This is a genomic window from bacterium, from assembly GCA_040755755.1.
GTDB lineage: Bacteria > SZUA-182 > SZUA-182 > DTGQ01 > DTGQ01 > DTGQ01.
The window spans coordinates 57,672-115,342 of sequence record JBFLZW010000069.1 but is presented as its reverse complement, the minus strand read 5'-3'; the positions used below and the strand labels follow the sequence as shown (position 1 = coordinate 115,342).

The 57,671-nt window shown below is 49.7% G+C and carries 53 protein-coding genes, 1 tRNA gene and 2 pseudogenes (2 of these 56 cut by a window edge); 32 read left to right on the top strand and 24 right to left on the bottom strand.

Going from position 1 to position 57,671, the window contains the following annotated elements; all coding sequences use genetic code 11:
* The 13 genes from mtaB to AB1611_19535 form a co-directional block, all read left to right on the top strand.
* Nucleotides 1–1,273, top strand: the 3' portion of a protein-coding gene (gene mtaB / locus AB1611_19595; GenBank protein MEW6381786.1) for a tRNA (N(6)-L-threonylcarbamoyladenosine(37)-C(2))-methylthiotransferase MtaB. It extends 50 nt beyond the left edge of the window; 1,273 of the gene's 1,323 nt are visible here — the last part of the coding sequence; the start codon falls outside the window, past its left edge; it ends in the stop codon at nt 1,271–1,273.
* Nucleotides 1,274–1,412: 139 nt separating this feature from the next.
* Nucleotides 1,413–3,137 (top strand): proline--tRNA ligase, encoded by a 1,725-nt coding sequence (locus AB1611_19590; protein MEW6381785.1) that lies wholly within the window; start codon nt 1,413–1,415, stop codon nt 3,135–3,137.
* Between the two features lie 56 nt (nt 3,138–3,193).
* Nucleotides 3,194–3,496, top strand: coding sequence for a hypothetical protein (locus AB1611_19585; GenBank protein ID MEW6381784.1), 303 nt, complete (start codon nt 3,194–3,196; stop codon nt 3,494–3,496).
* Nucleotides 3,497–3,548: 52 nt separating this feature from the next.
* Nucleotides 3,549–4,907: a TrpB-like pyridoxal phosphate-dependent enzyme gene (locus AB1611_19580; GenBank protein MEW6381783.1), complete on the top strand. Its 1,359-nt coding sequence runs from the start codon at nt 3,549–3,551 to the stop codon at nt 4,905–4,907.
* Nucleotides 4,908–5,161: 254 nt separating this feature from the next.
* A complete protein-coding gene (locus AB1611_19575; protein MEW6381782.1) occupies nt 5,162–5,935 on the top strand; it encodes an outer membrane protein assembly factor BamD in 774 nt (257 codons plus the stop codon).
* 170 nt (nt 5,936–6,105) lie between these two features.
* Entirely contained in the window at nt 6,106–6,540 is a 435-nt protein-coding gene (locus AB1611_19570) for a HEPN domain-containing protein (GenBank protein ID MEW6381781.1), read from the top strand.
* 32 nt (nt 6,541–6,572) lie between these two features.
* The gene (locus tag AB1611_19565) at nt 6,573–7,292 is read left to right on the top strand and encodes a rhomboid family intramembrane serine protease (protein ID MEW6381780.1); all 720 of its coding nucleotides are present in this window, start codon (nt 6,573–6,575) and stop codon (nt 7,290–7,292) included.
* Between the two features lie 8 nt (nt 7,293–7,300).
* The gene (locus AB1611_19560; protein MEW6381779.1) at nt 7,301–8,713 is read left to right on the top strand and encodes a sigma-54 dependent transcriptional regulator; all 1,413 of its coding nucleotides are present in this window, start codon (nt 7,301–7,303) and stop codon (nt 8,711–8,713) included.
* Nucleotides 8,697–9,059, top strand: a complete 363-nt coding sequence (gene hisI / locus AB1611_19555; protein MEW6381778.1) for a phosphoribosyl-AMP cyclohydrolase — start codon at nt 8,697–8,699, stop codon at nt 9,057–9,059. Before AB1611_19560 ends, hisI begins: the two co-directional genes overlap by 17 nt.
* A 31-nt stretch (nt 9,060–9,090) precedes the next feature.
* Complete coding sequence (locus AB1611_19550; GenBank protein ID MEW6381777.1) at nt 9,091–10,389, top strand: pitrilysin family protein; 1,299 nt, start codon at nt 9,091–9,093, stop codon at nt 10,387–10,389.
* A 16-nt stretch (nt 10,390–10,405) separates the two neighbouring features.
* Entirely contained in the window at nt 10,406–10,936 is a 531-nt protein-coding gene (locus AB1611_19545) for a shikimate kinase (protein MEW6381776.1), read from the top strand.
* A 117-nt stretch (nt 10,937–11,053) separates the two neighbouring features.
* Nucleotides 11,054–11,323 (top strand): ACT domain-containing protein, encoded by a 270-nt coding sequence (locus AB1611_19540; protein ID MEW6381775.1) that lies wholly within the window; start codon nt 11,054–11,056, stop codon nt 11,321–11,323.
* 123 nt (nt 11,324–11,446) lie between these two features.
* A complete protein-coding gene (locus tag AB1611_19535) occupies nt 11,447–12,805 on the top strand; it encodes a PFL family protein (GenBank protein ID MEW6381774.1) in 1,359 nt (452 codons plus the stop codon).
* 20 nt (nt 12,806–12,825) lie between these two features.
* Here the strand turns inward: AB1611_19535 and AB1611_19530 are convergent, their stop codons facing one another.
* Both AB1611_19530 and murA read right to left on the bottom strand, forming a co-directional pair.
* Nucleotides 12,826–13,440, bottom strand: coding sequence for a hypothetical protein (locus tag AB1611_19530; GenBank protein ID MEW6381773.1), 615 nt, complete (start codon nt 13,438–13,440; stop codon nt 12,826–12,828).
* 57 nt (nt 13,441–13,497) lie between these two features.
* On the bottom strand, nt 13,498–14,808 hold the full coding sequence (gene murA, locus AB1611_19525) for a UDP-N-acetylglucosamine 1-carboxyvinyltransferase (protein ID MEW6381772.1): 1,311 nt from the start codon (nt 14,806–14,808) through the stop codon (nt 13,498–13,500).
* A gap of 353 nt (nt 14,809–15,161) precedes the next feature.
* Here murA and AB1611_19520 point away from each other — a divergent pair.
* Together AB1611_19520 and AB1611_19515 are read left to right on the top strand one after the other, a co-directional pair.
* Nucleotides 15,162–15,238, top strand: a tRNA-Met gene (locus AB1611_19520).
* Between the two features lie 301 nt (nt 15,239–15,539).
* Nucleotides 15,540–15,770 (top strand): annotated as a pseudogene (locus AB1611_19515) (ATP-binding protein).
* A 785-nt stretch (nt 15,771–16,555) separates the two neighbouring features.
* Here the strand turns inward: AB1611_19515 and AB1611_19510 are convergent.
* The 14 genes from AB1611_19510 to AB1611_19445 form a co-directional block, all read right to left on the bottom strand.
* Nucleotides 16,556–19,984, bottom strand: a complete 3,429-nt coding sequence (locus AB1611_19510; protein ID MEW6381771.1) for an Ig-like domain-containing protein — start codon at nt 19,982–19,984, stop codon at nt 16,556–16,558.
* A 25-nt stretch (nt 19,985–20,009) separates the two neighbouring features.
* The gene (pilQ, locus tag AB1611_19505) at nt 20,010–21,743 is read right to left on the bottom strand and encodes a type IV pilus secretin PilQ (GenBank protein MEW6381770.1); all 1,734 of its coding nucleotides are present in this window, start codon (nt 21,741–21,743) and stop codon (nt 20,010–20,012) included.
* Between the two features lie 169 nt (nt 21,744–21,912).
* Nucleotides 21,913–22,356 (bottom strand): pilus assembly protein PilP, encoded by a 444-nt coding sequence (locus tag AB1611_19500; protein MEW6381769.1) that lies wholly within the window; start codon nt 22,354–22,356, stop codon nt 21,913–21,915.
* Nucleotides 22,334–22,987: a type 4a pilus biogenesis protein PilO gene (locus tag AB1611_19495; GenBank protein ID MEW6381768.1), complete on the bottom strand. Its 654-nt coding sequence runs from the start codon at nt 22,985–22,987 to the stop codon at nt 22,334–22,336. Before AB1611_19495 ends, AB1611_19500 begins: the two co-directional genes overlap by 23 nt.
* Before the next feature lie 34 nt (nt 22,988–23,021).
* Nucleotides 23,022–23,591, bottom strand: a complete 570-nt coding sequence (locus AB1611_19490; GenBank protein MEW6381767.1) for a PilN domain-containing protein — start codon at nt 23,589–23,591, stop codon at nt 23,022–23,024.
* Nucleotides 23,588–24,649, bottom strand: a complete 1,062-nt coding sequence (pilM, locus tag AB1611_19485) for a type IV pilus assembly protein PilM (protein MEW6381766.1) — start codon at nt 24,647–24,649, stop codon at nt 23,588–23,590. Before pilM ends, AB1611_19490 begins: the two co-directional genes overlap by 4 nt.
* Nucleotides 24,650–25,130: 481 nt before the next feature.
* Nucleotides 25,131–26,726 carry an ABC transporter substrate-binding protein gene (locus tag AB1611_19480; GenBank protein ID MEW6381765.1) on the bottom strand — a complete coding sequence of 532 codons (1,596 nt, stop codon included), beginning with the start codon at nt 26,724–26,726 and terminating at the stop codon, nt 25,131–25,133.
* 197 nt (nt 26,727–26,923) lie between these two features.
* Nucleotides 26,924–28,264 carry a radical SAM protein gene (locus AB1611_19475; protein ID MEW6381764.1) on the bottom strand — a complete coding sequence of 447 codons (1,341 nt, stop codon included), beginning with the start codon at nt 28,262–28,264 and terminating at the stop codon, nt 26,924–26,926.
* A gap of 165 nt (nt 28,265–28,429) precedes the next feature.
* Complete coding sequence (locus AB1611_19470; GenBank protein ID MEW6381763.1) at nt 28,430–29,743, bottom strand: amidohydrolase; 1,314 nt, start codon at nt 29,741–29,743, stop codon at nt 28,430–28,432.
* A gap of 121 nt (nt 29,744–29,864) precedes the next feature.
* Nucleotides 29,865–31,211: an amidohydrolase gene (locus AB1611_19465; GenBank protein MEW6381762.1), complete on the bottom strand. Its 1,347-nt coding sequence runs from the start codon at nt 31,209–31,211 to the stop codon at nt 29,865–29,867.
* A 200-nt stretch (nt 31,212–31,411) separates the two neighbouring features.
* Nucleotides 31,412–32,251 carry a purine-nucleoside phosphorylase gene (locus tag AB1611_19460; protein MEW6381761.1) on the bottom strand — a complete coding sequence of 280 codons (840 nt, stop codon included), beginning with the start codon at nt 32,249–32,251 and terminating at the stop codon, nt 31,412–31,414.
* A 4-nt stretch (nt 32,252–32,255) separates the two neighbouring features.
* Nucleotides 32,256–33,335 carry a thiamine-phosphate kinase gene (gene thiL, locus AB1611_19455; protein MEW6381760.1) on the bottom strand — a complete coding sequence of 360 codons (1,080 nt, stop codon included), beginning with the start codon at nt 33,333–33,335 and terminating at the stop codon, nt 32,256–32,258.
* A 729-nt stretch (nt 33,336–34,064) separates the two neighbouring features.
* Nucleotides 34,065–34,229: a hypothetical protein gene (locus AB1611_19450; protein MEW6381759.1), complete on the bottom strand. Its 165-nt coding sequence runs from the start codon at nt 34,227–34,229 to the stop codon at nt 34,065–34,067.
* 475 nt (nt 34,230–34,704) lie between these two features.
* Nucleotides 34,705–34,905 (bottom strand): hypothetical protein, encoded by a 201-nt coding sequence (locus tag AB1611_19445; GenBank protein ID MEW6381758.1) that lies wholly within the window; start codon nt 34,903–34,905, stop codon nt 34,705–34,707.
* Between the two features lie 289 nt (nt 34,906–35,194).
* On the opposite strand from AB1611_19445, the gene AB1611_19440 reads away from it, so the two are divergent.
* The 10 genes from AB1611_19440 (at nt 35,195) to AB1611_19395 (ending at nt 43,354) form a co-directional block, all read left to right on the top strand.
* Nucleotides 35,195–35,818 (top strand): hypothetical protein, encoded by a 624-nt coding sequence (locus tag AB1611_19440; protein ID MEW6381757.1) that lies wholly within the window; start codon nt 35,195–35,197, stop codon nt 35,816–35,818.
* Between the two features lie 17 nt (nt 35,819–35,835).
* Nucleotides 35,836–36,255, top strand: a complete 420-nt coding sequence (locus AB1611_19435; protein ID MEW6381756.1) for a hypothetical protein — start codon at nt 35,836–35,838, stop codon at nt 36,253–36,255.
* Nucleotides 36,256–36,426: 171 nt separating this feature from the next.
* Nucleotides 36,427–36,633, top strand: coding sequence for a hypothetical protein (locus tag AB1611_19430; GenBank protein MEW6381755.1), 207 nt, complete (start codon nt 36,427–36,429; stop codon nt 36,631–36,633).
* Between the two features lie 80 nt (nt 36,634–36,713).
* Nucleotides 36,714–37,238 (top strand): hypothetical protein, encoded by a 525-nt coding sequence (locus tag AB1611_19425; protein ID MEW6381754.1) that lies wholly within the window; start codon nt 36,714–36,716, stop codon nt 37,236–37,238.
* 140 nt (nt 37,239–37,378) lie between these two features.
* Nucleotides 37,379–37,930, top strand: coding sequence for a hypothetical protein (locus AB1611_19420; GenBank protein ID MEW6381753.1), 552 nt, complete (start codon nt 37,379–37,381; stop codon nt 37,928–37,930).
* 15 nt (nt 37,931–37,945) lie between these two features.
* A complete protein-coding gene (locus tag AB1611_19415) occupies nt 37,946–38,515 on the top strand; it encodes a hypothetical protein (GenBank protein ID MEW6381752.1) in 570 nt (189 codons plus the stop codon).
* 138 nt (nt 38,516–38,653) lie between these two features.
* Nucleotides 38,654–39,205 carry a hypothetical protein gene (locus tag AB1611_19410; protein MEW6381751.1) on the top strand — a complete coding sequence of 184 codons (552 nt, stop codon included), beginning with the start codon at nt 38,654–38,656 and terminating at the stop codon, nt 39,203–39,205.
* A 32-nt stretch (nt 39,206–39,237) separates the two neighbouring features.
* Nucleotides 39,238–39,825: a hypothetical protein gene (locus tag AB1611_19405; protein ID MEW6381750.1), complete on the top strand. Its 588-nt coding sequence runs from the start codon at nt 39,238–39,240 to the stop codon at nt 39,823–39,825.
* A gap of 216 nt (nt 39,826–40,041) precedes the next feature.
* Entirely contained in the window at nt 40,042–40,566 is a 525-nt protein-coding gene (locus AB1611_19400; protein ID MEW6381749.1) for a hypothetical protein, read from the top strand.
* A gap of 25 nt (nt 40,567–40,591) precedes the next feature.
* Nucleotides 40,592–43,354, top strand: coding sequence for a tetratricopeptide repeat protein (locus AB1611_19395; GenBank protein MEW6381748.1), 2,763 nt, complete (start codon nt 40,592–40,594; stop codon nt 43,352–43,354).
* 6 nt (nt 43,355–43,360) lie between these two features.
* Here the strand turns inward: AB1611_19395 and AB1611_19390 are convergent, their stop codons facing one another.
* Nucleotides 43,361–44,482 (bottom strand): site-2 protease family protein, encoded by a 1,122-nt coding sequence (locus AB1611_19390; protein MEW6381747.1) that lies wholly within the window; start codon nt 44,480–44,482, stop codon nt 43,361–43,363.
* Nucleotides 44,483–44,599: 117 nt separating this feature from the next.
* Here AB1611_19390 and AB1611_19385 point away from each other — a divergent pair, with 117 nt between their 5' ends.
* Entirely contained in the window at nt 44,600–45,295 is a 696-nt protein-coding gene (locus AB1611_19385; protein ID MEW6381746.1) for a CPBP family intramembrane glutamic endopeptidase, read from the top strand.
* A 48-nt stretch (nt 45,296–45,343) separates the two neighbouring features.
* Here AB1611_19385 and AB1611_19380 read toward each other — a convergent pair.
* From AB1611_19380 to AB1611_19370, 3 genes and pseudogenes are all read right to left on the bottom strand, one after another.
* A pseudogene (locus AB1611_19380) lies at nt 45,344–45,744 on the bottom strand (HEPN domain-containing protein).
* On the bottom strand, nt 45,741–46,127 hold the full coding sequence (locus tag AB1611_19375) for a nucleotidyltransferase domain-containing protein (GenBank protein ID MEW6381745.1): 387 nt from the start codon (nt 46,125–46,127) through the stop codon (nt 45,741–45,743). Before AB1611_19375 ends, AB1611_19380 begins: the two are co-directional and overlap by 4 nt.
* Before the next feature lie 94 nt (nt 46,128–46,221).
* Nucleotides 46,222–47,298 carry an Rpn family recombination-promoting nuclease/putative transposase gene (locus AB1611_19370; protein ID MEW6381744.1) on the bottom strand — a complete coding sequence of 359 codons (1,077 nt, stop codon included), beginning with the start codon at nt 47,296–47,298 and terminating at the stop codon, nt 46,222–46,224.
* Between the two features lie 1,208 nt (nt 47,299–48,506).
* Here AB1611_19370 and AB1611_19365 point away from each other — a divergent pair.
* The gene (locus AB1611_19365; GenBank protein MEW6381743.1) at nt 48,507–49,829 is read left to right on the top strand and encodes a hypothetical protein; all 1,323 of its coding nucleotides are present in this window, start codon (nt 48,507–48,509) and stop codon (nt 49,827–49,829) included.
* A gap of 436 nt (nt 49,830–50,265) precedes the next feature.
* Entirely contained in the window at nt 50,266–51,477 is a 1,212-nt protein-coding gene (locus AB1611_19360; protein ID MEW6381742.1) for a HEAT repeat domain-containing protein, read from the top strand.
* A gap of 230 nt (nt 51,478–51,707) precedes the next feature.
* Here the strand turns inward: AB1611_19360 and AB1611_19355 are convergent, their stop codons facing one another.
* Both AB1611_19355 and AB1611_19350 read right to left on the bottom strand, forming a co-directional pair.
* Nucleotides 51,708–52,157, bottom strand: a complete 450-nt coding sequence (locus AB1611_19355; protein MEW6381741.1) for a PIN domain-containing protein — start codon at nt 52,155–52,157, stop codon at nt 51,708–51,710.
* The gene (locus tag AB1611_19350; protein MEW6381740.1) at nt 52,138–52,383 is read right to left on the bottom strand and encodes an AbrB/MazE/SpoVT family DNA-binding domain-containing protein; all 246 of its coding nucleotides are present in this window, start codon (nt 52,381–52,383) and stop codon (nt 52,138–52,140) included. Before AB1611_19350 ends, AB1611_19355 begins: the two co-directional genes overlap by 20 nt.
* 311 nt (nt 52,384–52,694) lie before the next feature.
* On the opposite strand from AB1611_19350, the gene AB1611_19345 reads away from it, so the two are divergent.
* The 4 genes from AB1611_19345 (at nt 52,695) to AB1611_19330 (ending at nt 55,423) form a co-directional block, all read left to right on the top strand.
* The gene (locus AB1611_19345; protein ID MEW6381739.1) at nt 52,695–53,189 is read left to right on the top strand and encodes a hypothetical protein; all 495 of its coding nucleotides are present in this window, start codon (nt 52,695–52,697) and stop codon (nt 53,187–53,189) included.
* 59 nt (nt 53,190–53,248) lie between these two features.
* Nucleotides 53,249–53,902 carry a hypothetical protein gene (locus tag AB1611_19340; protein MEW6381738.1) on the top strand — a complete coding sequence of 218 codons (654 nt, stop codon included), beginning with the start codon at nt 53,249–53,251 and terminating at the stop codon, nt 53,900–53,902.
* 236 nt (nt 53,903–54,138) lie between these two features.
* The gene (locus tag AB1611_19335) at nt 54,139–55,272 is read left to right on the top strand and encodes an MFS transporter (GenBank protein MEW6381737.1); all 1,134 of its coding nucleotides are present in this window, start codon (nt 54,139–54,141) and stop codon (nt 55,270–55,272) included.
* A gap of 16 nt (nt 55,273–55,288) precedes the next feature.
* Complete coding sequence (locus AB1611_19330) at nt 55,289–55,423, top strand: hypothetical protein (GenBank protein ID MEW6381736.1); 135 nt, start codon at nt 55,289–55,291, stop codon at nt 55,421–55,423.
* 353 nt (nt 55,424–55,776) lie between these two features.
* On the opposite strand, the gene AB1611_19325 is transcribed toward AB1611_19330, so the two are convergent.
* Both AB1611_19325 and AB1611_19320 read right to left on the bottom strand, forming a co-directional pair.
* Complete coding sequence (locus tag AB1611_19325; protein ID MEW6381735.1) at nt 55,777–57,318, bottom strand: ammonium transporter; 1,542 nt, start codon at nt 57,316–57,318, stop codon at nt 55,777–55,779.
* Nucleotides 57,319–57,339: 21 nt separating this feature from the next.
* Nucleotides 57,340–57,671: the 3' portion of a P-II family nitrogen regulator gene (locus AB1611_19320; protein ID MEW6381734.1), read on the bottom strand. Its footprint extends 7 nt past the window's final position; 332 of the gene's 339 nt are visible here — the last part of the coding sequence; its start codon lies beyond the right edge, outside the window; it ends in the stop codon at nt 57,340–57,342.

The following is a 57,671-nucleotide window of genomic DNA, read 5'->3' as shown; positions in this document are numbered from 1 at the left end:
CGAAACCATGTTCCTGCAGGAGCAATTGGAAAAATGCGGCTATGCTATTGTTCCTTTCGAGAGTGTGGCGGATGTATATATTATCAATACCTGCACGGTTACCAATAAAGGAGATTATCACTCCCGGATGAAGATCAGGCAGGCCCAGCAGACCAATCCCGAGGCGTTGATTGTGGCCACGGGATGCTCGGCGCAGGTCAATCCGCAGCGGCTTGCCGCCATGCCCGGCGTGGATCTGGTTCTCGGCAATGCTGAAAAGGGCGATCTCATCCGCTATCTTACCTCACTAACCCAAAAAGGTCATTCGGAAGTCCGGGTAAGCGAGCTTGGCCAAAAGACCCGATTTCAGCCCCAGGTTATCAATTATTTTTCCGGCTACACCCGCGCCTTTTTGAAAATCCAGGAAGGGTGTGACCACCAGTGCAGTTACTGCATCGTGCCCGCTGCCCGCGGGAAGAACCGGAGCGCCCGCTTTGAGGATGTCCTTGCCCAGGTTCGGCGGCTGCTTGAAAACGGCTATCAGGAACTGGTTCTGACCGGCGTTCACCTTGGCACTTACGGCCAGGACATGGCGGAGAAGATCACCCTCTCTGACCTGCTTGAGGCCATGCTTGCCTGCCCTGGTCCCCGGTCCGGCCATTTCCGGGTGCGCTTGAGCTCCATCGAGCCCACGGAGTTCACTCCGGCCTTGAAAAGGCTGGTGACCCAGTCGCCTCAAATCTGTGCTCATTTGCATATTCCCCTCCAGAGCGGGGACGACGAGATTCTTCGAGCCATGCGAAGGCCTTATCTGAGCGCCCATTACCGGGAGCTTATCGAAGAGATTGTCTCCTGCAGGCCTGAGACAGCCATTGGAGCGGATGTCATAGTCGGCTTTCCCGGTGAGACTGAGGAGAGCTTTCAGCGGACCTTCCAGTTTATCGAAGCTCTGCCCCTGGCGTACCTGCACGTTTTCAGTTTTTCCCCGCGGCCGGGAACGGAAGCCAGCCGGATGCCCCATCAGATCGATGGCCGCATCAAGAAGGAACGCTGCACCACCTTGCGGGCTTTGAGCAGGAGGAAATTTTTTCACTTCAGGCGGCAATTCCTGAATGTTCCCCTTCCGGCTCTCGTTCTGGGGCAGAAGGATGAGCAGACCGGAGGACTTATTGCCCTGACCGGAAATTATATCAAGGTAGTGGTCGATGAGGCCAAGGACTTGATCAACCGGCAGGTTATGGTGGAAATAACTGAGGTTCTCGAAGGAAAGACCCTGGGGAAGATACACGCATAAGTATTGGGGCTTGCAAAAGCAAGGGCTCTTTGCTACCATGAGCGAAGCAAAAAAACAGAGATACCCCTTATTACAGGGTGAATTGTAAAACAAGATTCCAGGATTCGGTAACATTCTGATTCTGAAGGAGAGGAAGAAGGTGCGATTCTCTGAGGCATTGATTAATACGGTCAAGGAACTACCGGCAGAGGCGGAGGTCATCAGCCATCAGTTGATGCTGCGGGCGGGCATGATCAGAAAGCTGGCGGCTGGCGTTTATATCTATCTGCCGCTGGGATATCGGGTTATTCAGAAAATCGAGGAAATCATCCGGGAGGAGATGAACCGTGCCGGAGCACTGGAGGTGCACCTGCCGGTGCTGTGCTCTGCGGAGCTCTGGCAGGAGAGCGGGCGCTGGTCTTTGTACGGGCCGGAGCTCATGCGGCTGCGTGACCGGCATAACCGGGAATTCTGTCTGGGGCCGACCCATGAGGAGGTCATCACCGACCTGGTCCGGCGCGAGGTACGGTCCTACCGCCAATTGCCGCTGAATTTATATCAGATTCAGACCAAATTCCGTGATGAAATCCGCCCTCGCTTCGGACTGATGAGGGGCCGGGAATTTATCATGAAGGATGCCTACAGTTTCGACCGTGACAATGCCGGGGCGGATATCAGCTATCAGAAGATGAAAGAGACGTATCAGAATATCTTTCGCCGCTGCGGACTGGTATGCAGGGCTGTTGAGGCTGATACGGGTGCCATTGGCGGGAGTTTTTCCCATGAGTTCATGGTGCTGGCGGAAGCTGGCGAGGACCGGATTGCCAGTTGCACCCGGTGTGAATATGCCTCGAACGTCGAAAAGGCCACCTCTACCCTGCCGGCTGAAGAGCCTGTGCATAATTCCCCTGCCTGGCCGGTGATGCAGCCGGTATCGACTCCTGATCTTTCGTCAGTCCAGGATGTCGCCGCATTCCTGAAGGTGGCTCCTTCGCAGATTGTCAAAACCCTGCTCGTTGCGGCTGATGGGCAGGTTATTGCCGTCCTGATCCGGGGGGATCAGGAATTGAATGAAATAAAATTGAAAAATCTGACCGGTGCGGCTGAAATCGTTATGGCCACCCCGGAAACGGTCGAATCAATAACCGGCGGGAGTGCAGGTTTCTCCGGACCCGTGGGATTGACCGGCGTTCGGATCATGGCTGATCACTCGGTACGGAATCTGGAAAATTTTGTGACCGGGGCCAATCGGAAGGACACCCATTTCACGAATGTGAACTGGGGGAGAGACTGCCCCAGGCCGGACTTCTTTGATTTACGGGTGGTCCAGGAAGGTGACCCCTGTCCTTGGTGCCAGGGGCCGCTGCGAATCAGCCAGGGTATCGAGGTGGGCCACATTTTCAAGCTGGGGACCAAATACAGCAAGGCATTGAAGGCCACCTATCTTGACCAGAATGGCGAAGAGCAGATTATCATCATGGGCTGCTACGGCATAGGAGTCGGCAGGACCATGGCTGCTTCGATCGAGCAGAACCATGACCAGGACGGTATTATCTGGCCAATGCCGATTGCTCCGTATCAGGTCATGGTGCTTCCGACGGATACCACCGATAAAAATATCAGGGAAACCGCACAGGCAATTTATCAGGAACTACTGGCCGCCGGCCTTGAGGTGATTATCGATGACCGGGAGGAGCGACCCGGAGTCAAATTCAAGGATTCGGATTTACTGGGTATCCCTCTTCGAATAACCATTGGCAGTAAATCATTGAAGCAGAATTCAGTAGAGATTCGTATCCGAAAGACGGGCCAGGTCATTCAGGTTCTGAAAGATGAATGCCGGCAGAAAGTTCGGCAAATGGTCAGCGAGATGCTGAAGGTGTGATGACAGGCTAATTATTCGAGAGTTCATTTACTTGAGAAGAAGAGGGGTAAGAAACCATGGGCAAAAACAAGGATAAGTTGAAAGCCATGATCCGTGAGTTGGGTGATGCCATCAGTGATAATCTGATCCAGTCGAATGCTGTTCAGGATGTGCTGCAGCGGATCAAGGAGCATGGATATCATGTAGACCTGTCTTTGGCCGTCGGAGTCTGTTTATACCGGGACCAAAAGGAGGATGAGAGCCCATCGGCATCTTGTCTGCCTGAAGATGCTGACCATGAGCTTCGTTTTGAAATCAATCAGCATGACCTGGAATTTCTGAATTCGATTCGTATCAAGCTCGATTCACGTCAAGATTGATCCTGTGTCAAAAGTGGAAAAGAAATCCATTGAGGAAAGGAGATAAGGAGAAATGCAAGATCGAAAGATAATGCTTTCCGAAAAGGAGATGCCCTCGACATGGTATAATGTTCTGCCTGACTTGCCTACCCCTTTGAGTCCGCCGCTGCATCCGGCCACTCATGAGCCCATCGGTCCGGAAGCCCTGCAGGCGGTATTTCCCGATGCGCTGATCGAGCAGGAGGTGAGCGGCAAGTCAACCATTCCAATCCCGGAGGAAGTCCTTGATGTTTACCGCCTCTGGCGGCCGACACCTCTGGTCAGGGCCTATGGCCTGGAGAAGAAGTTGAACACACCGGCGAAAATTTACTATAAAAATGAAGGGGTGAGTCCTCCCGGAAGCCATAAGCCGAATACTGCCGTGGCTCAGGCCTATTATAACAAGCAGGCCGGGGTGAAGAGGCTGGCTACGGAAACCGGAGCGGGGCAATGGGGAAGCGCGCTTGCTTTTGCCTGTAACCACTTCGGCCTCGAGTGCACGGTGTACATGGTCAAGGTCAGCTACCAGCAAAAGCCCTATCGAAGGTCGATGATGCATGTCTGGGGTGCAGAGGTGATCCCGAGCCCCAGCATGAAAACCAAATCGGGCCAGGATATTCTGGCCAGGGATCCGGATTCTCTGGGAAGCCTGGGGATCGCCATCAGTGAGGCCATGGAGGATGCGGCCCAGCATGCCGATACCAAGTATGCCCTGGGAAGCGTCCTGAATCATGTGCTGCTCCACCAGACTATTATCGGCCTGGAGACTCAGCAGCAGTTCAAGAAGATCGGCCTTGAGCCGGACATTCTGATCGGCTGCTGCGGCGGTGGGAGCAATTTCGCCGGGCTGGCCCTTCCCTATGTCAGGGAGAAGATCAGTGGCCGGAATCTGCGGATCATCGCCGTTGAGCCGACCGCCTGCCCCTCGCTCACCCGGGGGGAATTCCGGTATGATTTCGGGGATACCGCTCATCTTACCCCCCTTCTCAAGATGTTTACCCTGGGCCACACCTTTGTCCCGCCGGGAATTCATGCTGGCGGGCTCCGGTATCATGGGGCATCTCCCATTGTCAGTAATCTCCTCCATGACGGAATTATCGAAGCTGTAGGCTGCAAGCAAACGGCAATCTTTGAAAGCGCCCTGACCTTTGCCCGGACCGAGGGGATCATTCCTGCTCCGGAATCAGCCCATGCTATCCGGTGCGTGATCGATGAGGCGGAAAAGTGCCGACAGTCAGGTGAGGAAAAGGTAATCGTATTTTCCCTGAGCGGTCACGGGCATTTTGATTTAGCCTCATACGACAGCTACCTGGCCAGCCAGCTCCAGGATTATGAATATCCTGAAGAGAAAATCCGCCAGGCCCTCGATGAATTGCCGGTGATCGACAAATAGACCTCATGAAACAGGGTGATATCAGAAATCAAAGGGGGATGGGGAAATGAGTCGAAAGTATTACTATGTATTGTTGGCGACTGCACTGGTGCTCTTGCTTTTACCCATAACCGGCTGCAGTCTGAAGCCGAATATGCCCTGCATTCCCTGCCTTTAATAAGGGAAGCCGGGATAGATCATCAAAGAGGGATTGGCTCATCGAACGGTCATTCCCTCTTTTTTGTCCGAATGCGGAAAGAGAAGATGGAAGATAGATGATGAATAAGTTTGCAACTGCCTTCAGGAAATGGCTGATCCTCGTGGCACTGGTTTTGTGCTGTGCGGGCTATTGGGGATGCACCAAGCAGGAGCGGGTGCGTTCGGATTTCGAGCTGTATCAGGGGGGAATGAATCTCTTTGAAAAGAAAAAGTACCTGGAAGCCCGGCAAGATTTCCAGGACATAGAAGTCCTCTACCCTGAAAGCCGGTATCTTTCGCTGGCCAGAGTGGGGATCGCCAATACCTATTATGAAGAAGGTGCTTACGATGAGGCTGTCCTGGAATACCAGAAAATCCTTGAGTTTTACCCCCTGGGAAAACTTTCGGACTGGGCTCAGTATCGGATCGGGATGTGTCACTTTCTGCAAATGCTGCCGGAGGACCGGGACCAGGAAGAGACGCAGAAAGCCTGCTCGGCTTTTGAAACATTTTTAGCCCAATATCCGAAAAGTCCGTTGGTCGCTGAAGCCAGAGAGAAATATCGAATCTGCAAAGACCGTCTCGGAGGTAACGAGCTGTACATAGCCAGATTTTACCTTAAGAGCAAGTCGTATGAGGTGGCTATTGCCCGGCTCCAGGAAGTTCTGAATAGTTATCCTCAGTTCAGCCGCAAGGATGAGGTATTCTACTATCTGGCCAGGGCCGCTGAAAAGAGCGGCAAGAGAGAGCTGGAAAAGGAAGCTGAAAAGACACTGACAGGTCAGTACCCCGATTCCCCGTTTACGCAAAGGTTACTCAGGGAACAGAACGACAGAAAAAAGATCAAGTGAGGAAATTGGACTTTTTCCGGCCAAAAGGGCTGGAATATCACCTAAACCGTTGACTTTTTTTATTTTATTTTGTATATTGCAGAAGCAGGATAGAGGGCTGGTAATGAGCTTTTGAGGCCATGTAAGACACAGTTATTGTGTGTGGGGTATAAGAAGAAAGGAGAGAATACGTGCACGATCCAAAGGATATAGCCGAGGCATATTTGACTGAAAGCACCGTAGATATTGAAACTGCACGGCTGACCAACATCAACGGGCTCTACAGCCGTACAATTCATTTTTCCCAGGAGTGTGTGGAGAAAATAACCAAGGCCTGTTTAGCCCTCCGCGAAATTTTTACCCGTGATCACAAAACTTCAACGCTGTTTGTAGCTGTATTCAGGAATGAAATCGATAATATCGATGAAATCCAAAAAGCAGCTTTGATTTTGGAAAAGCACGGAGCCAGAACCAGATTTCCACTCTACCAGCGCGGGGACCTTCCCTTGTGGGTTCCATCCAAGGTGTACGGGCCGGATGAAGCAGGCGATGCACTGAAGCAGGGGGAATTTATCTATAATACCTTGAAGGCATTTTTGGAAAAAGAAATGAGAGGCGGCGAATAACGTGGCAGTATAAGTAGCAAGGAGCAAGCCGGTTGATTCCCCTGAAGGATGATATTCCAAGCGATAGCTTTCCGGTAGTTACCGTGACCATTATCGGTTTGAACTGCGTGGTTTTTGTTTATCAGCTTCTTCTGGGAGCATACGGCGATCGGCTTATCAAAATCCTTGGCATCATCCCTTATGAGCTGAGTCATTTTACGGACCTCCCTCCATTGGCTCCTGTTCCCTTGCCCTTTACGATTGTGACATCCATGTTTCTCCACGGAGGGCTGGCTCATCTTCTGGGAAATATGCTGTATCTGTGGATTTTTGGCGATAATGTGGAAGACGCGATGGGGCATGTCCGGTTTGCCGTCTTTTATCTTCTGTGCGGAACTGCGGCGGCAATCACCCAGGTCATGGTTTCCCCGAGTTCAACCATCCCCATGATCGGGGCCAGCGGAGCCATATCCGGCGTTTTAGGGGCTTATCTGCTGCTGTATCCCCAGGCAAGAGTGATGACCCTGGTTTTTTTCGGATTCCTGATTGAAACAGTCCGGCTTCCCGCCAGCCTCCTGCTGACTTTCTGGATCGTTGTTCAGTTCCTCAGCGGAGCCTTCAGCCTGACCTCCCATTCGATATCCGGTGGGGTTGCCTGGTTTGCCCATATCGGCGGCTTTATCATGGGAATGGCGCTTATCTTTCTGTTCAGGAAACGCCGCCGGAGGCTCGGAATACGAAAATATTTCGGCCGGGATGAAATAAGGTGGTGATGCATCGCATGCCCTGTGCCCATATTCTGGTTATCGATGATGAAGGCCGCATCCGCTCCTCACTGGCCGGTATCCTGACCGACGAGGGATATGAAGTCTCTCTGGCTGAAGATGGTGAGGCAGGTCTTGCAAAAATCCAGAGTGATTCTCCCCCTGACCTGATCCTGTCCGATATCTGGATGCCCAAAATCGACGGCATGGAGCTTTTACACCGGGTACGGGAGACAAATCCGGATATTCCGGTGATCATGATTTCAGGTCATGGCACGATTGAAACGGCAGTCAGGGCCATTAAAATGGGGGCCTTCGACTTTATCGAAAAGCCGCTTTCCCTGGAAAAAACCGTATTGATCGTGAAACATGCACTGGACCAGCGGCGGCTGGAAGCGGAAAATAAAAACTTACGAATGCGGATCAACAAAAAATATGAAATTATCGGCCAGAGCAGGGCGCTGAATGAATTGAGAAAGCAGGTCCAAATCGCTGCCCCGACGAATGGCCGGGTTTTAATCTATGGGGAAAACGGCACGGGAAAAGAATTAATTGCCCGGGAAATCCACGAAAAAAGCAGGAGAAGGGATAATCCGTTTATCGGGGTGAACTGTGCGGCCATCCCTGAAGACCTTATCGAGAGCGAGCTGTTCGGGCACGAAAAGGGAGCTTTTACCGGAGCAACAGCCCGCAGGCAGGGGAAATTCGAATTGGCCGACAGCGGGACACTGTTTCTGGATGAAGTAGGCGATATGAGCCTCAAAACCCAGGCCAAGCTGCTGCGGGTTCTGGAGGAGGAAGCAGTGCAGCGCGTCGGGGGGGGGGAGCCGATTAAAGTTGACGTGCGCGTCATTGCTGCCTCGAATAAAAACTTAAAAGATGAAATCGAGCAGGGAAATTTCCGGGAGGACCTGTATTACCGGCTGAGTGTTATCCCCATCAAGGTTCCGAGCCTGAAGGAGCGAAAAGAGGATATCCCGCATCTGGTCGATCACTTTTTAAAGGAATTTTGTGCTGAAAACGGGCGCAAGTTGAAAAAAGTCACCGCCGAAGCCATGGATCTTTTATGCCGCTACGATTGGCCCGGCAATGTAAGAGAATTAAAAAACCTGATCGAGAGACTGGTGATCATGGTCCCTGGCAACATCATTACAGCTCTTGATATTCCGATCTCTCTCAGGGAGAAAAATCAACCCTCTTTACGGGAAGCCAAGCAGGAATTTGAAAAATATTTAATCACCCAGACCCTGCAGGCAAATCGGGGTAATATCTCCAAAAGTGCCAAGATCCTGAAAATCGATCGCAGTCTCCTGTACCAGAAGTTGAAAATGTATGGGCTTGAGCCCAAAAATGAATATCCGGACAGTAAGCCGGACAGTAAGAATGATTACTTAGATAGCCAGAGGAAAAGGTATGACGAATTTAGTTAAGGAGTTAAAGTTTGGCCCGGATGGACTGATTCCGGCAATTATTCAGGATGTCAACGACAAGGAAATCCTGATGCTTGCCTATATGAATGCCGAATCGCTACAGTTGACGATTGAAACCGGCATTACTCACTTTTGGAGCCGGTCGAGGAATTGTCTGTGGAAAAAGGGAGAAACCTCCGGACATATTCAGGAAGTTCAGGAAATCCTGTATGATTGTGATGCGGATACCCTGCTGATAAAAGTCAGACAGAACGGTCCGGCCTGCCACACCGGATACCGGACCTGCTTTTACCGCCAGTATCAGGGAGACGATCGGGAGCCCAGGATTGTTTCGCAAAAATTGTAGCTCACCGCTCGGGTGTTGAAGGTCAATCTCTTTGAAGGAAAACCTCTCGCTTACCTGCACCAAGTCAGTATTGAATAACGGCCTTCGGGTTATTACCGTGGAGATGCCCCACCTTCATTCCGTGGAAATCAGTCTGTATGTCAGAGCAGGCACACGGTTTGAAACTGCAGGCAATAACGGTATCTCTCACTTCCTCGAACATATGCTGTTTCGGGGCACCAGGAATATGCCCAGTTCCTACCAGTTGCACAAGCGCTTTGAATCTCTGGGCGGAGATATCAACGCCGTAACCGGGGTTGAAGACACCTGCTACTGGCTGAGCCTGCATCCCCGCTATTTCGCCAGGGGCATGGCGCTGTTTTCCGAGCTGTTTATCTCCCCCAGGTTTGCCGACATGGAGACGGAAAAGCAAATCATCCTGGAAGAAATCCTGAATGAAACCAATGAAAAGGGAGAGGATATCGACATCGATAACCTCTCCTCCAGGCTGCTCTGGCCGGAAGGCAGTCTGGGGTTCCCGACCCTTGGCACCAAAGAGAATGTTCTCGGCTTTACCGAAGAGGAAGTCCGGACATATTTTGAAACCCATTATACAGCCTCGAACATGGTCCTTTGTGTTGCCGGAAAAATCAAACACGAGCAGGTTCTAACCTGTGCCGGTAAGCATTTTTCCGAGCTTCCGAAAGGACGGGAAGTCCAGATTCCCCCTCAACCGTCCTGTCAGAAAGCTGCCCAGGTTCTGTTCAAGAATAATTCCGGCAGCCAGGCCAATGTTCAGGTATGCTTTCGGGCCGTATCGTATAACTCGCCGGATTACTACGCCATACTGCTTCTCCAGAGAATCATGGACTACGGCAATTCCTCCCGCCTCCAGTGGAACATCCGTGAGCGGCAGGGGCTGGTCTACGATATTTCCGCCGGTGTTTCCTCCTTTCATGACACGGGCACCTTTGATATCGATTTTTCCGTAGCTCCGGAAAAAATTTCCCGGGTCGTGCAGGAGGTACTCCGCGAGGTCCGCAAAACTGCCACCACAATGGTTTCCCAGGAAGAATTTTTGCGGGCCAAGCGCCGTTATATCCTTGAATTTGACTTTTCGCTGGACAATGTGGCCAAGATGGCGGACCGGTTCGGCTGGAACGAGCTCTACCGCCAGGGTGAGTCTCTGGAATCGGAGCGGAAAAAGATTGAACAGGTAACGCGGGAGCAGATACGGCGGGTATGCCGGGAATACTTTGTCAATTCAGGGCTGAATATCGTCGTTGTCGGCCAGTATGCGCAAGAGGAAGAAATGCGGGTCAACGCCCTGGCGAGGGAATTTTCGCCGTGAGGGGAGGGAGAAATACATGGTCAACTTCCAAAAAGATCACAATATAGTTCTCATCGGGATGCCGGGAGTTGGTAAAAGCACAATCGGTGTTATTCTGGCAAAGGTACTGTCGCGAGATTTTCTCGACACGGATGTCTACATCCAGGTAGAAGAAGGAAGAACCCTTCAAGAGATTATTGACAGAGAAGGTTTGGAAAAATTTTGTGAGCTTGAAGAGCGGTATATAATCTCTATAACCAAAAGGGGATCTGTCATTGCCACAGGTGGAAGTGTTGTCTATAGTGCCCTTGCAATGGCACATCTCAAGTCACAGGGGATGGTCTTACACCTTCATCTGCCTGTTCACCTTTTGGAAAAAAGGCTGACCAATATTTTAACGCGTGGTGTTGTCAAAAAATCTACCCAGACACTCATCGAACTCTATAATGAGAGAATGCCGCTCTATCAGCAATATGCAGACAGTACGATTGACTGTACAGAGATGGGGCATGAAGATGTTATCAAGGTAATCCTCTCCCGGATAAAGAATCGTTACGAATTGAGTTAAGCTCTAGTCACTCGATATAATAAGTCCGCGGCCAATGATCACCCACTGCGGCTCATCTAGCGCTACGGCCCCCAAAATCCATCCAAAAGGATAATTAAATGACAGGGAGAACACGGCATGAAAGCAATTGTTACCGTAATAGGTAAGGACAAAACAGGAATTATTGCCCAGGTAAGCACAGTTCTGGCGGACAATATGGTAAATATCCTGGATATCAGCCAGACAATACTTCAGGATTACTTCACCATGATTATGCTGGTTGATCTTTCAAATATGAAAATCTCTTTTTCCGAGCTCCATAGCATATTGGAAGAAAAAGGAAAAACAATAGGATTACAGATCAAGATACAGCGGGAAGAGGTGTTTAAGGCTATGCACCAAATATAGAATGTTTCATACAATTCTTCCTTCCCGCGTTACTATAAGAACTCCTCACTAATAAAACCCCTCACTCCTTTCCCTCTCCCCTTCAGAGGGCGAGGGAGTAAGAAAGCGGATTCAGGTGCAAAAATGATAAATCAAAGTGAAATAGTAGAAACAATTCGGATGATTGAATCGGAGAAGCTTGATATCAGAACCATCACCATGGGTATATCTCTCAAGGATTGTGCTGATTCTGATGGAGCTGTTGCCAGGAGGAAGATCTACGATAAGATTACCTATTGCGCAAAGAATCTTGTTCGCGTCAGCAACGATATATCCCTTGAGTATGGCATTCCGATAATTAATAAGAGGATTGCCGTCACACCGATTTCCATAGTTGCCGAGCCATCGGATGATGAGAATTATGTGGCCTTCGCTCAGGTTATTGATCAGGCTGCACAAACCGTTGGGGTAAATTTTATCGGCGGGTTTACCGCCCTGGTACATAAAGGATGTACCAAGGGCGACATAAAGCTTATTGCCTCGATACCGGAGGCCCTTGCGGCTACTGAAAGGGTCTGCTCATCCGTAAATCTGGCTACTACAAAATCCGGTATCAATATGGATTCGGTCAGACACATGGGTGAGATTATCAAAGAGACCGCCTACCTCACCCGGGATAAAGACAGCATTGGATGCGCCAAGCTTGTGGTATTCACCAATGCGGTGGAAGACAATCCTTTTATGGCCGGTGCATTCCACGGACTTGGAGAACCCGAATGTTCGATAAATATTGGAATAAGCGGCCCTGGTGCAGTTAAATCTGCGCTTGAAAAGGTAAAAGGTGCAAACTTCGATACCGTAGCCGAGACGATAAAAAGAACCGCTTTTAAAATAACCAGGCTTGGACAACTGGTGGCCATGGAAGCATCAAAAAGACTCCATGTGCCTTTCGGCATTGTCGATGTTTCACTTGCTCCAACACCGGCCATCGGTGACAGCGTTGCCAGGATACTCGAGGAGATGGGGCTTGAAAGCTTTGGGGCTCCAGGATCGACTGCCGCTCTGGCACTTTTGAATGATGCGGTCAAAAAAGGCGGCACTATGGCTTCATCTCATGTGGGGGGATTAAGCGGGGCTTTTATCCCGGTCAGTGAGGATGAAGGGATGATCGATGCGGTTTTCAAAGGTTCGCTCTGCATGGAAAAACTCGAGGCAATGACCTGTGTCTGCTCGGTTGGGCTTGATATGATTGCCATTCCCGGGGATACCAGCGCTGAAACTATCTCGGCAATTATTGCTGATGAAGCGGCCATCGGGGTCATAAACAATAAAACCACGGCGGTTCGGATTATCCCTGTCTGGGGGAAAGGGGTTGGAGAAGTTGCGGAATTTGGAGGCTTATTGGGAAAGGCACCTGTTATGGAGCTCAATAAATTTTCAAGCAGCGAATTTATCAGGCGAGGGGGCAGGATCCCGGCACCGATAAGCAGCCTGAAAAATTAATATTTTTCCGGGGGAAGCAATCATCCGGAGCCTTGCGGACGGATCATACTACCATGAACAGCGATATCGGCTGGTTTGCTGCCGACGCAAACAAGATAGGTGACGCCACTGGCAATCTCTGCTCCGGATATGAGTACAAACGATCCGGCAATTAACCACCAGCAGGGATACTGCTGCAGTGCCTGGGAGAGGGAATATACGGAAATCGCACCGAAAAGGGCTGACAGGAAGGATGCGCCAAGCAGTTGAAATGTATGTACGCTGGATGGGCTGATTGCAGGAAAGTCAACCGAAGTGTAGAGCTCATTGCTTTTGAAATCTGTTGCTTCGGTTTCCAGAAAAAACTTTCGAAGCGCATTCAGTTGCCGTGCGGTAAAAACAAAATAGAGCCTGTTTTGGATCATTGACAGGTACAGCAACATGGAAGCAATGAAGACCACTGAAGAGAGAAATGTCTGGCACAGGAAAAACCCTTTTGTAGGGGACTTCAGGAACTCGTAAATTGCAAATTGGGCTGTGGCGACTGATGAGGTGAGGGTAAACAGATACTTGAGGAGGTCCATCTGACGGTTATCATAGAAACGCAACTGCTCAAAGCTCAATTCGTACTCTTTATACAAAAATGTATTATCCATCGCTTTTGTTCCCATGAAAAGCACTGCAGATGATTTCTTCTAAAAGTGAAAAAGCTATCAGTCCTCGACTACTTCAAAATCAGCACCCAGGGACCTGGCCTTTTCAGGGATGGAATCATATCCCCGTTCGATGTAGTTTACACCCTTAATGACCGATTCTCCGGAAGCGACCAGAGCTGCAATGATATAAGAAAATCCTGCCCGCAGATCAGGAATGGTCATTTCTATTCCCTGTAAAGGTGTCCGGCCTTTAATCACACAACTGTGAGGATAATTGCGGTGCAAGAACCGGCAGGGCTTTCCTCCCAGACATTGCTGATAAACCTGGATTTCTGCCCCCATCCGCCTCAATTCATTGGTGTAGCCGAACCGGTTCTCATACACGGTCTCATGTAAAACCGATAACCCTTCCGCCTGAGTCATCAGGATAACGAAAGGCTGCTGCCAATCGGTCATAAATCCCGGGTGGACATCGGTCTCAAGAAAGGTAGGATGCAGACGGTTTCCCCCGGAAAAGAAACGAATGCCGTTTTCCAGAACCTCATATTCAGCTCCAATCTTGCGGATGATATTGAGAAAGGCCATCATCCCAAGCTGGTCCGAGTTCTCCACGACTACATCACCCCCGGTGGCAATAGCCGCACAGGCCCAGGAAGCTACCTCTATCCTGTCGGTCAGGGCATGGTGTTTGAAACTGCGCAGCCGTTTTACTCCATCAATAATGATGGTTCGGTCTACATCTACGGCTATGATCGCTCCCATTTTCTGCAAAACCGCTATCAGGTCAATTACCTCCGGCTCTATGGCTGCATTCCTGATTACTGTAGTGCCCTCAGCCAGGCTCGCTGACAGGAGGATTGTTTCTGTTGCTCCGACACTCGGATAGGGAAGCGAAATGGTAGTACCGTGCAGTTTGGAGGCTTCAGCCCGGTATACTCCCTCAACCAGGTCAACCTGAGCACCGAGGGCCCGTAAGGCATCAATATGAAAGTCAATCGGGCGAGGACCTATCTTGCAGCCGCCAAGAAGAGGAATCTCAGCTATGCCAACCCGATGGAGCAGGGGACCCAGCATGAGGATGGGAATCCGGTTGATGCCGGAAAATCCTGAATTGATGGCGGGAGAAGTAACCCGTGGAGTCGAGATTCTGATTGTTGAATGATTTAGCCATTCAAATTCAGTACCGATGGATCTGCACATGTCCAGGGTTACGGTCACATCTCCGATGTTTGATACATTAGAAAGTACACATGGCTCATCGGTCAGCAGGGAGGCAACAATGCTCTTGGGTAAAGTATTTTTGGCTCCACCTACTCTTATGCTGCCAGAAAGCGGCCTGGCACCCCGAATTTTATAATACTTCGTCATTTTTTACCCTCTCCCTGAGATCAACTGAGAGATCAGAGGGGAAAAAAGCTAAATTGATTATGAGCATACGATGTTTGATGTATCGAAAGTTCTCATAATATCGCTTCAACCAGCAAAAATCAACAGTTGATCAGCGGGTAAAGTTTTTTGCCGGATTGCCGACTCTCTCCGGACAGGGGAATATTTTTGGACAATTTACCTGACCCTGAGGCAATTTACTTGACAAGAAATCGAAATCTCTGTATTATTAAGATGTTTTTGCATTTTCAGCGCTAATTCAAAGAAGCAGGAGAGAAGTTCCTTCCAAGGAAGCTACTGCATTCTGAACACAAGGATGCTGTAGAACATCGGCAGGCGGTGTAGCTCAGTTGGTCAGAGCATGCGGCTCATATCCGCAGTGTCCGGGGTTCAAATCCCTGCACCGCCACCACTCCTTTCTTCAAGATTTCAATACATTAGATCATCGAAAACCTCTAAAAACACTAGCCCCAGAAGGTTTTTGAGGGTAAAAAATGGGGGGATAGATGGTCTAACATCAGAGACGCAGAGAACAACCAATCCGGCAAGGTCCTGATGAAAGTCGGGATATATCGATGTGTCAACGGCCTGGAAGCAAGCAAAAAGTAAAAAGGCACAAGGAGGAACTTGTTTTACTTTTACTTTTCAATGATATCCTCTGCGTCTCAGCGTCTCTGCGGGAGAATTACTAATTCTTATGTAAGTGCCATTCGGGCTATATTCCCTTCTCCAGGCAGGGAGCTGAGTTGTTGTTCCAGGTTCTCGCGGAGCGGCATGAGAGAGGATCAGTCATTATCACTACCAATCTGGGGTTTTCTGACTGGACCCAGGTTTTTGGTGATCCAATTCTGACCACAGCCCTCTTGGACCGCCTCACTCATAAGGCCCATATTATTACGTGCAGTTGGGAGAGTTACAGATTTAAAGAAACCTTAAGACACAGGCATCGATGGGTGGGGGGCTCCGGTCGTCCTACGGACTCCCTACGCCCCCCACCCATCGCCTATGGCCAACCCCAGGGTGGGTCAATTTTACGTTACCACACTGGGTCAATTTTCGGTTGCCATTTCTAGTCAATTTCATCTTTGAGGACTTCAACGCGCTTAACACCAAATTCTTTAAGCCCAGGTATCTTATTTATAAGTTGAATCATGATCTATCATTTCCCCCCAAATATGGAACTAAACATTCATGGCCAGTTACTTATTGGCCACCCCCAAAGATGGAAATGTTATTGAGTAAAGTATAATTTTTATCAAAAGTGGCGTTTCCACGGTAAAATTCATAGAAATAGGAAATAATAAATTTTTACCATACAATCAATTAGTTATCAAGCCATTGAGCACAATGACAATGAATATGGTTGAGCCGTTAATCTCTATCGAAAGATAGAAAAATAGTAATTACTCAGGCACAAAGGCATATAGAGAGACAAAGGCAGCAAGGGGAAATGAAGATACAATGCATGCTGGGCAATTTAGCTGGGAAGTTAAACAGCAAATAGACACAAATAGGCAAAGGTAACTTTCTGCCTTTGCCCCTTTGTACCTGAGTAGTTACGAAAAATAATTTGGAAATAAAATTACCGCTATTTTACTCTATACTCTATAGATGGACAAACAAATTGCAAGCCATCAGTGTCCACAGAACGCAACCCCGCCTATTCGCGGGGCGGCCCTTTGGGGGCCGCCCCGCTCAATGCTGACTGCGTATTTACTGTACCCTCTGCTCAGTCAATGGGTATGGTGTACGATTCGGATTTTGTCATTCCCTGCCAGCTTAAGCTCATGTTCAGCGTAGCCGTATCAGGCGGGGCGACATTGTTGGGATCGGCATAGGAGAAACTATACGCCTTGATGGGTCCTCCAGCCGTGGAGCTTGTATCGGAAAACACGAACGATTTTGATCCGGCCAGAATACCTTTATCAGTTGAGATGCTGTAGGAGGTCCCGCCACAGGGTATGTTATAGTTGCGGTCTCCAATGAACACCTCGAAATACAACGGGTTAGACGGTGTAACTATACCCCCTATCTGCCAGAGGTTGGTCTCAAGGTTTGTCCAGATATAGGGTTCACCGGTCAGCAGGAGCTTAATGGTTTTACAAATCTTCTTATTTCCATCCCATCGGCCGTTTATTCCATCGAAGGCTGAATCTCCGTTCAGGTCAATTAACAAATCTTCAAAATTCGTATTAATGATATTATCATCATCCATATCAATAAAAATATCGTCATAGGTATCGACAAAGGGTTCGGTGGGGTTAAATTGCCCGTTGGCATTGGTATCGGTAAACTCCTCTTCCCCATCGACGACCGCGACAATCGTGCACAGGCCATCCCGTGGATTTGGACTCTCAGGATCAGTGATGTCAATAGGAATACCGAACAGAGAATTTAATCGGTTCATAAAGGTGATTTCATACTCTTTCGGGAGTGTCTTATACGGAACAGGGTCCTGGGTTCTAAAGGTAACTACCCCGGAACCGCTTTGATCCAGGGCCGCCGACCGGTTGATACCGCCTGCCTCGCTGTAGAAGGACACCGTCGTTCCCTCCAGGACTTCGACATTGCCATAGCGGTCAGCCAGATGAACCCATATTTCTGATATGAAATTATCAAAAGCCAGTCCCGGGAGATTGAGAGGACCGCCTGAGACGTAGGGGTGGGGTGGGGTCAGGGGACTAACTGCCGACAGCGAAAAATGGCTTTCCGAAGGTTTTCCTCCCCCTATGGAAATTGTCCCTGAATACGCCGTCAGGGTGGTGCCTCCTGCCATTGCTACGGTTGCCTTGAGTGTCACGGTGCCGGGAATTATACCGCTGTGAACATTCACTCTGGCCATACCCCCTTCTGAGCTGACTGTGGCTGTTTTGCCCTGATTAATATTCGGGTCTCCTTCCTCAAGATACTCTCCGCCACCAGGTCCAAAGAGCTCAAAGCTTACATCCTGGGGATCCTGGATAAAAGTTCCCTTATTGTTCTTAACCAGGAAAGTAACCGTTGAAATTTCAACCTGTCCTAATCCTTTCAGCCCGATAGCTGCAGGGGTTGCCGATACGAACTCGATGCTTCCGACATCGTCGCTGACGATGTTCACCGGTCCGCTTGAGGCCGGACCTACCGGTACGGCACAGCTCAATGATTTCGTCTGTCCCTTCCAGGACAGGCTCATAGTCACTTCAGCCATCGATGGCGGGTCTTTCTCGTTTTCATACGACAGGACATAGGAAAAGATTGGCCCTCCGGCAGTGGAGCAGGTATTTCCAAATATATAGGATTTTGTCCCGCTTAATTTACCCTTATCAGTCGAGATGGAAAAGGATGTTCCTCCAATCGGGATATTGAAATTACGATCGCCGATAAATACATGGAAAACCAGTGAGCTTTTACTGGTAACGATACCATTCGGGACCGAACTCAGCTGGGTATGAATATCGGTATGGATTGATGGTTCGCCGGTAATCAGCAGATTGATGGCTTTATAAATTTTTTTATTTCCATCCCAGCGCCCGTTTTCTCCATCAAATACTGCATTGTTGTTCTGGTCAATTACCAGGTCTTCAAATTCTTCATCAATGGAGTTGTCGTCGTCCATGTCGATAAAAATATCACTATATGAATCGATAAATGGTTCATTGGGGTCATACTGTCCATTCGCATTCCGATCGGTGAACTCTTCCTCCCCGTCAACAACGGCGATAATCGTACACAGACCATCGCGGGGATTCGGGCTGTTAGGATCGGTATAGTTCATTGGAATATTGAACAGGGAATGGAGTTGATCCATAAAGTCAATCTCGGACTGTTCAGGAAGAGTTTTATGAGGAATGGGGCGCTGAGTCCGGTAAGTAACCGATCCGGAGCCTGTTTTATTCATGGCTACCGACCGGGAGATACCCCCGCTCTCGGTATAGAAGGAGACCGTCGTTCCCTCCAGAACCTCGACATTGCCATATCGGTCGGCGAGATTGATGTTTATCTTCGATTCGATTCCATCATACGCCAGACCTTCAAGATTCAAGACGGAAGCGGATAGAGAGAACTGGCTCTCCGTAGGTTTCCCGCCACCTACGGAAATTATTCCCGAAGAGGTTGACAGTTTGTTTCCTCCCGCGGCGGTCACGGTTGCTCTGAGTGTCACCGGCCCGGGAATTACCCCGCTGTGAAAATTCACTCTGGCTGCACCATTTTCCGTGCTGACGGTAATTGTTTCCCGACCGACCTCTTCAAGGTACTCTCCGCCGCCCGGACCAAATAATTCAATATATACGCTCTGGGCATCCTGGACAGGAGTTCCCTGGCTGTTTTTAACCAAAAAAGTAACCGCTGAAACTTCGACCTGTCCCGCTCCCTTCAAGCCCACGATATTCGGTACTGCCGATACAAACTCTATGCTTCCTACATCGGCGCTGGCAATGGTTACTTGAGTAGTCTCTGATGCTGAGCCGGATGTGGCGGTAATTTCAACTTCGCCGGAAGTTTCAGCAGCCGTGAAGGTAGCCGATGCTTTCCCGCTGATAGTCAAGGCGCTTTCAGTTACTGTACCGTAGGCATCTTTGCTGACCATGAAATTAACTTGTGTTCCATCCTTTACTGAATTGCCATTCTTATCCAATACAGTCGCGATGATGTGCGATGTTCCCCTGATCGATATCCGGGGAGGGTCGGCGCTGATGTCCAATGTCGCTGGCGGAGGAACATCGGAAACCTGAATATCAAGGGTTCCCTTGATATCCCCTTTTTCGTTGCTGGCGGTAAGGGTGACGATCCCTTCGCTATCCTTCGAAATAAAATTAACCGTTCCGCTTCCTTCGCTGATTATGGCCGGGCTGGTAATCCTGCCCCGTGTCGGATCACTCAGTTCAAAGTTTATTATCGTCTTGCCATTCACCGGCTGGCCGCTCTTGGTCATCAGGTCTACTCTGATCTCCAGGTTGCTGTTGATACCAATGACCGTATTGCCATTCTCTGAAGACAATCTGATAGCACTCATTCCGGTTGTATCAGCAGAACCGCCGGGAGTAATATTCTGTTCACTTTTACCCGGAGCATCGTCTGAAGGAGTCTTGCTGCACGAGGTTACGAGGAAGGAATTGATAACGAGCACCATCGATGCTACCAATGTCAGGATTGATTTTGCAGGAATATTCTCGGCCATCTTTCCATCTCTCCTCAAATAAGGGCTAACCGTTTTTTTTCACAATCCGGGGGGTAATAAAGATCAGCAACTCGTCGTAGTTTTCAACAGCACCCTGTGATCTAAAGAGCCACCTGATGCCGGGAATATTGCCAAACCAGGGCACTTTCCGCTCACTCTGCTGCTGAGTGCGCTGATAGAGCCCTCCGATTACCGTGGTGTCTCCGTCCCTGACAATCAGCTTGGTGGTAGCTGTCCGGGTGGTAATTGCCGGGACGCCATTTACCGTCTGAGCCCAATTCGGTTCGCTCTTATCCGCCTCAATCTCCAGGGTGATGTATTCGTTCGGGGTAATATGAGGAGTGACTCCCAGTTTGATTACCGCATCGATAAATTTGGTGGAGGGATTTCCATCCTTGTCCACGGATGGGTAAGGAATCTGAGACCCGCTTTTGATTTCCGCCTTTTCATTATCCAGGGTGGCGATTCGGGGATTGGAAACGATTCTCCCCTTGCCTTGAGACTCCATGGATTCAAGCTCGAAGTTGAGCTTGACGAGATTATTGATATGTCCCAGATTGAATCCGATGCCTCCAAAGGCATCATTTTTATTGGAGAGGTTGACTGCATAGCTGTCGTTGAGACCTCCCGAAATACCAATGGTCCGGGGGAAGCGATAATTGGTTTGCTTTCCATATTCTCCACCCCACCGGATGCCCAGTTCCTTCATATAGGCTTTGCTGGTTTCAACAATCCGGGTTTCAATCATGACCTGCGGGGTCTCCCGGTCCAGATTGGCCAGGACTTCCTTGATCTTGGCAAGATTCTCCGGCAGGTCCTTAACGATCAGGGAATTGGTCCGCTCATCCACAATGATGGATGAGGGTTCCTGCAATCCCTTGGGATCGCTGAGGATAGGGCTGATCTGCTCTTTGAGTTTGCTGGCCTGGGCATAATTGACCCGGATAATTTCCGTCTTCAGCGGCCGGCTGTTTTTCTGTGTCTGCTCGGCCAACTGCTTGGCCAGAATGGCCTTCACTACGGCATCTTCCTCTTCCATGTAGGTTTTGTGAGTCTCTATCCGGATGATGTTGTTTTCCATTCTCATGGCCAACTGGTTGGTCTTGAGAATAATATCCAGTGCCTGATCCCACGGAACCGGATTCTGGAGGGTGACCGTAACCCTTCCCTTGACGTCCGGATCAACAACCAGATTGTGATTGCTGACTTCGCCGATGATCCGAAGCACCGACCTGATATCCGCATCCTGAAAATCAAGCGAAATAGGCTTGCCGTGATAAACTTTTTGAGGAACGGGCTGGGAGGCCGCAGCTTTCGAAGGATTTTGGTCATGAGCGGACTTGACGGAAAGAAACCTGGCATCATCATGCTGAGAAGAATTGCCTCTGGTTGAAGCCCGGCTGGATGACCGGATGATATCCCGCTCCAGGACCGGCTCGGTTGAGATGTCCTGCTCCAGGATCGGCTCTCGTGAAAGGTACTGATCTGCGGAGCCGGAAGCGGGTGAGGATAAATTACCGGCGGCTGCCGCCTGGGTTGTCGAGTCCAGCCCTGCAGCAGCTCCCGATGCTCGATCCGGTGATGAATTTGAATTATTTTGAGTCTTATTGACTTCCCAAGTGGATGCTGGCTTGGGAGGTATTGCATTGGCGGTTTTGCGGTTACCGAAACTGCAAGCGCTTCCTTGGCAGCACAGGAACAGGATCAGGATTACTTTGGCTTGGGTTTTCAGCCGATTACATCCCCATCTGGAATCCATTCTCTTCCCCCTTGCGGGACAGGGTGTCCCCCTCCACCCAAGACGAATATTGGTATGGTCGCTCAGGTGCCGTTTTTCACCTTTGAAATTTTCCGGTCTCTCTCATGGATAATCGATCGTATCCAATCCGCTTGCACGAGATCATCCCCTCCTCTATCCTGCCGCACTTTTATCTGCTGACGACAGCAGGAACAGGGGTCCCTTCTTTGTAGAGTCTGACTGTAGTCTCTTCCGTCTTTGTCCTTCCCAGATAGTCCGTTACTATGGTCTGAATGTTGATGTGATCGTTACCGATCTCGATGACTCTCCCCTTCATTTTGCCAATCTCTTCACCCCTTTTAACCAGATAACATTTTCCATCGGGTGCCTCCACAACGGCTGCTCTCCCCAGTTCCCCCCAGACAATGCCGACGAGTTTGAGCTCGGGAAGGTCATAGTTGAGGAGCGGCGAGGAAGGCAGTTCCGGAGCCCGCATAAGCTCTACGGCAAAAGGTGATTTGAAAGGATCCCGTATTTTCCCCACCGGGTCGATCTCCACCGGCGACATTCCGAAAACCAGCGGGAGAAAGAGAAGAATAATAAGCGGTTTTCTATTCTTGCTGTGTTCCTGCATCTGTTTCTCCTTGTCCTGAAGAGGCACCTTCCTGCTGCTGCTTGCCTTCCGGCGAAGCGTTCGGCTGGAACCGATAGGTGGTAGCGACACACGTGGTTTCGAGAGTGACAAGATTACCCGTGAATTGAGGGTTTCCCATATTAAATTCTTCAATGTTGACAATACGGTCCAGGGCACTGATGAGCTGAAAGAAATTGGCTACGTTGTGGTAGGGCCCCCGTACCTTGATATCGATAGGGAGCTGCTGGTAGAATTCCTTCTTGACTTCTGCCTGCGGCTTGAAAAGCGCGAATTCAAGCCCGGCATTACTTCCCAGGTCAGCAATTTTTTTCAGGAGGGTGGGGATTTCCTTTTCCGTGGGTAATTGGATCTGAGCGAGAAGAAAATCCTGCCGGACTTTTTCTACCTCCTGCTGAAAGGCCGGGATGTTTTTGCAGACCTCCTGATTCTCTTTCAATGCCTTGTTCAGGCTGGCGAGTTCATCGTTCATCCGGCTGATTTCAGCCTGTTTGGGCCCCAGAAGAGTATAGTACCAAAAAGTACCGACCATCACGCTGACAGAGACCAGGAGCAGAATTTTTTTCCCCCGAGGCAGGGAAGCCAGCTTGTTGTTGAGAGCCTTTATGTTCATAGATCTTTCACCTTCTCCGGACGTACGTATCTGCTTATTTCACTTGAGAATTCGAATCTTGAGAGTTCGAATCAGTAAGGTTGCAGGTGATCTTGAACCTTTGTACCTTTTTGTTATCGGCCATGGATTCCTGCTCGGTTTTATCCAGCTCTATCTGGGTCAGCACCCTGGTGTTCTCAAGGCTCTTCATAAAGTCAGCCACATTATTGGCCGTCAGTGACATTCCCTCCAGAGTAAGCTGGGGCCCCTTCGTGGCCAGGCAGGAGAGCCATGTTTCATCCGGGATGATCAGGGAAAGCTGATTCAGTAATGGAGCAGGGCCTTTTTGCTTCGATTTCAACTCCTTAATAAGGTTGAGCTTTTTCTCCACTTCCTTTTTCTCTTCTTTCAGCTTATTGATTTTCTCCATCTCGACCTGAGATGTCTCGATTTTCTGTTTCGTCTCACTGATCTGGTTTTGGAGACTCTTGATCTTAAAATTCAACTGATAATACCACAGAGTCCCTGCTCCGATCAGCAGTACCAGGAAGATGACTCCGGTCATCAATTCCCGCCCGACAGCAAGAGCTTTCTTTTTTTGGGGAAGCAAGTTGATTCTGATCAACGGTCATCCATCCTTCTGAGGGCTAATCCGACAACCACGGCCATCGTGGGAGCCACGGAGGTTAGCCAGTTGGTGTCAAATTGATTCGAATTGATTTGGATTTTCCGAAAAGGGTTAACCTTTTCCACTTCCACTTCAAACCGGTGGGCCAGAGCCAGATCGATCCCATCTGCTTTGGATGTGCCTCCACTGAGCAGAATTTTGGTTATCGGAATATTGTCCGCCGTAGCCCGAAAATAATCAAAGGACCGCTGAATTTCCGAGAAAATTTCCTCATAAAAACTCTCCCGCAATGGAACCACCTGGTCCGCTGCAACCCCCTCGACACTTTCTCCCTGCTTCAGCTTTTCGGCCTGAGCGAAGTCCAGTCCCAGGCTGGTTTGCAGAATCTTGGAGTAATCATTTCCTCCCAGTGAGGCATCACGGGTAAAGACCGTTCCCCCTTCCCATAAGATATTCATATTCATGGTATCAGCACCAATATCGAGCAGAACTACATAATTGCCCGACTCCTGAGCATGATTCAGCTCATACTGGTTTTCCAGAGCAAATACATCGATATCGATGACCGAAGGATTAAGGCCGGCCTTGGTAATGATCGATACCATATCCTGGATGCGCTCCTTTTTAACCGCTACCAGGAGGACATCCATCTCCCCTTCATCTTTTTTGAGAGCATTCTGCATGATCTGAAAATCCAGACTGACATCATTGATATCGAAGGGGATATACTGCTCGGCCTCGAAGAGGATGGATTCCATCAGCTCATCTTCACTCATAGCCGGCAGCTTGATTCTCTTGATAATTACTGATCGCCCGGACACCGAGGTGGCAACATTTTTAATGGAGATCTTTTGCTCCTGGACCAATTGTCTGATGGCCTCGATGACCACCTGCTTGTCCAGAATCTCATCTTCGGAAATAACTCCCTGAGGCAAGGGTTTTAACCCCGCCTTGACCAGCTCATACCCCTTGGCATTCTTTTTCAGTTGGGCCAGCTTAAGGGAATTGGTACCGATGTCCAGCCCGATTAATTCCTTTTTCCTGAAAGGCCCCATTTTTCTACTTCCTTATTTTTCCTGGTAAAAGGTTGAAATTAACCATATCTAATTGAATGAGTTTAAACGATGTCGGAGACATGGAGAGAAAATCTAGCTGTACCTTTATTCCATTCTGAGGATGATATGTCAAGAGAATTCGACTGGCGAAACGACAAAGCTCATCCATAGAGGGTCCTGTGCTCTTCACTCGGCCCTCCGGGGTAGGCCAGTGTGGTATCAGTAAAATTCGTGAAATTATCTAGGTAAAATCATTCACCATGGAGTAGGGGCAGGGATAATTTCAGTTTTAAACTTCCGCCTTGCACCCTTTCCCTTTAATTGACTGCTAAATGATTTTTCGGCATGGGGGGGTCAGTTAATCGGAGGGAAATGAGATTGAGTATTTTTTTAACCAAAGAAACTGCCTGTTTTCGATAAAGGTTGAAGTAAATCAAGTGCATGTGAGTTTTTGGGAGATTTTGCGGTGTACCACCCACGCTCATTGGAGCATGTGCCACTCGCGGATGTTATTGAATACTCCATACGAAGAGATCTCTACCCCGCCAAATTTTTTGCTTACACCAAGAAGATACTCCCGCCAGAAAAGAAATATACCCGCAGGATCATCCAGCATCTCCTCCTGATATTGCCGGTAGATGCTTTTTCTCTGCTCCTGGTCGAGGGTATTTCTGCCCTGGTCAAGCAACAGGTCGATCCTGGGATTATGATACGAAGAGAAATTAAGCCCTGCCTTGATCTGTGAGGAGTGCCAGAACTGATAATTTTTATCAGGATCACTGCCGGCGAGGGCATACGTGAAGGCAGCTTCAAACTTCCTGGCAAAAAGATGCTCCTGGCTGTAAATGTTCACGGGCAGCTTTCTTACCATAGCCTTTACTCCGATATTCGATAACTGCTCCATAATCATGAGAGAGGCGGTTTCAAGCTCATCATGACCTTCGGGCAGGAGGAGATGAAATTCAAAGGGCTGCTTGCCTCTATCCAGGATGTGATCATCATCGGTATCCTGCCATCCCGCATCTTTCAGGAGCTGCACGGCCTTGCGAGGATCATACGGGTATGGCCCAATCCTGTCATCAAAAGCCCAGGAACCGGGGAAGACGGTGCCTGATGAAACCTTCCCTCTCCCGTGTAATACCCTGCTGATAATGCCCTTTTTATCTATGGCGTAATTCAGTGCCTGGCGGACTCTTTTGTCCTGAAACAGAGGATTGGTCATATTAAAACCGATGAGATAATAGTAAGGTCGCAAGGCGGAGTAGACATTGAAAGAGGAAATTCTTGTAACGATCTCGTATGAGTCGGATTGGAGAAGCTCAAAGGCATCGATATCTCCCTTCATCAGGTTTGCCCAGATAAGGCGCTGACTGGCGAACATTCTTACCACAATCCGGTCAAGATGCGGCCTTCCGAGAAAGTATTCCTCATTCGCCCCAAGCTCGATCCTGTCCGAAGCCCATCGGACGAAACGAAAGGGACCGGTGCCTATCGGATGATAATTGAATGGAGCAGTGCGGATATCCTTATCCTGAAGAAGATGCCTGGGTACGATGCGCAGAGTCAGTCCATGGATAAAAGAGGCTGAAGGCTTGTCCAGGTGAATACTGATCGTATAGGGATCCCTGATTTTTATTTCCTGAATTTGACTAGTAATACAGATAAGATCGTTCATTACCTGACGGTCTCTGACCAGATCCAGAGTAAATGCTACGTCATCGGCGGTAAGCGGGTGACCATCATGGAACTTTACCCCCTTTCTGAGGTGAAAGGTAAATTCCCGGCCTCCTTCACCGATCTCCCAGGAATCCGCCAGGCATGGCAGGATTTCGCCTTTTTCCCCCAGTCTGACCAGGCCATCGAATATGATATTTACCAGATGGGCTGAGACGCCAGTGGTCTCCAGGAGAGGATTTAAGGTAGTATTTGAGCTGGTAATCTTGCCGATAGTAAGGGTGCCTCCGAATGATCGGGCAGGTACCTTTTTATCCTTATTCCGGCACGAGACCTGTCCCAGGGAAAAGAGAATAAGAATAAAGACACGGAAAGACAAAGTGGCTGATTTTTTAACCTGCATCGGTAAAAAGCATCCTCAGAGTGATAAAGGTGTGGTGATCACAAAAATCAGGGCTGGACCTTTTGGATCCAGCCCTGCTGCAAACTTTTCCGCCTTACGATAAATATACATCCCGATCCGATGATCTTACCTCCAGTCAATGACTACCTGACAATCAGGCCTCGGAACGACAATTTTACTGCCCTTCTTGATGATCTTCATTGAATTTCACCTCCTTGGCTGATGATCTCGAGGTATTCCTCTTTAATCAACGGGATGGCTACCTGATCAAAGTACCTTCGCTCACATGCCGGCTGGAGAAAGTCACCTCCTTTCAGGAAAGCACTGTTTCGGCAGCCTCCTCCGCACAGAGGAATATAGGGACATCCGCGGCATTTCTTCCAAAGGTCTGCGGTCATGAATTCAGTCAGCCGGTAATTGAAGGAATCGCTTCGGATATCACCAACTGCAAATTCCTCCATCCCGGCAAAACCGCCGCACTTATAGATTCTGCCGCAGGGATCTATGGTATACGAGTGCTCCTTGATGACGGAGCACGGCCCCAGAGCTATGCCGTTATTGGGGTGAAAGCCCCTCTGTTCGATCTCTCTTCTGATCCGGAGAATGTCTTCTGGCCTTACATCGGAGAAGGTGCAGACCTCGCAGCCGCCTCCATTCGATTTCTTGTGGGCCAGACTGGTGATTATCGGTTTAAAATGGACCTGCTCTATCTTCTCTTTGATGCCTGCTTCAACAAGGCGATCGAGAAGAGCGGGGATAGATTCTTTGGTGGAATCATCGAAATTTCCTCCCAGGCGGATGGGCACCCGGCCATAAATCTCAACCAGATTCCGGAATATCTGCTGAAAAGTGCCCTCTCCATTCTGAAAGGGACGTTTGAGGTCATGAGCCTCCTCATCGCCATCCAAGGTTATCTTTATGCCGCGAAGACCAAGAGGCAGGAGTGAATCCACGATCTCGCCGGTCAAAAAAACTCCATTGGTGACGATATGAATGGCCAGCTCAATTCCCCTGTCCGCAGTCGCCTTATGGAGCGCCCGGCTCAGGTAATGAATGGCAGGCATGTTCAAAAGAGGCTCGCCGCCATAAAATAAAATGGTCAGAGCTCGCGGTGAAACATGCTCCAGCTTCTTCGTAATCCAGGCTACTGCCAGGCTGCAGGTCTCGCCGTCCATAAAGGCACTGGTCTTGATATCCTCCTGGATGCAGTACGTACATCTCAGATTACAGGCAAAGGTGGGCAGGATCGTGACAGTCAAGTCAGAATTATCAAATTTGATTTTCTGAAACCAGTATTCCAGCTCCCGGTCTTCATCGACATATTCAGAAACGATAATGCCAAGTTCCCTGAGCTGCTCCAGGTTGGATTGATCGGCAGAAGACAGCGTCTTTCCGGATTGTCGGCCTGTTTCGATGAGAGCCCGAAGATGGCTGTCAACCACCACTTCCGAACCGCGCAGCGTGTTGTAGATCAGGGTCTCTTCGGAACCATCAATTGGTATGAACAGATTGAATTGTGATCCCTTATGGCTGTCCATCGGTTAGCAATATCCTCTTGTTGATTACTGAATAAAGTTATAATAAATTTAAATATTTATCAGGACAGACGTTTGATCACTATTCCTCCTTACGATTTTTAATTACTTTTAATTATATCCAACGTGATATCAAACCGTCAAATATGCATCTTGATTACTTTAATTTTATCGAACTTTGGTAATCTCCCCGGACAGATCGACAATGCGCTCCAGGAGCTGATCTTCATCCAGGTGCAGGAATTTTCGATTTCTCATGAGCAGGGTTCCATTGACTATCACGCTGTTGACATCGGCACCGTTGAAGGTATACACCAGGTGAGAATACAGGTTATACAGGGGCAGAAGGTGAGGTTTTTGAAGGTCGAGGGTGATTATATCCGCCTTCTTGCCAGGTTCGAGTGAGCCGATCTCACGGGGCAGGCCCAATACTGCGGCCCCTTCCGCAGTGGCCATGCGAACAACCTGCCTGGCGTTGAGGACAGTGGGATCCTGAGCGAAGACCTTGTGGAGCTTGGCTGCGCTATCCATCTCCTGAAAAAGATCGAGGTCATTATTGCTGGCGCAGCCATCGGTGCCGAGTCCAACCGTTATTCCCCTCTGGAGAAGAGCAGGAACCGGCGATATGCCACTGGCCAGCTTCATGTTACTTTCCGGCACATGGACTGCCTTTACCTTGAATTTGTGGAGCAGGTCGATCTCGTGCGGATCAAGCCATACGCAATGAACGGCCATGAGCGTCTCATCCAGGACGCCAAGATCGGCCAGATGCCGGACCGGCCGTTTTCCGTACCGCTGCATGATTTCCCGGACTTCCTGCTGCGTTTCCGCAAGGTGAATGCCAAGGGGAACATGATGCTTCTCAGCCACCTTTTTAACTTCCCGGATGGTTTGGGGACCGCAGGTATAGGTTGAATGACAAAAGAGCGCCGGTCTGATCCGGTCCGACCCTTTCCACCGGCAGATAAACTCTTCAGCCAGACGCAAACCTTCCTGGGGATCGGGAGCATCGGGAGAAGGAAAATCGATGATTCCCTGGGCCATGACACCCCGAAGGCCAGCGTCATGGACAGCACGGGCGGCCTCTTCTTCAAAGAAATATCCATCACACAGGGTGGTGGTGCCGGATCTGATCATTTCACAACAGGCCAGAAGGGTTCCCAGATAAACATGCTCCGGACTCATGAACCGGTTTTCAGCCGGGAAGATGTGATTTTCCAGCCAGTCCATCAGGGCAAGGTCATCGGCCAGACCACGGAAGAGTGTCATGGCCGCATGGGCATGAGCATTGACGAGACCCGGCATGAGCAATTGGTCCCTGGCATCCAGGGTTGTGGAGCTTTGGTATTTTTCCGGTAAATTCTGTCCGATCTCCAGGATGGTGTCTCCCCTGATGGCAATATCTCCCGGATCAAGAATTGTATCCCCCTCATCCAGGGTCAGCACCTTCCCTCCGCAAATCAATAAATCAGCATTCTGCATCGCATCTCCTCAGGGAAAATACAAAGACAAAAAAAAGACAAAAGAAACCACACAGACACAGAGGCACAGAGGCACAGAGAAAAACACCTGGTGGAAACCTCAATGTCCGGTTCTCGATAACTCATTGTTTCAAAAACCCAAGTACCCGCTCTTTCAACTCCCCGGCCTGGTGCAGGATCCTTTCAAGGTCGGCTTTGACGGGTGAGCGGTCTTTGACCACCAGTTCGCCGTTGATCCAGACGCTGTCAACATCAGCCCCCCGCGCGGCATAGACCAGGTGAGAATGGATATTGTACAATGGCAAAAGGTGCGGCTGGTTGAGATTAAGGGCGATAAGGTCCGCCTTCTTTCCCGGCTCCAGGCTGCCGATCTCATGCTCCAGGCCGACGGCGCGGGCTCCCCCGATGGTGGCCATTTCCAGCACTGCCTGCGCTCTCATGACGGTCGGGTCCCCGGTAGATACCTTGTGGAGCTTGGCAGCCGTATCCATTTCCTGAAAAAGGTCCAGGTTGTTGTTGCTGGCGCATCCATCGGTGCCAAGTCCCACGATGATTCCCTGCTCGAGCAGGCGGGGAACAGGGGCGATGCCTGAAGCCAGCTTCATGTTGCTTTCGGGCATATGGGCCACCCTGACCTTGCGCTCTTTGAAGAGTTCGATATCCTGCTCCTCCAGCCAGACGCAATGATCAGCCAGGAGCTGATGGTCCAGCACTCCCAGGGCCGCAAGATGCTGCACGGGATTCTTCCCGTACCGCTCCTGGATTATCTGCGCTTCCTGCCTGGTTTCAGCCAGGTGAATAATCAGGGAGACATCATATTTTTCAGCTATCTCTTTACATTTTTTCAACAGCTCAGGCGAGCAGGTGTAGGGAGAATGAGGCTCCACGGCAGGATAAATGAGCGGATCGCCCTGCCATTGCTGAATCAGCTCTTCGGTATATTGAAAACCCGCTTCCGGCGGGCCATAATTAGGCGAGGGAAAATCGTAGAGGACCTCACCCACGATAGCGCGCATGTTCATGTCCCGTGCAGCCTGGGCTGCGGATTTTTCAAAAAGATACATATCGCAGAAAGTTGTGATTCCCGAAAGCATCATCTCCAGGCAGGCAAGCTGTGTGCCTGCGTAGACCAGGCTGTCCGACAGTTTTTGCTCAGCGGGGAAAATATACCCTTGCAGCCAGTCCATCAGGGGGATGTCATCCGCCAGCCCCCGGAAGAGGGTCATGGCCGCATGGGTGTGGGCATTGATAAGACCCGGCATAATCAAATGGTGGGGGAGATGATAGACTTTTTTGGCCCGGTATTTCTGCTCAAGCTCCTCAGCGCGGCCTGCGTCGAGGATCCTGTCAGCCTTAATGGCCACGCCGCCATATTCGAGCGGGTTTGACCGGGGGGCCATAGACAGGAGCCATCGGCCCAGGATAAGTGAATCGGCCTGCTGGCGGTCTGACGTTTCAATCGGTGTCATGCTGCTTCTCCTTTTTCTCTTTCACTGCTCGCCTCTGGTATTGGGGAGGGGTGAAAAGCCCCACCCGACATTTGTTTACTCCCACTCCTCTGCTTTACTCTGTGTACCTCAGTGCCTCTGTGTCTCTGTGGTGTCCTTTGCCTTTGTCTTTGTTTTTATTGTAATATAAGCAATTGAGAATCATTATTAAGGCCAGATGCTTAAACCTCAATCCGGGCTACGATCTTCTCGATAAGGTATCTCAGGGTAACTTCAGTCCTGGCTGCCACGGCAACAACTTCCTCATAGCTGATCGCCTGAAACGCATCGGGCAGATTGACATTGCTGATGATTGAAAAGGCGAGTATCCGCAAGCCCGCATGAATGCCGACAATGACTTCAGGTACCGTAGACATTCCTACCGCATCGGCACCGGTTGCCCGAAGAAACCGGGTTTCGGCAGGGGTTTCGAGATTCGGCCCGTGAACGGCGACATAGACACCCTTATGGAGAGGTATTCTTTCCTCAAGGGCAATCTGCCCGGCAAGGCTGATGAGTTGTGGATCATAGGCATCTTTCATATCGGGAAACCGGAGCCCCAGCCAATCGGGATTCGGGCCGATCAAGGGACTGGTTCCCATAAGATTGATATGGTCCACGATGACCATAAGGTCCCCGGCCTTGAACAGGGGGTTGAGCCCGCCGGCAGCGTTGCAGGCGATCATGGTCCGCACACCAAGCTGCTTCATGACCCTGACCGGGAAAGCAACCTGGTGTCCGGTATACCCTTCGTAATAATGGAACCTCTTGGGAAGGATAAGAACAGGCTTTTGGGCAAGTCTGCCAAGGAACAGCCGCTCCCGTTCACTCTCCTCCTGCCCTGCTGAGCAGGGAAAGCCCGGAATCCGGGCATAGGGGACAGCCACGGCCTCCTCCAGCCTGTCGAGCAATGCCCCCATACCGGTGCCCAGAATAATGCCGATCGCAGGAACAATGCCGGTTTGCTCCTGAATGAAATGCGAAGCCTGCTGAAGCTCCTTTTCCAATCCTGAATCTTCCATATGATTATTCTTCTCCTTGTCGTTCTTTTTTGAAGTGATCAAATCCCGCTTCCGGAACAGGGGTGAGTTGTCCCTGGGCATCGATCAGGTGAATGCCCCTGGTTTTTTCGGTAATCTCACCGATGATACTGACCGGTGTGCCGGTTTCCCGCTCAATTATTCTTTTGGCCTCATAAGCCTTATCAGGCGAAGCGGTAAAGAGCAGTTCATAATCCTCCCCGCCGCAGAGAGCATAGGTGAGGGGATCCTGGCCGAGCATCCGGGCAACGTCAGCCGCAGCTTCTGACACGGGAATGCGGTCAGGCCAAAGGATAGCCCCTACCTCCCCCTGGCAACACAGATGCCGCAAGTCTCCAGCCACCCCGTCACTGACATCGATCATGGCGGTGGCCAGATGATGCTGACTGATGATCCTGGACTCAGCAAGGCGGATAACGGGAACCCGGTGCCTGCGGACCGCCTGCTGATACCGGGTGTCTTCGGGGTTAAGCCCGGCCCCCTGAGCACGGGGATGCCTGCTTATAGTCAAGAGGTCGAGCCCGGCAGCCGAATCGCCGATCTGTCCGGTCAGGAGGATCATATCCCCCTCCCGCGCTCCCGTGCGGGTGATCATCTGGGCAGGCCAGACTTCCCCGATCAGGGTGACGTTAATCACCAGACCACGGCTCTTGATCCGGGGAAAACTGGCGTTCGTATCTCCTCCCAGAATCAGGAGAGAATGCTTTTGGGCTGCCTCGATGAGGCCCTGCCACAGCTCATCAAACTCTTCCAGGGTATGGCATGGGGGAAGGGCCAGAGAGATAAAGGCAAACCTCGGCTCTCCGCCCATGGCCGCAATATCGCTGATATTCACGAGCATGGCCTTTTGGCCGATCTCACGGAGGGAGGAAAAGGCCCGGCTGAAGTGAATATCCTCGACCAGCATATCGGTCGTGACCAGAGAATATTTTCCTCCCGATCCCTCAAGCACTGCGCAGTCATCTCCGATGCCGAGAATAACCTGCTTCTCATCAGTAACCGGAGCAAGCAGAGCCTGAACACGCTCGATTAACCGGAATTCTCCCGGCATTTTAGTTGAGGCCATCTGATCACTCCCATCCCCTGCACTTGTCAGTATTCCATCGGGTCATGAAAAATTCCCTCAAAAACAAGATTAATCAGCTTATGATATTATATGTTTTCGTTATTTTCAAGGTAAAATCCGAATTGATAAAATGAGAAAATCGATCCGGGAAATTCTATTTTCGTCCATTTTTGCTACGCCAGTCTTAAAAATAGACTCTATTTTTGCTATTATCCGGCCATTCAGGTGTTGTACTCTCCAATCCTGTCAATCCTTTCCCAATGAGGGCATTCATGAAAAATTTCAGATAAATATCCAGGCAGGGGGCTTGAGATCAACACTCAAATGCCGCTCTCTTGCCGGGCATGGTATGAAGGTTGCAATAGCGGAGTGAGGAGTTTCTTAAGCCCCCTGGATGTTATGCCAATTAACATCCAGGGGGGCAGGTTATTTACCAGAGAAACTCTAACCTGCTGTCAGGCGGGGATTACACTCTTAAAACCCCCAGCTCAGGATGCCCCGCCTCTTAAAAGAAAAACATGAAAAATCCCCAGCATTGATCAAAATTATATAATATAAAAATATAATATATTTACCAAATGGGAGGAGACATTATATGTGCCATACTCAAAAGATTTGTCTTATCCTCATGTTGTCCGTTATTATCTCAGGATTTGCCTTTCAGGAGGGCGGGTGTCAATATCCTGTACCCTATCCTGCATTCATGCCCTGGGTACAGGCTCCGCCATCTCAATTCTTTCCAGCACCAATCTTGCCGACACCGTTTTCAAGATCGCCCCAGGCTACCATTATCATCTCCCCCGGGCTTACCGCCGTAAGCCCGACAGCAGGAGTGGTAGTCATTGGAGCGCCAACAGTGGTTACTCCGACATCGGCAGCAACTATTGTTTCCACAACACCAACAACTACTACCGCAGCACCTGCGCCCTTGTTTAGTATTCTTGCTATCATTTACGCCAGTTCACTCTACGCCCCGACTCCTCTTTCTGTGGCTAATCCTCTGCTTTTCGCCTACTTGTCATCATTGTTTATATAGGCTCAGCTTTTATAGGGCCGTACAGCCTGGAAAATCACTCCCCAAGAGAGGGGAAGGGGGTAATTCCTGTCTTGGGGGGGTATTTTTTCAGTTCCTTTGCAGCGTGTATTTATAGATAAGTTTCAGGTTAAAACAGCTTGTTTGGTAAGGAGAAAATTAAGGAATGAAAAGATGGACCGCGGCACTCGCCACAGTGGTTATCATTTTATTAGCATCTTTCGATTTCACAACAGCTCAGATGACCGTATTTTCCGGGGGGATTGGACCGCAAACGGCTTATTCCTCTATACCCCACCTATTCCCTCCATCTGCACCGTTTGTTTCATCCGCTTTCTATACACCGGCGTCTTTCTTGCCTTTGCCCTCACTTCCGCCTTCCCTGCGCCCATCTCCCTTGGCACCGCTTCCTGTTCCCCTGAGTATTCCCCGGCCCATGCTGAGAAATGCTGCGGCCACGATCACCATCATTTTCAATCCTGCGATATCAGTAGTAAATGTCAGTGCCGTTCCTATTACCGCAATTGCACCGACCACCACGGTTCCAACGACAACTCTTCCAACAACGACCGTTCCGGCAATAGCGCCTACTGCACTTGCTTTGCTTCCAGCACTGCTTGCAGCTCCAGCAGCAACTGGTCCTCCCTATTCATACAATCCAACTGCTACGCCCACAGTTAAAAGACTTACCACTACTGGGATTCTACCCGGGATTTCTGCACTTTTACCGTTACTCCCAATCATTTAAGTGTACAGAGCACAGAGGGGTAACTTTTAAATTTTTGCAGCTTATGTTGAGTTAGTATTGTATTGAGGAGAAACAGCAATGAAAAGGTGGACCATTTTACTTCCAATATTAAGTGTTGTATTATTCACCTCCAGTTCCGGCATAGCTCAGATGACCGTATTTTCCGGGGGGATTGGACCGCAAACGGCTTATTCCTCTATACCCCAACTATTCCCTCCAGTTGCACCGTTTGTTTCATCCGCTTTCTATACGCCTGCGCCTTTCTTGCCCTTGCCCTCACTTCCGCCTTCCCTGCACCCATCTCCCTTGGCACCGCTTCCTGTTCCCCTGAGTATTCCCCGGCCTATGGTAAGAAATGCCGCGGCCACTATAACTATCATTTTCAACCCTGCATTATCAGTAGTAAACGTCAGTGCCGTTCCTATTACCGCAATTGCACCGACCACCACGGTTCCAACGACAACACTTCCAACAACGACCGTTCCGACAATAGCGCCTACCGCTGCTCTGCTCCTGCCAGCACTTCTGGCCTCTACAGTTCCAGCCGGTCCACCGTATAACCAGACTCAAACTCTCGTCACTCCTGCTGCACCGATCGCCGCTCCTGCCGCCGCTGCCGCCAACAAGGTTACCCCTGCTGCCACGACGTTGACTACAACCACTGCTCTTCCGAGTCTGACAGCATTATTGCCGTTTATTTGACCTTGAGGTACACAGCGATGAACCGCGGAAAGAAAAGAATCCTGGTATTTGTGGTGATTTTTATTTCTCTACTGGCTCTTGATCCTGCGGCCTTTGCACGGTGTACTCATTTCCTGCCGGATGAATTTCTGGATATCTTAATTAGTTCACAAAAAGAAGATACCCTTGTCGAAGCACAGGGAATCATTCCTGTCAGGAGAATTGACTGTCAAGGTCAGTTACTAATAATAGTATTCTGTTCGGGCAGATACTTTCATGTCCTGGAGCAGGTATTGCCAGTCTGGGGCATTATAAAAACTGTACGGAAGGGTGTTGGCGACCTGGAGCCATACGCTCACGGTGCTGCTATTGGTAATACCCCGTGTCCTTTAGCATTATTATCCGGAAGCTCAAACCGGACATCCCCCATCTCTCTTGCCCCTGTTCTGAGAATTTAAGATCAACCTGAGCATCAGATGCAAACCCGCTTGGTATTTTTCTCCTGAAAAACTCTCATCACGGCTTAAATCAGCATTCGTTGTCAGCCGAAAGGCATCTTGAGTAAGAGCGGCTGATGAACGTATTTGTTGATGGGCCGATGTCAAAGGAAGGAGGTGAGACGATGTAAGATGTTGAAAATTTATGTTCAATATTCTCTCTTAACCATTTTGCCCGATGTGATTGCTCATGATGATTCCTCGGACAGGAGGAAATCCCCCTTGCCCGGATATCTTGACAGATACCGTAAGGACCCGACCAAAAGGCATCATCAGAGCATCCAGGAAGGGGGTGAGACAGCAACTTTCAGTAAGATTAATTATACCTGTTCCTTATGATAATGACAACTTTTAACCAACCATTAATTGGAAGGATCTGAGTGATGAGGAAAAGATCATTAATTCCTTTATATATTTTCATGGTTGCTCTTGTCGGAAGCCTGCTTTGTGCCGGCTCGGCGCAGGCACAGGCGACCTGGGCGGCACTTCCGCCGTATAACGTCCTGTGGCCGCTATGGTCTCCCCCCCTGTCTCCTGTTGATCCGGCTACCGGCCTGGCTACGCCGATAATCACGGAGTTCAGCAAAAACACCGTACTTCCCGTGCAGCCGGTCATAGTATGGGATCCGGTTTTAAACGTCAAAGGGCCGGTATGGTTCGCCTATAATGTTCCTCCTGCTTTTGGTGGAGGGATAACCTTCTTTGAAGATATATATGGCTTCAAGCCCTGGCCGCCTCCATATTTGACCGATCCGGCGAGCGGTGCTCCGCTTCCCATTACTTTGCCGATCGGTTATTCGACTCTGCTGCCTACTGCCTTGAAACACGATGCACCGGTCATCGATTTGGCCAACTTGACCTATGCTTTTCTCTACGGGCTGACTCCAGCGCAATTCTCATCATTGTTAACACCGGCGCAGTTGTGGGGAATACCATACATTTAATCATGGAGAGAGTATCTTACCCCTGGAAGTATGAAGGATTGACAAGGGCTGGAGGAGGTTTTTCACTCCAGCCTCTTCATCCTCATGAATTAAAGTGATTTCACAATGTAGCGATCAAGAAATTGACGATGAGGTGACGTATGTGTAAAGGAAAGAAGTCGTTAATTTTTGCCTTTGTTATGGTAATTGCCATCAGCATTATTCTTCCCGCCGTAGTCCAGGCCCAGTGGGCTGCACTGCCGCCATACAATGTCCTGTGGCCTCTCTGGTCTCCGGCTTTATCACCGGTTAATCCGGCAACTGGAGCAGCCACTCCCCTGGTAACCAGCCTCACCAGGAACACTATCCTTCCCGTGCAGCCTGCTCTGGCCTGGGATCCGCTTCAGCCAGCCGGAACGGGAAAACCATGGGCCCTCTATAACACTCCGCCACTCTTTGGCGGCGGGTTGTTGTTCTATGATCTCTATTATGGTTTGAACCCCTGGCCGCCGAGCTATATGGTAGATGCAGCCACCGGGGCTCCGAAGCCAATAACCCTGCCGCTCAGCTGGTCAGTTCTGCTGCCGACCCCCTTGAAAGGCTTTGAATACTTCATTCCTCTGGCTAACGCTCTCTACTCTTATCAGTATGGAGTGCCGATAACCAGTCTGCTGACGAGCGCTGATATCTGGGGAGTGGCGCCACTGATATAGAGAGGAGGAGAGGTTATGCATAAGAAAGCAAGATATTTTACTGTTATCCTGGTATCTTTTTTGACCCTGGCGGGTACGCTCGCCATCCCTGCGGTCCAGGCTCAAAACTGGCAGGCTCTGCCACCGTATAATGTCCTGTGGCCTCTCTGGTCACCCACCCTGTCACCGAAAAGCCCGGTTACCGGCCTGCCCACGCCGATAATTCCAGAGCTTTCCCGTAATACCATACTCCCTGTGCAGCCTGTTCTGGCCCTGAATCCTACGCCAACCTATATCGGCTCAATGGGTACCGCGTTCCCCTGGCTCTTTTATAATACGCCGACAGGCGTGGTCTTTTATGATATCGTCTATGGCCTCAATCCCTGGCCTCCGGCCAAACTTCTCGATCCTGTCAGCGGCGCGCCGGTTCCCCTTACCCTGCCGCCTGATTATACCTTTCTCTCACTGCCGTTGCTGAAAGAGACAGCCCTGTCGCTCATAGACACCGCCAATCTGACCTACCTGCTTGGTTATGGCTTTGGCCTGGGAGTAAATCCAGCCTCACTCCTGACCTATTCCGATATCTGGGGGCTTCCCCCGATCTAGGAGAGGAGTTTTAGGGAAGGCATGGTCTTTGGAAAACATTTATGGAATGAAGGAGATGACTCAAGGCCCGGAAAATGGAGCCGGAGAAATTCTCTGCAAGATTTACCATGTTTATCAGGTTTAGAAGGAGATTCACCTATGTTTAAGGAAAGGAAATCCCTGCTCTCTACCTTTATTATCTTTACCTTCACTCTGCTGACCGTAAGCTGCCTGAGTCTGCTGGTTATCACCTCAGCCGGGGCAGCGAACTGGCAGCCAATGCCCACGTATAATGTCCTGTGGCCCCTGTGGTCACCTGCCCTGTCACCGGGAGGTACGCCCCTGGTAACCGATATCACGAGAAACACGATACTTCCGGTACAGCCGGGTCTGGCCTGGGACCCAGCTCAAGCTTTACCCTGGGCTCTCTATAACACGCCGACCGCTCTTGGGGGAGGATTGCTCTATTTCGATCAAATCTACGGGCTCAATACCTGGCCGCCCAAGTATATGCAGGACCCCGCTACCGGTGCTCCGGTTCCCATTACCCTGCCGCTTACCTGGAGTCTCCTGCTGCCAACGTCATTGGCCCACCTGGAGTACTATATCCCGCTGGCCAATGCAACCTATGCCCTGACCTATGGTATTACCGGACCATCTTTCCTCAGCCTGCTGACACCTGCTCAAATCTGGGGCTTGCCACCAATATGATCACCTGATCATATATATGAGGAGGAATTGCCATGTTGAGGGAAAAAAGATATTTCGTGATTGTGTTATTTGCCCTGGCCATGCTGGCAGCACCTATCCCGGCAGCCCAGGCGCAAAACTGGACAGCCATGCCGCCCTATAATGTCCTTTGGCCGCTCTGGTCTCCACTGCTCTCTCCACCGAATGCATCGGGTACTCCGACACCTCTGGTTACGTCATTGAGCCGCAATACGATACTGCCAGTACAGCCTGTCCTGGCCCTGGACCCCACCTGGTGGACACTGGCTGGCCCGGCCAGCGGCTGGCCCATGGGTGAGCAGCCGCCCTGGCTCTTTTATAACAGCCCGACCGGCCTGGTTTATTTTGATGTGTTGTATGGCATAAATCCCTGGCCTCCGGCCAAATACCTCGATCCTGTAACCGGAGCCCCTGTTCCCATCAGTCTATTGGCAGGCTACTCGCTTATTGATCCAACGCCGGCTACACTGCCGACAACGCAGGCCATCTATCTGTTCGATCTGGCTAACCTCTCGTATCTTCTGGCTTACGGCAGTGGACTGGGCGTGAGTCCGTCATCCCTGTTAACCGCTGCCCAGGTGTTTGGGCTGCCGCCAATCTAGCAAAATGGAAGGAGGCATGAAAGAACAGGTAAGTAATTTATTGATACCGTGGCATGTTGAGATGCAGTAAAGAGGGGGGCATGAGGGTGAGTGAGAGAGCAGGGGCAAAAAGGTCAGATTGCTCGGTCCGCTTGCCTGGCCCCCCTTTGTTTTAATTAGGGTAATGTCAAGAGACAGGTATTTCTCCAATAAACTCTCATATAAGGAGATGAGATCATGAAATTGAATTCCTTACTGAAATTTACAGCTAACCGGGCAGTTGCTCATTCTCTTGTTAAATCTCTTGTCAGCTCATTGACTGGCGGGCTCATCATCGGTTTGTTTATCACCTCAGTCGCGGCCCAGGGCCTTTACTTGCCCGGACTTTACGGAAATTACCTGTCCGGCTGGAACAGCCTGCCCTATTACGGCAATTTCAGTCCCTTTTCCGGAGGGATCAATTCTCTGTATGGAGGATATTATGGTTCTCCCTTCTTCTCCACCTCCCTTCCGTATTATTCCACCATGAGTCCTTATAATATGTATTATCCTCTTATGCAGATTTGCGCCCTGTACGATTATCTCAACTATGCTCTCCATTTTTATGAACTGGCCAGTCAGACTCCTTTTCTTTATATGTATGATCAAACAGCCGATTATATCGGGGCGAATCTCTATAACTATGCCAGCAATATCGGGGTGACCCCTCAGGAGTCAATCATCTACTTCATTCAGGAAAATTTCCTCTCCCCGCAAAACTGAGCTCAGGGAAGAGGCGTGGATACCTATGGCTACAACGACCTGCTACGGTAAAGGCAATCTTTTCGGGATAGCCGTCATTCTTTCGGGTCTGCTCTTTTTTCAGGCAGCTCCCTCCGCCGGTGCACTGAAGAGCAGGCAAAAAGAAAATGACTTCAACCTGCTTCTTATCACCATCGATACTTTACGGGCCGATCATCTTGGATGCTATGGCTATCAGCAGATAAAAACCCCCACCCTGGATGCTCTGGCTGCTCAGGGCGTAATGTTCAGGCAGGCCATTACCCCTGCCCCGATCACCCTGCCTGCCCACTCCTCGATCATGACCGGCCTGTACCCCATTCAACATGGTGTTCGCAATAACGGTAACTTCATTCTCGGAAAGGATGCCCGCACCCTGGCTGAAATCATGAAAGAGCATGGCTTCCAGACAGCCGCCTGCATTGGGGCCTTCGTCCTTGACTCAATTTTCGGACTGGATCAGGGCTTTGATTTTTATGAAGACAGGCTTCCGGCACGGGGAAAGCCGACGGAGATTTTATACAACGAGCGAAAAGCTGAAGAAATCACGCGCCTTGGGCTCTCCTGGTTACAGGAACATGGAGGGGAGAAATTCTTTCTCTGGCTCCATTATTTCGATCCCCATGCTCTTTATTCTCCTCCTGCCCCTTTTGCGCACAGCTATCAGAAATGTCCCTATGACGGGGAAATCGCTTATACCGATCAATGCCTTGGTGATTTACTCAAGGAAATGGAGAAGATGGGGCTGACCGATCGGACAATTATCATCCTTACGGCAGATCATGGAGAAAGCCTGGGTGAACATGGGGAGGCCACCCATGCCATTTTCATTTATGAATCCACGACCAGGGTTCCCTTGATCATCAAGGGGCCGGGCGGTCTTTTGCCCGGGGGGAAATCCATCCAGGCAATGGTGAGTACCGTGGATATCCTGCCCACCGTTCTTGAGCTCTATGGTTTCGGCACAATTCCTGAACTGGCAGGAAAGAGCCTGCTTCCCCTGATTCGGAACCAGGCCGCTGAGGTTCATAAGGAAATCCTCCTGGAAAGCCTCAGTCCGGAACTTAACTTTGGCTGGAGCAGGCTTGAAGGAATACGAAGACCGGATTGGAAATATATTCAGGCACCCCGGCCAGAGCTTTACCGTCTGACTGAAGATTCCGGCGAAATGAAGAACCTGGCTGCACAGGATAGCAGGCTTTCCGCCCAGGGGAAAAGCGACCTTGAAAGGCTGAAAAAATCCCTTGCCCGCGCGGGTGAACCGGTCCGGCAAGTTGAAATGAAAGGGGATATAAAGGCCCGGCTGCGCAGCCTCGGCTATGTATGGACCAGACCCAAGACCGGCACAGAAACGCAAGGGCGGGATCCCAAGGAGATGATTTATCTCATCGATTATCTCGATCAGGGGATATCGTATCTTTACGCTCACCTCTATGATCAGGCCATACTCTGCTTTCAGAAAATCATTCAGGTCAACCCTGACAATACTGCCGCCCACGTCAATCTGGGGCGGGCTTATCAGGAAAAAAAGCTTTTCGACCAGGCGGAAGCTTCGTTTAAAACAGCCCTGAGCCTTAATCCTGACGATATCGACGCCCTTAATCAACTGGGGCTGATACATTATCAGCGGGGCAGTTACGATCTTGCCCTGGATGAATTCAGGCACGCTCTTGTCTGGGCTGAATATCCTGAGATCTACCATAATCTGAGCATTGCCTGTGACAAACTGGGCAAAAAAGATGAGGCCATGACCGCCATCGAGCAGGCCCTGCGGATCGACCCGAACTATGCCGAAGCCCATACCCAGGCGGGAAATCTTTTTCTCAGTCAGGCGAACCTGGACAAGGCCGCAGCCCATTTTGAGACTGCCATCAGGATCGATTCCCAAAATACTTCCGCATACCATAACCTGGGGCTTATTTACGGCAGCCAGGGAAAACCTGATCTGGCCATACAGTACTGCCGGCAGGCCATTTCCCTCGATCCCAATAACCCTGAAGCCCACAATAACCTGGGAAGCATCTATCTGAATCAGGGCCGCTTTGCGGAGGCCCTGGAGGAACTGAAAAAAGCGGTTGCCCTTCGTCCGGCTTACCAGAACGCAATAATCAATCTGGGTATGACCTATTTTGCCCTGAAAGACTATACACTGGCCGAGCAGGAGTATCGCCGGGCTATCGGGCTGGATAAAGATTGTGCTGAAGGCTACAACCAGCTTGGACTTTTATACCTTGAGAAGGGAGACTTTCCTGCCGCCCTGTCTTCATATCAGGAACTGCTCAGCCGCCAGCCGGAGAACCCTCTGGCCTATTATTCCCTCGGAAAGGCCCAGCAGGGCCTCGGCCAGACCGACCAGGCCATACGGTCCTGGGAAAAGGCGCTGTCCCTCAAATCGGATCTGCCGGGAGCGCACCTCAACCTGGGAAATGCTTACTTTGAAAAGGATCTTATCGATAAAGCCCTGGACGAGTGGAAGACAGCTTTGGCAGGAAAAGGGATCGATCTTTCCACGCACCTTATTAATGTCGGCCTGGCCTTTTCCCAGGCAGGACAGGACAGGAAGGCCATAATTGCCTGGCAAAGAGCCCAGGCCCTTGACCCTGAAAATCCTCTTCCTCATTATTACCTTGGGGCGGTTTATTTTCGCCGGAAAAACTACCGCGCAGCATATGACGAAATACGGGAAAGTCTTCGCCTCCAGCCGGATAACCAGGAAGCCCGATCTTTCCTCGGGCAAATCGAGGCAATGGAAGGGCAGGAGTCGCAGTAAGGTGATCTATTTCCGGCCTGCCCCGCAGATCATCTGGTATTTGCCGATCTGTTCAAGGTTGATGAATCCGGCCAGGGTATGTTCATGCATTACGGGAGCGAAGCTCGCTTTTGCCTCACTGAGCTGCGAATATGCCTCATCGAGGGGTTCGGTATCCGGGATGGTGATAAAATCGGTGCTCATGATATCTCCGATACGGGCATCCGGCGAGAGATCCCTCATGGCTTTTACAAAACGATCCCTGGACAAAAGGCCGATAAGCTCACCATCCCGCATGACGGGAAAATCCATCTGCAGGCTATGACAGGCAATATTCATGGCATCCTGCAAACTATCATCCGGAGAGAGCCGGTTAAAGCTGGTGATTATGGCCTGTCCTACCGGCGTCCTCCTGAGCGATCTGCGTAAAATCGTCTCATGCTCCTCGCCCTCTGCTCCCAGGTAAATAAAAATACCGATCAGGGCCAGCCAAAAGTTATAGAACAACCCGTAAAAGAAAAAAAGAATGGCGAACATCTGGCCTATGCTGACCGCAATGTGAGTAGCCTGAAGGTATTCTATTCGCATGGCCAGAATAGACCGCAACACTCTTCCCCCATCCATCGGAAAGGCGGGCAGAAGGTTGAAAATCCCCAGAATCAGGTTAATCCAGAAAAGGCTGACCAGGACATGCCCATCAAGGAGTGAAGTCTGCGGAAGAGCCGTATTCTGCCCAAGCAGGCGGGCCAGGATATAGAAGCCCAGGGCAAGGGTCAAACTGATAAGCGGGCCGATAGCGGCGATGAACAGCTCGCTCTTTGGCTCATCCGGGATTTTTTCCATCTGGGATATCCCGCCGATGGGCAAAAGGATTATATCCCTCACCCTGATCCCCCGATGCTGGGCTACAACGCTGTGCCCCAGCTCGTGAAGGACCACGCAGCCAAAAAGCAGCAGAACCAGCACAACCCCCTGTGCTCCTCCCTGAATCCCCCCCCGCTTCCCTGAGGACAGAGCCACAAACAGCAGCAGGAGCCAAAATGTAATATGGATTTTCAAAGGAATGCCGAAAAACCTGCCCACCTGGACAGACCACTTTACTCTCGTTTCTCTTCCATTCCCGTAAGATGCCTTTTCTCTTTTGTCCATAAAAAGCAATTTCTCCTTTTACCCGACTTATTGTATAATCGGCACCTGATGGTTGAACACTCTACTGATTCAGGTCGTATTGGCTGCCAGAGGAGCCAGAGGAGAAGGTATTTTCAGGTGGGCGAAGAATTGCACAAGGATTCAAAGAGAAGCAAGCTCCGCGAGTTGATGCTGTTTTTAGCTATCTCCACCGCTTCTCTGGCCTTTCCAGCCGGACTATTTTGCCCGGAGGAAACCTGCCCGTTTTTCATTACCGCCCTGGTCACTATCCTGCGGAATGTCGGTTTATCGGCTCTGGTCTTTGGGCTGCTCAGATTACGGAAAGAGCCCTTTTGCCGGATCGGATGGACCAGACAGGATATGAGAAAGCATATCCTCTGGGGAGTGGCGATCTTTCCCCTCTTTTACTTTACCGTAGGAGTGATATTGGATTTTTTCACCTGGCTGGGTCTCAGTCATATCGAGGAAGTTCCCGTATCGCTCAGTCCCACGGGCATCTGGGAAATAATCCTTGGCGGCATCCTGGTCCTGGTAGTTGCCTTTGCCGAGGAAATAATCTTTCGGGGGTATTTACTGAGCCGGATCAAAGAGATTACGGACGATACCTGGATCAGCGTTCTTCTCTCGGTTTTTCTTTTTGCCCTTGGGCATGCCTATGAGGGGGCAGCAGGCATGCTGACCGTAGGATACATCGGCCTGGTATTTTCTCTGCTGTTTTTATGGAAGAAGAGCCTGACCATGGTCATTGTTCTTCACTTTCTCACTAACTTCATCCCTCTTGTCGTTGCTCCGATCCTGGGAATATGGTGGTAGGTAAAGGGCAAGGAGTCAGGAGTCAGGAGTCAGGAGATGAAAAATGGATCAATGCTTTTGGACCAATAAGCTCATTGCGTCTATAAACCCTTGAGCCCGTTGAAGCCAGTCTTCCACCACTTTCTTTTCAAAATAGATAAGCTCTATGATAATCGCCTCTTTGCCGTGCTTCGAAAAGTTCATCGTACAATTGCCCGTGTTCACGGCTTACCATCCCGGGTTTGACAAGGTGTTGATGAAAAGCGGCTCTTACACCAGAGTGTTTTTTAAACTGAAGCCTCTCTTGAAGTAAAACTGCACTTACAGCATAAAAACAAAGCATAGTAGATACGATTTACCGCGAAAGAAAGACGGCCGGCTTTCATTTCATCCTGAGCTGCACTAAGAGATTCCTTCGCTTTTTCAAGCCAATAGCGGATAACCTCTCCTAGTCTTTCTTGCTCATTCATAAAGGAACCCCTTCTTCCTCGATAAAGGTATGAATAGGAAGCACAGAAACAGCTCCCTTCTCCCACTCTTCCTCCGAAACGATAAGTACACTGATATTACTTCCGTAAGTAAGATTTACTTCAAAAACTTCATGAACGATTCGCCGCCTTATTTCATCATTCACCGGGCAGGGAAGCGTTATCAGCAGGTCTAAATCTGATTCTTCATCGGCCAGACCACTTACCTTGGAACCCAAAAGAACAAATCTGGTCCAGGGCCAATCTATCCTCACGGAGGAAATAAGATCATCCAGTGCCAACCTTTCAGCCAGGGCAAGTCTATTGGATAACTCCACTGAATAGAGAGGCGATTTTTGCTGAGAAGATTGTGCTCGTAGACTCATTCGGGCTCCCTCCTTATACAAAATGGGAATCAAGGAAAGGCATTTTTTATGCTGCCCTTGGCAGATCCGTCCTTACTTTTCGAATGATGCATATTCAACTCATGGGGATCAATTTTTCCCATTCAGTCACTGAGGCAGCCGTAATCGCCTTTCGATGCAGATCTGCGAGTATGTGCCGATCGGCAATACCAGCCACCTTCTCTTTGACCGATGCAGGGATAGAACCAAAGCGGGTTTCCAGAACGTCCATAATGGCTTCCCGTAATCCCTGTTCAACTCCCTGCTGTAATCCCTGTTCAACTCCCTGCTGTAATCCTTGTTCAACTCCCTGCTGTAGTCCTTGCTGTAATCCCTGTTGAATTAAATGTTCGGCTAAGGTCATGACAATCCCCTCCTTGTCTTTATCTTTGGGCAGATTCTCTTCGATAATTTCCTTGAGCTCATCCACACTCACCCTATCCTTATCGGTAGCATTGAAGAGGTAATGAAGGATAATGAGCAGCCGATCCATCAACTGAGGCCAGGATTGAGAGGTATCCTTGAGAAAAGGAGGAAGGATCGTGTGCAGATGGTTCAGCAGATCAGGATGATGGATATACTTGAGCAGAAGAAGAAAAACCTGCAGGAAAGCCATTCCCCTGACCCGATCTTTACCATAAGGCGAAAAATCGTACACCAGGTAGGAAAAATCAGGGATAAAGACTCTGAGCTCCTCCCTGGAATTGAGGATTATATCAAAGAATCGGGTGCTTACCCTCCACCTGGTTCGGCCATGATAGAGGACCATCGGAATGACCGGCGGCAGCTTCCTGACTTTTTTGTTTTGCTTGAGGTAGAGCTCCCAGATTTTCACCTGATAGCGCAAGAGATGGAAGGCTATCCAATGCTGTGGCGTACTCTTGTGCTCAAGGAGCAGATAGAGATAACCCGGCTGCTCTACCTGATCACCAGATAATTTGAGACAATAGAGCAGGTCTGAGAAATACTCCCGCAATTCCTGCTCGATGAAGCTGTCCTTGCAGATATCCAAGCTGTCAAGGTCTATCAGAGCCCGAATCCGGTCAGGCAGATAGTTAGAGAAAAAATCCCTGGCGTTTTCCTTCCGGCTCAGAACTTCTTTGACAAAAGCATCGTGTGGATGGTTCAAAAACTCGCTATTCTCTTTGTTCATACACTTTCTTCTCGTTATTCGCTGATACTTTCATGATAGATGATCCATCGGGGAATTGTCAAAGGAAAAGTATTGAAACATGGGGACAATCCCAGTGTTTCCCATGAATGAGAACTATCGGTGATTGGCCTTGCCCCCTCCAAAAATCATAAGCAGTCTCCCGATAAGTCATTACCTGTGTTCGATAAATTGCCAGTTCTTACATATTTAGGCATATTAATTAACATCCCGGTAGTACCTAAAGCAGGACCATTCCGATATAGGATTACAAAAAATATATGTAACATTATTTCGTTATAAAAATTAATATTATTAATAATCACAGAATAATGTAGTAGTTTTCTCCCAATTGATCGATATAGGATAGTAAACAAGAATTTCGATAGCGTGCAAAAAGGGTACAAAATGAGTCGATTTTTATTCAACTACTGCTATGTTCCATCTCTTTTTTTATTTTATTTATTAGCTGGCTGGTTTCGTAACCCCGGTGCGACACTGCAATACGCTGCTGGAGATGCTGCACAATCGAAATTACTTGTACCAGCAAATTATAACTTGGGGCTGGATAAAGCCCACTCAGCCATAAACATGCATCCATTGAGTCTTCACCTATTGGTAGAGCAACAAAATTGGTAGAGCAACAAAAGAAGTTCAAGGCCTTGAGCTCGGATAGCTGTAAGTACCGGGCAAAGCTGGCAGGGTGATAAATCAGAAGCAGTGAATCGGAAGTTCACAAAAAGAAATTCAATCAGGGGCAGGACATTTGAGGGCTGCCTGAAAAAAGGGTAGTCGAAATTCGGTTAGATGCAGGCGGTGGTATCTGGCAGGGGTATTTGGCAAGAGTATTTGGCAAAGGGAAAAAGATGTCGCGTGCTCCTGAAGATGTCAGATGAAGAGATAAATTAATCCTCAAGGCAGATCACCAGGAAAATGAATAAAGGAAAGGGATAAATCTGCCAGTGCAGTCAGTCAGCCATAATAAGAACCCCCTACCAAACAGGCGGGAAAAAGGAGGTGAGTGGATGGACTTGATAAACTGAGCGAGTGGAATGCGGAATAAACGAACATGGAGGAGGAAAAGTCAGGTAATGCAGGTGTGCAGTGCAGTGCAGGTCAGGTGAAGTGAGATGAAGTAGTTTTCTCGTGAGGAATGGAAGCAGGTAAACCGACAACTGGAAAGTGCAAGGAAAGCAAGGAGGCGTATAACAATGGAAAGGTATTTGAAAAAACTTACGTTGGTTGTATGTATGACAGTAGCTTTGGCAGCAATGTTGGGGCTTCAGGCGAAGGTGGCGTGGTCACAATCCACCGGCGGGTTAGGATGTGTTATTCCCGGTACTTCAACTCAAATAAATTATCCTTATCCAAATCCAACACAAACGGCTGAAGTGCTTTTGGTACAGGATAAACTTCCCTATGAATATTCTGCAGCTTGTACTCCACTTGATACCGACCTTGGTGCTGTTGAGAATGTATTGGCAATGCTCGGCAAAACATACTCTCGAATAACTTCCGCAACATTTAGGACATTGCTGAGTACAGATATGTTGAGGTATAGAATTCTCATTATACCAGGGGATCAGCCCGCAACCTATTATAGTAATATTTCCGCTAATATTACACAGATGCAGGCAGCTATCAACCAGGGGCTTTACGCTATCATCCATTTAGCCGATGGAGGACCCAACAGTGGAGGCGGAGTTTTAGGCGTAATAGATGGTTATCAAATTGCGCCTACAACAACGGGGGGATTTAACGCTGGTTTTATATCTCGTTTTACTGGACCAGGTTCGACGGGGCTCAATAACATTCAGATAGCTTCTGGTGCTTCCTCCCACTGCATAGTAACGGGAACGACTAATGCAAGCTATTTCGGCTGGAATTATTCTGCTCATGGATATTTTAATTCATCACAGCTACCAGCCGGTACTACGCCTATATTGGTCGATCCACTAAGCGGCAATCCCACTATGATTATTTATTCTATTGGGAGTGGAGCTGTTTTGGCATCTACCATGACTTCGGAATGGGCATATGGTTCTGCCCTTCCAGCTGGCAGTACGCCTTATCAAAGGCTGTTAACCAGGGAGATCTCTTGTGTACAGTCAGTAACACCTCCACCGCCAGCCACTCTTGAAGCGATTGAAGCTAAATTAGATGCTTTGACAATAACAATAGGTGATATCGTTACTAAGCTCAATACTGTGGTCAGTCAGACAACCGGTCTTTCCGGCGTTCCCGGTACCTTGACTGCCATCAAAGCACAGACGGACAATATTGACGATGTTCAAAGCTGCTGCACCACGGTAAGTGGCAAGGTGGATGCCGTCAAGGCTCAGACGGACAATATTGATGATGTCAAGACCCAGACGGATAAAATTCCCGACATCCAGACCAAGACGACCGACATTCAGACCAAGGTGAAGGATCTCCCAGACGCAGTCCAAGATATCGAGACTAAATTAGACAGGAAGAGAATTTTTAGTGGTGGGCAGTATACTCCGTCCCCTATTTTACCTTGGCGGCAGTAATAAGGAGCTTATTAGTCAGGTGAATTAAAATTTTTGAGGGTTAAGCAGAGGAATCGGGAAGGAAGTCCCGACCCTGCTTAACCCTTGATTATTTTTTTATCTGCTGGTTTATCTATTCACTAATAGAGGACAAGAGTAACCCTGAAGAATAACGCGGCGCGGGTATATGAGAGCCTTCCAGGTCTTTTTCAGGGAAGTTTCAGGTAATCCAAAATTCATGAGCATCTTCACAATAAAACAGGCTGAATCAGCAGCCTGATGGAATAGGCGAAGAATCACAGACATCTGCTTGCTGACTTTAATACAGCCTGGATAATCTCTCCGGCAAGCACATCAACTCTTCATAATCCAATTTGTAACCTCAACAAAGCGAGCATCACCGGGAAAATATATCCCTAAAAGGCATAACCACAAAGATGAGAAGGGGAAAAATATTATGAATAAAAAAAGAACCACCTTGATGAGCATTGGCACAATCTTATTCATCAGCATAATAGTAAACGGTTGTACTCTAAGCAGCCGCGCCACCAAACCGGACAAGCCCGAAACCGCTAAAATCAACCTGACTGCCAATCCTGAGAAGGTCCAGGCGACTAAACCCGAAACAGATGTTCCCCATTTCCCCTCTCTCAATGAGGAGGGTGAAAATAACCCTCACCCCCACCCAGCCTCCCCCCTCAAGGGGGAGGAGTGTAAGGAAGGCTCCCTCCTCAAGGGGGAAGAGAATAGTGAAGGCTCTCCTCTCAAGGAGAGTAGTGGAGGCTCTCCCCTCGATACTGAAGGCTCCCATACAAGATTGGGAACGTCTGAACCTGGCTCAATCGAAGGAGATATTCAAACCTGGATTCAACAACTCAGCAGCGGGAACAAAGCGGCCAGAGATCAGGCCAGAGACTCTCTGATTCAAGCGGGAAGTGCGGCTATTCCGGCTTTGGCCAGGATTCTGGAAACCACCACTGATTTTACTCCCTGCTGGGAAGCGGTAAACATCATGGGGTATATCGCGGATGCCAAGGCTGCTCCCTATTTGGTGGAGCAATCATTAAAAGCCACCAATAGTCACGTTCGATGGCGCTCTATCTGGGCTCTTGCCAGTATGCCGGAAGAGGATATCCTGCCTCCCCTGCTCAAGGCTCTTGAAGATCCCGATGAACGAATCAAGTGGAATGCGGCGGTGGCCCTGAGCAACTTTGACCGGAAAGAAGCTGTACCTATCCTCAAGGAAGGCTTAAAAAACAGCTCATCCTGGACACAATGGGAAGCGATCAATGCCCTGGGCCGGGTTTATGATCAGGAAACCGTTCCTGCGTTATTGGCGCTGTTAGACTGTTCCACCTGCACCCCCCAAAGTAACCAGCAGGAAGCTATCTTATCCCTGGGTCAGATGAATGATCTCCGTGCAATCCCCGCTTTAGTCAAGGCATTAGAGGATAGCAGATCCGGCATCCGGCTGCGGGCAGCATTGGCTTTGGGAAATATCAATGATGCTGCCGCCATTCCGGCTTTAGAAAAGTGCCTGAAGAAAGAACAGGATGAGATGGTCATAAGCTCAGTCAAAGAAGCAATTGAGAGACTCAAGGCCAACCAGCCAGCCAATCAATCCGGTCAGGAAGAAATTTCTCTGCAAAAAACAGAAGAGCCGGAATAGACAACAACCCCTGAACCATCGTAACTGATCAGTCTTTGTCATTCCGAGTGACTGAAAGGAGCGAAGGGAATATCCTTCGCTTTGCTCGGAACAAGTTTTAAGGTTTGGTAGGTAGTTACGAAAAATCATCTCCGCTGACAATATAAGGGGGCGGTGACGGAAGGGGCCGCCCCTCTTCCGCTATCCTCTTACCAGCCAGATTCTTTCACAGGAACCAGGGAGTTTGTCAATCATCCCGCATCAAGCTCTGGTTCCCGGCTTTCCCCTTGTTTGAAGGGCAAACTGAGCATTTTTACGGCTGGCTCGACCTGCAAAAACTCCGGGTCTTTATGAACAAGAATAGCGCCATGCAGCCTGGCGGTTGCAATGATCCAGCTATCGGCTACTGAAAGGGCATAAGATGCTTTTATCTCTGCTGCCGACTGAAGTATCTCTTCGGTAAGGTTGATCCGTTCCATAGGCAAGGTGAACAGGTAAGTGTAAATCTCCCTGCCTCGCTCCCGGCCACGGCTTTTCCAAACCCGATAATAACATTCCATATATGACATGAACGAAACAATCACGCTTTTGTGTTTATCATTGAGGATCCGTTCGACCTCATCAGCACCAGGCTCATCATTCCACAAGGTTAAAAGGGCAGAGGTGTCCAGGGCAAAAATATTACCTGCTGTCTCTACCATCTTCTTCCTCCCGCTCCTTTTGCCTTTCAAGGACAAGTTGAGAGGTTGAATAATGGCCTTTGCCGCGTCCCCTGAATGAAGCTACCGGATCTTCCGGTACAGGAACAACGGTGATGAGTCCGTCTTCGGCAATCCACTCCAGTTGTGAATTTGGCCGGATATTGAATTCCTTGCGAATAGGCGCAGGGATGGAAACCTGTGCTTTGGAAGATACCTTTGTCCGCATGGTATATTCTCCTTTTGCTAAACAATATATAAAATTACCTAGTAAAGAAAGATAATACATTACAATCTGTCTGTCAAGAGGGGTAAAGCTGTTTTGCCCCTGAACTTTGGACTTTGGCGTATTATCGGTGGAGATGGATGGTATTAAAAAAATTTGATAACTCGCACCTTAAAGATATATACTATAAAATAGTAATACTATCAGGCAATGCCGGACCCTGCAAAATTAAACAATTATCAAAGGTTATGAGGAAGGTTAAAATGATACAATCACCTATGACAACAACCATGAAATCACCTCAGAAGTCAATTATGAAACCCCGACTAGGGACAAAGTATCCCCTGCGCTTCACGGTATTTATTCTGTTCACCCTGCTCGTGAGCAATCCGGCCATAATATCTCTCCCTGCCGAGGCTCAGGTCTCCCTTGTACCTGCGTTTTTCTCTACTCCCTTGTCATCAGGCGTTCCTCTGCTGCCGACACTCCCTCCTCCTCCGCTGCCGGTATTGCCGGCTCCGCCCCTGATTTCCCCTCTTCCCCTGCTGGCCGTTCCATCGCCATTTTTCCTGTCAAGAACTGCGGCTGTGGTTACTACTGCCACGCCCATCGTTACGGCAGCCGCACCGGCTGCTACTGTTGTTCCCCCTGCGACCACACCAGCCGGGCTGACGCTTACCTCCCTGATTCCGGCAACAGCTCCGGCACCTGTTTTGCCTCTGGCAACCACTTCTGTCTATGGCGCTTTGACCTCGCTGGTTCTGGCGGGAACATCACCGTATACCCTGCTTTCTTTTTTGCTCTTATAGCAACCAGACCTACTTGGCACTGATACCTGGCCTCAGTACAGCCAAAGGAGAAAATAACCATGAACACCAGGCACCGCATATATGCTCCGATAACTCCAATAGCTCAGATAAAGGGTTTGTTTTTCATTCTGATCGTAGTCGGGTTTTCCCTGATTAATTTTTCATCTGTCCGGGCTCAGAACTGGCAGGCACTTCCACCCTATAATACTCTGTGGCCGCTCTGGTCGCCTGCCTTGTCACCGGTCGATCCGGTAACCGGTATGCCCACCCCGATTGTCAGCAATCTGGCCAGGACCACGGTATTGCCTTCTCAGCCCGGCTTGACCTGGGATCCGGCCTGGCCAAACCCCTGGCTTTTGTATAATACGCCGTCAGGTATGCTTTTCTACGATCCTCTCTATGGCATAAATCCCTGGCCGCCAAGCTATCTGGTCGATCCGACCACCGGGGCACCAGTGCCGATTTCCCTGCCGAGCGGATATGCCGCCCTGCTGCCAACCCCGGCTACCTGGATACAGACTACCGTTCCTATTGCCAATCCAACCTATCTGGCAGCATATCCCTCGTATGCACCGCCCTCTCCTTTGCCCATCTCTACGGCTCTTTTGCTGGCCCTGGGGGCAACAACCTTACCTTCGACGATACCGGCCCTGCCCCCCGCAGCCTCGACCCTGCTTGGTCCGGCGGCGATTCTGGGCACGGCGGTTATCTGAGTACGATGCGCCCTCAATATGCCGGGGGTCAGGATCTGCAGATAGACTACAACCGGCAAGGGCAAGGTAGTAAATCAATGTCCAGTTGAAGCGCAGCGTTAATAAAGTGGGTGGGGCGAAAAAGCCCCACCCACCATGCGCTCCCCATTCCCGTCTTCACTCCAGGATGAAGAAGCGATGAGTGAGAATTTTCACTTGACAATCCACTTGCAAAGCTTCTAATATTGAGCGCTATTATGGCCTCACTGCGACAGATCCATTTCATTAATTTCAGCAGGAAACTGACCATCAATACGATATTCTTTCTGGTCCCCCTTTATTTCCTGCAAATCGGATTCACGGGGTGGCAAATCGGGGTGATTACTTCGCTCTATGCCTTTGCACCTCTGCTTTTTTCCTTCCCAACCGGATGGATCAACGACCGTCTCTCCATCAGGGGGATGATTCACGGGGCACTGGTGGTCCTGGTCATTCTCTTTCTCCTCATGGGCAGCATCAGAAATTTTATCCTGATGGCGATCCTTTTCCTGCTCCTGGGAGTTGCCAATAATGCCCTGGATATGTCCTGTAACAGCCTCTACTATAAAGATGAGACAGATATGGATCTGAACAGAAAGTACGGGCTGATGAATTTCTGGCTGTCAATGGGCGCTGCGGTTGGGGTTTTGCTTGGGGGGGTATTTACCTTCTACACTGACTTTCATACGCTGTTCATGGTCTATGCCGCTTATCTTGTTGCAGTGCTGCTTGGAGTGCTGAATCTTCCCGAAGGGAGGTTCAATCTCATTCCCATCAGGAAATACAAGCTGAGTCTCCTCAACAAAAAGACCATCCTTTTTTCGCTCCTGATTTTTATTCTCACACTTCACTGGGGTGCGGAAAGTACGGTCTACAGCCCTTTCTTACGGGAGACCTTTCACCTCAACAACCTGCAGCTTGCTCTCTATATTGCCCTGCCTCTCTTTATTCTTTCCTTTGCTTCATTTACCCTATGTTGTCTGAAATATAACCGCCGGATGAATGAGCGGATTTTTCTTTTCGCCATGCTCCTCTCCGGCATCGGTCATGTGCTTATGGTCCAGAGCAGTGTATCTGTTTCCTTTTTCTTCCGGGTCGTTCATGAGCTTGGGGATGGTTTTCTGGCCGCCCTGATTTTTGTCTTTATCTCCAGGCTGTTCGAGAAGGAAAACATCGGCGGAAGCTCCGGCATTCTCCTTGCTGTAATGACCCTGGGGCATATGGTGGGATCCCTGGTTTTTTCTCCGATCGGATATACGGCAGGTCTGCACTATCCCTTTATCATCTCCGGCCTGCTCCTGATCGTAAATACTGCTTTTGGGATTTATGTATTCAGGAGCGAACGATATTGAGGGGAGTAATAAGCTGATGAAGAAAGTGCATGATTTTTCAGAAGGTGAACGGGGCAAGTTCTACAAAGCTGAAAAGAAAAATTCAGACTTATCAACAGTAGTAAATAATCTTATCAAAATTGATATGCAACTAGCTGAATTTGTAAAGTAATTTTACTCCCTATTCCTGTAAGTAACAGATAACGAGCCATCCTATAAGAATGGCTTCATTCTCTGTCTTATACGATTTCTGAAATGGTCGTAGATTGCCCTTCCCATTGAGAGGACAACGACACTGAATCCCCCCATAATCACGGACCCGGCAGGAGCAGCGAAACACACAATCAGAATCGAGCAAACCAAGAGTCCGCACAACATACTCATCAGCACCGGTTTAAAGAATTCCATTTTAATCCTCCTCTCGAATTCAGAAAGTCCCCTGAAAGGATTTCGCTCTTTCAGGGGACTTTCCCAGGTTTATCGTCTATCTCAGGTTTATTACCTGTTTACAGGACCATGAATATTTTATGCTTCTGGAGATAACTCTACTGTATGAAAATCCGGATATGCAAGGATGCCGACTTCAGGAATGTCCAGACCTTCGATTTCCGCCTCTTTGCTTACCCTGATTCCGACCAGAAGGTCGCTGACCTTGAAGAATGCATAGAAGCTGACAAAGACGAAGGCAAAGCAGACCAGGCAGCCAATCAACTGGGCCATGAACTGTGAGGCATCGCCATAGAGAAGACCCCGTACGGTCCCTTCCACGCCGTTCCAGCCAGCACCATATCTACCGTCGGCAAAGATTCCCAAAGCCAGGCATCCCCAGATTCCATTGACTCCGTGGACTGAAACCGCTCCTACCGGGTCATCCACCTTCAGGACCCGCTCAACGAAGTAGACGCTTAAAATTACCAGCACTCCGGCTATGGCACCGATGATAAAGGCGGAGATACTGTTGACAAAGGCACAGGGTGCGGTGATAGCCACCAGCCCGGCCAGCATGCCGTTAGCGGACATGCTGGGATCGGGCTTGCCGGTGGTGTACCACATGTACAGCATGGCACTGAGCGCTCCGGCTGCTGAAGCCAGCATGGTATTGACCGCTACCACCGCCAGCCGCAGGTCCACACCAGCCAGAGTGCTGCCGGGGTTAAATCCGAACCAGCCAAAGGCCAGGATGAAGGTTCCCAGAATAGCCATGGGGATATCATGTCCGGGTATGGCATTGGGAGTTCCATCTTTATTATATTTCCCAACCCTGGGGCCTAATACTATAGCTCCGGCAAGTGCAGCCGTACCGCCTACGCAGTGAACCACTGAAGAGCCGGCAAAGTCTACCATCCCATGCCCAAGGCCAAAGTTTTCTCCCAGTTTCGCCAGCCATCCGCCGCCCCAGACCCAGTTGCCGTAAAGGGGATAGACCAGCATGGACATGAACAGTCCGAATATGCAAAAGTTCGAGAACTTCCATCGCTCGGCCATGGCTCCGGTGGGTATGGTCGCGGCTGTATCCATAAATACCATCTGAAAGAGGAACATGGCAAAGATGGCCACATCATAGGATGCCCCGGCCAGAAAAAAGCCCGTGCCGCCAAAGAGACCAAAGGGTTTTCCAAACAGGGTGATGGTAATCTCCCTGCTCAGGGCAGCACCCCCGCCCAGCGAGGCAAATCCTCCGACACCCCCCATTTGCAGCGCATAGCCGCAGATCCAATAGCCGGTCATACCAACTGCATAGACCATAAAGTTCATCATCATGGTTTCAGCCGCGCTCTTGGCCCGGCAAAAGCCGGTCTCTACCAGGGCGAATCCGGCCTGCATAAACATGACTAAAAAGCCGGTCAGCAGCAGCCACATGAAATTGATGGAGACCGTATTATGGCCGACAAAATCAGCCAGTTTCCCTACTGTCAGGGTCCCGGCATCAACTCCAAGGTCAGCCGCCGTCCCCGTTGCTGTCCCGACCGGATCGCTTGCGGCCAGAACCGTCCCTGCCATGAATATGGACAAGCATATGAAAAAGAATGCCAGAAAGAAATAAGCTCCAAGTTTTTGTCTTTTCATTGTTTTTACCTCTCTATCATACTACAGGGCGTCTTCGCCCCGTTCTCTGGTTCTGATTCTCATGACATCTTCCACCGGGGTAACAAAGACCTTTCCATCACCGATATTACCGGTTTTGACGGCATCGGCAATAACAGCCATTGCCTCCTGAACCTTTCCGTTCTGAATAATGATCTCGACCTTGACTTTAGGCCGAAACTCGATCGTATATTCAGTTCCCCGGTACATTTCCGTATGCCCTTTCTGCCTGCCGAACCCCTTAACCTCGGTCACGGTCATGCCTTTAACTCCGATCTTATCCAGGGCTTCTTTGAGGTCATCCAGCTTGAATGGCTTGATAATAGCTTCTATCT

Coding starts and splice junctions, on each gene's coding strand:
- AB1611_19585 (MEW6381784.1), top strand. CDS start 3,194: ATGGGCAAAAACAAGGATAAGTTGAAAGCCATGATCCGTGAGTTGGGT.
- AB1611_19580 (MEW6381783.1), top strand. CDS start 3,549: ATGCAAGATCGAAAGATAATGCTTTCCGAAAAGGAGATGCCCTCGACA.
- AB1611_19575 (MEW6381782.1), top strand. CDS start 5,162: ATGATGAATAAGTTTGCAACTGCCTTCAGGAAATGGCTGATCCTCGTG.
- AB1611_19560 (MEW6381779.1), top strand. CDS start 7,301: ATGCCCTGTGCCCATATTCTGGTTATCGATGATGAAGGCCGCATCCGC.
- hisI (MEW6381778.1), top strand. CDS start 8,697: ATGACGAATTTAGTTAAGGAGTTAAAGTTTGGCCCGGATGGACTGATT.
- AB1611_19545 (MEW6381776.1), top strand. CDS start 10,406: ATGGTCAACTTCCAAAAAGATCACAATATAGTTCTCATCGGGATGCCG.
- AB1611_19540 (MEW6381775.1), top strand. CDS start 11,054: ATGAAAGCAATTGTTACCGTAATAGGTAAGGACAAAACAGGAATTATT.
- AB1611_19535 (MEW6381774.1), top strand. CDS start 11,447: ATGATAAATCAAAGTGAAATAGTAGAAACAATTCGGATGATTGAATCG.
- AB1611_19530 (MEW6381773.1), bottom strand. CDS start 13,440: ATGGATAATACATTTTTGTATAAAGAGTACGAATTGAGCTTTGAGCAG.
- murA (MEW6381772.1), bottom strand. CDS start 14,808: ATGACGAAGTATTATAAAATTCGGGGTGCCAGGCCGCTTTCTGGCAGC.
- AB1611_19510 (MEW6381771.1), bottom strand. CDS start 19,984: ATGGCCGAGAATATTCCTGCAAAATCAATCCTGACATTGGTAGCATCG.
- pilQ (MEW6381770.1), bottom strand. CDS start 21,743: ATGGATTCCAGATGGGGATGTAATCGGCTGAAAACCCAAGCCAAAGTA.
- AB1611_19500 (MEW6381769.1), bottom strand. CDS start 22,356: ATGCAGGAACACAGCAAGAATAGAAAACCGCTTATTATTCTTCTCTTT.
- AB1611_19495 (MEW6381768.1), bottom strand. CDS start 22,987: ATGAACATAAAGGCTCTCAACAACAAGCTGGCTTCCCTGCCTCGGGGG.
- pilM (MEW6381766.1), bottom strand. CDS start 24,649: ATGGGGCCTTTCAGGAAAAAGGAATTAATCGGGCTGGACATCGGTACC.
- AB1611_19480 (MEW6381765.1), bottom strand. CDS start 26,726: ATGCAGGTTAAAAAATCAGCCACTTTGTCTTTCCGTGTCTTTATTCTT.
- AB1611_19475 (MEW6381764.1), bottom strand. CDS start 28,264: ATGGACAGCCATAAGGGATCACAATTCAATCTGTTCATACCAATTGAT.
- AB1611_19470 (MEW6381763.1), bottom strand. CDS start 29,743: ATGCAGAATGCTGATTTATTGATTTGCGGAGGGAAGGTGCTGACCCTG.
- AB1611_19465 (MEW6381762.1), bottom strand. CDS start 31,211: ATGACACCGATTGAAACGTCAGACCGCCAGCAGGCCGATTCACTTATC.
- AB1611_19460 (MEW6381761.1), bottom strand. CDS start 32,251: ATGGAAGATTCAGGATTGGAAAAGGAGCTTCAGCAGGCTTCGCATTTC.
- thiL (MEW6381760.1), bottom strand. CDS start 33,335: ATGGCCTCAACTAAAATGCCGGGAGAATTCCGGTTAATCGAGCGTGTT.
- AB1611_19440 (MEW6381757.1), top strand. CDS start 35,195: ATGAAAAGGTGGACCATTTTACTTCCAATATTAAGTGTTGTATTATTC.
- AB1611_19435 (MEW6381756.1), top strand. CDS start 35,836: ATGAACCGCGGAAAGAAAAGAATCCTGGTATTTGTGGTGATTTTTATT.
- AB1611_19430 (MEW6381755.1), top strand. CDS start 36,427: ATGTTGAAAATTTATGTTCAATATTCTCTCTTAACCATTTTGCCCGAT.
- AB1611_19425 (MEW6381754.1), top strand. CDS start 36,714: ATGGTTGCTCTTGTCGGAAGCCTGCTTTGTGCCGGCTCGGCGCAGGCA.
- AB1611_19420 (MEW6381753.1), top strand. CDS start 37,379: ATGTGTAAAGGAAAGAAGTCGTTAATTTTTGCCTTTGTTATGGTAATT.
- AB1611_19415 (MEW6381752.1), top strand. CDS start 37,946: ATGCATAAGAAAGCAAGATATTTTACTGTTATCCTGGTATCTTTTTTG.
- AB1611_19410 (MEW6381751.1), top strand. CDS start 38,654: ATGTTTAAGGAAAGGAAATCCCTGCTCTCTACCTTTATTATCTTTACC.
- AB1611_19405 (MEW6381750.1), top strand. CDS start 39,238: ATGTTGAGGGAAAAAAGATATTTCGTGATTGTGTTATTTGCCCTGGCC.
- AB1611_19400 (MEW6381749.1), top strand. CDS start 40,042: ATGAAATTGAATTCCTTACTGAAATTTACAGCTAACCGGGCAGTTGCT.
- AB1611_19395 (MEW6381748.1), top strand. CDS start 40,592: ATGGCTACAACGACCTGCTACGGTAAAGGCAATCTTTTCGGGATAGCC.
- AB1611_19390 (MEW6381747.1), bottom strand. CDS start 44,482: ATGGACAAAAGAGAAAAGGCATCTTACGGGAATGGAAGAGAAACGAGA.
- AB1611_19375 (MEW6381745.1), bottom strand. CDS start 46,127: ATGAGTCTACGAGCACAATCTTCTCAGCAAAAATCGCCTCTCTATTCA.
- AB1611_19370 (MEW6381744.1), bottom strand. CDS start 47,298: ATGAACAAAGAGAATAGCGAGTTTTTGAACCATCCACACGATGCTTTT.
- AB1611_19365 (MEW6381743.1), top strand. CDS start 48,507: ATGGAAAGGTATTTGAAAAAACTTACGTTGGTTGTATGTATGACAGTA.
- AB1611_19360 (MEW6381742.1), top strand. CDS start 50,266: ATGAATAAAAAAAGAACCACCTTGATGAGCATTGGCACAATCTTATTC.
- AB1611_19355 (MEW6381741.1), bottom strand. CDS start 52,157: ATGGTAGAGACAGCAGGTAATATTTTTGCCCTGGACACCTCTGCCCTT.
- AB1611_19350 (MEW6381740.1), bottom strand. CDS start 52,383: ATGCGGACAAAGGTATCTTCCAAAGCACAGGTTTCCATCCCTGCGCCT.
- AB1611_19345 (MEW6381739.1), top strand. CDS start 52,695: ATGAAACCCCGACTAGGGACAAAGTATCCCCTGCGCTTCACGGTATTT.
- AB1611_19340 (MEW6381738.1), top strand. CDS start 53,249: ATGAACACCAGGCACCGCATATATGCTCCGATAACTCCAATAGCTCAG.
- AB1611_19335 (MEW6381737.1), top strand. CDS start 54,139: ATGGCCTCACTGCGACAGATCCATTTCATTAATTTCAGCAGGAAACTG.
- AB1611_19330 (MEW6381736.1), top strand. CDS start 55,289: ATGAAGAAAGTGCATGATTTTTCAGAAGGTGAACGGGGCAAGTTCTAC.
- AB1611_19325 (MEW6381735.1), bottom strand. CDS start 57,318: ATGAAAAGACAAAAACTTGGAGCTTATTTCTTTCTGGCATTCTTTTTC.